General features: G+C 48.1%; 56 protein-coding genes, 1 tRNA gene and 1 pseudogene (2 of these 58 cut by a window edge). 35 read left to right on the plus strand and 23 right to left on the minus strand.

The window, feature by feature from the left end:
• Positions 1–1,494 carry the 3' portion of an aminopeptidase N gene (gene pepN / locus ACFX4U_RS06775; protein ID WP_313507305.1) on the plus strand. 1,119 nt of this gene lie to the left of the window's left edge, so 1,494 of the gene's 2,613 nt are visible here — the last part of the coding sequence; its start codon lies beyond the left edge, outside the window; its stop codon occupies positions 1,492–1,494.
• A gap of 202 nt (positions 1,495–1,696) precedes the next feature.
• Here pepN and ssuB read toward each other — a convergent pair whose 3' ends face one another.
• Genes ssuB through ssuE form a run of 5 tightly spaced genes read right to left on the minus strand, consistent with a single transcriptional unit; the run spans position 1,697 to position 5,947 of the window.
• Positions 1,697–2,473, minus strand: coding sequence for an aliphatic sulfonates ABC transporter ATP-binding protein (gene ssuB / locus ACFX4U_RS06780; RefSeq protein WP_313507304.1), 777 nt, complete (start codon positions 2,471–2,473; stop codon positions 1,697–1,699).
• Entirely contained in the window at positions 2,470–3,258 is a 789-nt protein-coding gene (ssuC, locus tag ACFX4U_RS06785) for an aliphatic sulfonate ABC transporter permease SsuC (RefSeq protein ID WP_249882331.1), read from the minus strand. The genes ssuB and ssuC overlap by 4 nt, the downstream gene beginning before the upstream one ends.
• A 7-nt stretch (positions 3,259–3,265) precedes the next feature.
• A complete protein-coding gene (gene ssuD, locus ACFX4U_RS06790; RefSeq protein ID WP_249882330.1) occupies positions 3,266–4,411 on the minus strand; it encodes an FMNH2-dependent alkanesulfonate monooxygenase in 1,146 nt (381 codons plus the stop codon).
• Positions 4,408–5,379 carry a sulfonate ABC transporter substrate-binding protein gene (locus ACFX4U_RS06795; RefSeq protein ID WP_313507302.1) on the minus strand — a complete coding sequence of 324 codons (972 nt, stop codon included), beginning with the start codon at positions 5,377–5,379 and terminating at the stop codon, positions 4,408–4,410. The genes ssuD and ACFX4U_RS06795 overlap by 4 nt, the downstream gene beginning before the upstream one ends.
• A complete protein-coding gene (gene ssuE / locus ACFX4U_RS06800) occupies positions 5,372–5,947 on the minus strand; it encodes an NADPH-dependent FMN reductase (RefSeq protein WP_249882329.1) in 576 nt (191 codons plus the stop codon). Before ssuE ends, ACFX4U_RS06795 begins: the two co-directional genes overlap by 8 nt.
• A 247-nt stretch (positions 5,948–6,194) precedes the next feature.
• Here ssuE and pyrD point away from each other — a divergent pair, with 247 nt between their 5' ends.
• Positions 6,195–7,205 (plus strand): quinone-dependent dihydroorotate dehydrogenase, encoded by a 1,011-nt coding sequence (gene pyrD / locus ACFX4U_RS06805; protein ID WP_313507301.1) that lies wholly within the window; start codon positions 6,195–6,197, stop codon positions 7,203–7,205.
• 167 nt (positions 7,206–7,372) lie between these two features.
• Entirely contained in the window at positions 7,373–7,915 is a 543-nt protein-coding gene (zapC, locus tag ACFX4U_RS06810; RefSeq protein ID WP_200553125.1) for a cell division protein ZapC, read from the plus strand.
• Here the strand turns inward: zapC and ACFX4U_RS06815 are convergent.
• The gene (locus tag ACFX4U_RS06815) at positions 7,912–9,021 is read right to left on the minus strand and encodes a YcbX family protein (RefSeq protein ID WP_313507299.1); all 1,110 of its coding nucleotides are present in this window, start codon (positions 9,019–9,021) and stop codon (positions 7,912–7,914) included. The two genes, zapC and ACFX4U_RS06815, sit on opposite strands and share 4 nt — an antisense overlap.
• Before the next feature lie 99 nt (positions 9,022–9,120).
• On the opposite strand from ACFX4U_RS06815, the gene rlmKL reads away from it, so the two are divergent.
• The 6 genes from rlmKL to rmf all read left to right on the plus strand — a co-directional run bounded on the left by rlmKL (position 9,121) and on the right by rmf (position 17,049).
• A complete protein-coding gene (rlmKL, locus tag ACFX4U_RS06820) occupies positions 9,121–11,229 on the plus strand; it encodes a bifunctional 23S rRNA (guanine(2069)-N(7))-methyltransferase RlmK/23S rRNA (guanine(2445)-N(2))-methyltransferase RlmL (protein WP_305736533.1) in 2,109 nt (702 codons plus the stop codon).
• 12 nt (positions 11,230–11,241) lie between these two features.
• Complete coding sequence (locus ACFX4U_RS06825) at positions 11,242–13,149, plus strand: ABC transporter ATP-binding protein (RefSeq protein WP_313507298.1); 1,908 nt, start codon at positions 11,242–11,244, stop codon at positions 13,147–13,149.
• A gap of 11 nt (positions 13,150–13,160) precedes the next feature.
• Positions 13,161–14,429 (plus strand): membrane integrity-associated transporter subunit PqiA, encoded by a 1,269-nt coding sequence (pqiA, locus tag ACFX4U_RS06830; RefSeq protein WP_313507297.1) that lies wholly within the window; start codon positions 13,161–13,163, stop codon positions 14,427–14,429.
• A complete protein-coding gene (gene pqiB / locus ACFX4U_RS06835) occupies positions 14,419–16,059 on the plus strand; it encodes an intermembrane transport protein PqiB (protein WP_313507296.1) in 1,641 nt (546 codons plus the stop codon). The genes pqiA and pqiB overlap by 11 nt, the downstream gene beginning before the upstream one ends.
• The gene (gene pqiC / locus ACFX4U_RS06840) at positions 16,056–16,628 is read left to right on the plus strand and encodes a membrane integrity-associated transporter subunit PqiC (protein WP_305736530.1); all 573 of its coding nucleotides are present in this window, start codon (positions 16,056–16,058) and stop codon (positions 16,626–16,628) included. Before pqiB ends, pqiC begins: the two co-directional genes overlap by 4 nt.
• Before the next feature lie 253 nt (positions 16,629–16,881).
• Positions 16,882–17,049, plus strand: coding sequence for a ribosome modulation factor (gene rmf / locus ACFX4U_RS06845; protein WP_017456222.1), 168 nt, complete (start codon positions 16,882–16,884; stop codon positions 17,047–17,049).
• Positions 17,050–17,119: 70 nt separating this feature from the next.
• Here rmf and fabA read toward each other — a convergent pair whose 3' ends face one another.
• Both fabA and ACFX4U_RS06855 read right to left on the minus strand, forming a co-directional pair.
• On the minus strand, positions 17,120–17,638 hold the full coding sequence (gene fabA / locus ACFX4U_RS06850) for a bifunctional 3-hydroxydecanoyl-ACP dehydratase/trans-2-decenoyl-ACP isomerase (RefSeq protein ID WP_017456223.1): 519 nt from the start codon (positions 17,636–17,638) through the stop codon (positions 17,120–17,122).
• Between the two features lie 69 nt (positions 17,639–17,707).
• Complete coding sequence (locus tag ACFX4U_RS06855) at positions 17,708–19,468, minus strand: Lon protease family protein (RefSeq protein WP_313507294.1); 1,761 nt, start codon at positions 19,466–19,468, stop codon at positions 17,708–17,710.
• 182 nt (positions 19,469–19,650) lie between these two features.
• On the opposite strand from ACFX4U_RS06855, the gene matP reads away from it, so the two are divergent.
• Positions 19,651–20,103 carry a macrodomain Ter protein MatP gene (gene matP, locus ACFX4U_RS06860; protein ID WP_065368857.1) on the plus strand — a complete coding sequence of 151 codons (453 nt, stop codon included), beginning with the start codon at positions 19,651–19,653 and terminating at the stop codon, positions 20,101–20,103.
• Positions 20,104–20,178: 75 nt separating this feature from the next.
• Here matP and ompA read toward each other — a convergent pair whose 3' ends face one another.
• Complete coding sequence (gene ompA / locus ACFX4U_RS06865) at positions 20,179–21,228, minus strand: porin OmpA (protein WP_017456226.1); 1,050 nt, start codon at positions 21,226–21,228, stop codon at positions 20,179–20,181.
• Between the two features lie 367 nt (positions 21,229–21,595).
• A complete protein-coding gene (gene sulA / locus ACFX4U_RS06870) occupies positions 21,596–22,105 on the minus strand; it encodes an SOS-induced cell division inhibitor SulA (protein ID WP_305736528.1) in 510 nt (169 codons plus the stop codon).
• A gap of 218 nt (positions 22,106–22,323) precedes the next feature.
• Here sulA and ACFX4U_RS06875 point away from each other — a divergent pair, with 218 nt between their 5' ends.
• Positions 22,324–22,944: a TfoX/Sxy family DNA transformation protein gene (locus tag ACFX4U_RS06875; protein WP_305736527.1), complete on the plus strand. Its 621-nt coding sequence runs from the start codon at positions 22,324–22,326 to the stop codon at positions 22,942–22,944.
• On the opposite strand, the gene yccS is transcribed toward ACFX4U_RS06875, so the two are convergent.
• A complete protein-coding gene (yccS, locus tag ACFX4U_RS06880; RefSeq protein ID WP_313507292.1) occupies positions 22,938–25,067 on the minus strand; it encodes a YccS family putative transporter in 2,130 nt (709 codons plus the stop codon). The genes ACFX4U_RS06875 and yccS overlap by 7 nt on opposite strands.
• 17 nt (positions 25,068–25,084) lie before the next feature.
• Positions 25,085–25,531 carry a YccF domain-containing protein gene (locus ACFX4U_RS06885; protein WP_131411033.1) on the minus strand — a complete coding sequence of 149 codons (447 nt, stop codon included), beginning with the start codon at positions 25,529–25,531 and terminating at the stop codon, positions 25,085–25,087.
• Between the two features lie 122 nt (positions 25,532–25,653).
• Between ACFX4U_RS06885 and helD the strand changes: the two genes are divergently transcribed.
• Positions 25,654–27,708, plus strand: a complete 2,055-nt coding sequence (helD, locus tag ACFX4U_RS06890) for a DNA helicase IV (RefSeq protein WP_313507291.1) — start codon at positions 25,654–25,656, stop codon at positions 27,706–27,708.
• A gap of 30 nt (positions 27,709–27,738) precedes the next feature.
• Here the strand turns inward: helD and mgsA are convergent, their stop codons facing one another.
• Positions 27,739–28,197 carry a methylglyoxal synthase gene (gene mgsA / locus ACFX4U_RS06895; protein WP_313507290.1) on the minus strand — a complete coding sequence of 153 codons (459 nt, stop codon included), beginning with the start codon at positions 28,195–28,197 and terminating at the stop codon, positions 27,739–27,741.
• Between the two features lie 136 nt (positions 28,198–28,333).
• Between mgsA and ACFX4U_RS06900 the strand changes: the two genes are divergently transcribed.
• Positions 28,334–28,747, plus strand: a complete 414-nt coding sequence (locus tag ACFX4U_RS06900; RefSeq protein WP_017456234.1) for a CoA-binding protein — start codon at positions 28,334–28,336, stop codon at positions 28,745–28,747.
• A gap of 28 nt (positions 28,748–28,775) precedes the next feature.
• Here ACFX4U_RS06900 and hspQ read toward each other — a convergent pair whose 3' ends face one another.
• A complete protein-coding gene (gene hspQ, locus ACFX4U_RS06905) occupies positions 28,776–29,093 on the minus strand; it encodes a heat shock protein HspQ (protein WP_017456235.1) in 318 nt (105 codons plus the stop codon).
• A 60-nt stretch (positions 29,094–29,153) separates the two neighbouring features.
• Positions 29,154–30,344, minus strand: coding sequence for a 23S rRNA (cytosine(1962)-C(5))-methyltransferase RlmI (gene rlmI / locus ACFX4U_RS06910; protein ID WP_313507289.1), 1,191 nt, complete (start codon positions 30,342–30,344; stop codon positions 29,154–29,156).
• A 92-nt stretch (positions 30,345–30,436) separates the two neighbouring features.
• Here rlmI and yccX point away from each other — a divergent pair, with 92 nt between their 5' ends.
• A complete protein-coding gene (yccX, locus tag ACFX4U_RS06915; protein WP_017456237.1) occupies positions 30,437–30,718 on the plus strand; it encodes an acylphosphatase in 282 nt (93 codons plus the stop codon).
• Here yccX and tusE read toward each other — a convergent pair.
• Both tusE and yccA read right to left on the minus strand, forming a co-directional pair.
• Positions 30,715–31,044 carry a sulfurtransferase TusE gene (tusE, locus tag ACFX4U_RS06920; protein WP_313507288.1) on the minus strand — a complete coding sequence of 110 codons (330 nt, stop codon included), beginning with the start codon at positions 31,042–31,044 and terminating at the stop codon, positions 30,715–30,717. The genes yccX and tusE overlap by 4 nt on opposite strands.
• Before the next feature lie 88 nt (positions 31,045–31,132).
• The gene (gene yccA, locus ACFX4U_RS06925; RefSeq protein WP_313507286.1) at positions 31,133–31,792 is read right to left on the minus strand and encodes an FtsH protease modulator YccA; all 660 of its coding nucleotides are present in this window, start codon (positions 31,790–31,792) and stop codon (positions 31,133–31,135) included.
• Between the two features lie 272 nt (positions 31,793–32,064).
• Here yccA and ACFX4U_RS06930 point away from each other — a divergent pair, with 272 nt between their 5' ends.
• On the plus strand, positions 32,065–33,693 hold the full coding sequence (locus tag ACFX4U_RS06930) for an ABC transporter substrate-binding protein (protein ID WP_313507285.1): 1,629 nt from the start codon (positions 32,065–32,067) through the stop codon (positions 33,691–33,693).
• Between the two features lie 134 nt (positions 33,694–33,827).
• Positions 33,828–33,915: transfer RNA gene (locus ACFX4U_RS06935), tRNA-Ser, on the plus strand.
• Positions 33,916–34,129: 214 nt separating this feature from the next.
• On the opposite strand, the gene ACFX4U_RS06940 is transcribed toward ACFX4U_RS06935, so the two are convergent.
• Both ACFX4U_RS06940 and ACFX4U_RS06945 read right to left on the minus strand, forming a co-directional pair.
• Positions 34,130–34,612, minus strand: a complete 483-nt coding sequence (locus ACFX4U_RS06940; RefSeq protein WP_305736517.1) for a hypothetical protein — start codon at positions 34,610–34,612, stop codon at positions 34,130–34,132.
• Positions 34,605–35,459, minus strand: a complete 855-nt coding sequence (locus ACFX4U_RS06945; RefSeq protein WP_380217787.1) for a transcriptional regulator — start codon at positions 35,457–35,459, stop codon at positions 34,605–34,607. The genes ACFX4U_RS06940 and ACFX4U_RS06945 overlap by 8 nt, the downstream gene beginning before the upstream one ends.
• A gap of 596 nt (positions 35,460–36,055) precedes the next feature.
• Between ACFX4U_RS06945 and ACFX4U_RS06950 the strand changes: the two genes are divergently transcribed.
• From ACFX4U_RS06950 to ACFX4U_RS07025, 16 genes are all read left to right on the plus strand, one after another.
• Entirely contained in the window at positions 36,056–37,765 is a 1,710-nt protein-coding gene (locus ACFX4U_RS06950) for a ShlB/FhaC/HecB family hemolysin secretion/activation protein (protein ID WP_380217785.1), read from the plus strand.
• Positions 37,766–37,784: 19 nt separating this feature from the next.
• Complete coding sequence (acpS, locus tag ACFX4U_RS06955) at positions 37,785–38,177, plus strand: holo-ACP synthase (protein WP_313507317.1); 393 nt, start codon at positions 37,785–37,787, stop codon at positions 38,175–38,177.
• A complete protein-coding gene (locus ACFX4U_RS06960) occupies positions 38,170–38,925 on the plus strand; it encodes an SDR family NAD(P)-dependent oxidoreductase (protein ID WP_313507316.1) in 756 nt (251 codons plus the stop codon). Before acpS ends, ACFX4U_RS06960 begins: the two co-directional genes overlap by 8 nt.
• 3 nt (positions 38,926–38,928) lie before the next feature.
• A complete protein-coding gene (locus ACFX4U_RS06965) occupies positions 38,929–39,495 on the plus strand; it encodes a 3-hydroxyacyl-ACP dehydratase FabZ family protein (protein ID WP_313507281.1) in 567 nt (188 codons plus the stop codon).
• Positions 39,496–39,498: 3 nt separating this feature from the next.
• Positions 39,499–39,780 carry an acyl carrier protein gene (locus ACFX4U_RS06970; RefSeq protein WP_305736513.1) on the plus strand — a complete coding sequence of 94 codons (282 nt, stop codon included), beginning with the start codon at positions 39,499–39,501 and terminating at the stop codon, positions 39,778–39,780.
• Between the two features lie 30 nt (positions 39,781–39,810).
• Complete coding sequence (locus ACFX4U_RS06975; RefSeq protein ID WP_313507279.1) at positions 39,811–40,971, plus strand: aminomethyltransferase family protein; 1,161 nt, start codon at positions 39,811–39,813, stop codon at positions 40,969–40,971.
• A gap of 101 nt (positions 40,972–41,072) precedes the next feature.
• The gene (locus ACFX4U_RS06980; protein WP_349350591.1) at positions 41,073–43,631 is read left to right on the plus strand and encodes a beta-ketoacyl-[acyl-carrier-protein] synthase family protein; all 2,559 of its coding nucleotides are present in this window, start codon (positions 41,073–41,075) and stop codon (positions 43,629–43,631) included.
• Positions 43,632–43,635: 4 nt separating this feature from the next.
• A complete protein-coding gene (locus tag ACFX4U_RS06985; protein WP_349350590.1) occupies positions 43,636–44,847 on the plus strand; it encodes a beta-ketoacyl synthase N-terminal-like domain-containing protein in 1,212 nt (403 codons plus the stop codon).
• Positions 44,848–44,858: 11 nt separating this feature from the next.
• Entirely contained in the window at positions 44,859–45,848 is a 990-nt protein-coding gene (locus tag ACFX4U_RS06990; RefSeq protein WP_313507274.1) for an ATP-binding protein, read from the plus strand.
• Positions 45,849–45,851: 3 nt separating this feature from the next.
• Positions 45,852–46,559: an ABC transporter ATP-binding protein gene (locus ACFX4U_RS06995; RefSeq protein WP_313507272.1), complete on the plus strand. Its 708-nt coding sequence runs from the start codon at positions 45,852–45,854 to the stop codon at positions 46,557–46,559.
• Positions 46,543–47,199 carry a hypothetical protein gene (locus ACFX4U_RS07000; RefSeq protein WP_313507271.1) on the plus strand — a complete coding sequence of 219 codons (657 nt, stop codon included), beginning with the start codon at positions 46,543–46,545 and terminating at the stop codon, positions 47,197–47,199. The genes ACFX4U_RS06995 and ACFX4U_RS07000 overlap by 17 nt, the downstream gene beginning before the upstream one ends.
• Positions 47,200–47,205: 6 nt before the next feature.
• Positions 47,206–48,510 (plus strand): ABC transporter permease, encoded by a 1,305-nt coding sequence (locus ACFX4U_RS07005; RefSeq protein ID WP_313507270.1) that lies wholly within the window; start codon positions 47,206–47,208, stop codon positions 48,508–48,510.
• Positions 48,511–48,518: 8 nt separating this feature from the next.
• Positions 48,519–49,304: an outer membrane lipoprotein-sorting protein gene (locus tag ACFX4U_RS07010; RefSeq protein ID WP_305736505.1), complete on the plus strand. Its 786-nt coding sequence runs from the start codon at positions 48,519–48,521 to the stop codon at positions 49,302–49,304.
• A 17-nt stretch (positions 49,305–49,321) separates the two neighbouring features.
• Entirely contained in the window at positions 49,322–50,689 is a 1,368-nt protein-coding gene (locus ACFX4U_RS07015) for a hypothetical protein (protein ID WP_313507269.1), read from the plus strand.
• Positions 50,690–50,700: 11 nt separating this feature from the next.
• Positions 50,701–51,633, plus strand: coding sequence for an ACP S-malonyltransferase (locus tag ACFX4U_RS07020; protein ID WP_313507268.1), 933 nt, complete (start codon positions 50,701–50,703; stop codon positions 51,631–51,633).
• Positions 51,634–51,643: 10 nt separating this feature from the next.
• Positions 51,644–52,645 (plus strand): hypothetical protein, encoded by a 1,002-nt coding sequence (locus tag ACFX4U_RS07025; protein WP_313507267.1) that lies wholly within the window; start codon positions 51,644–51,646, stop codon positions 52,643–52,645.
• Between the two features lie 64 nt (positions 52,646–52,709).
• Here ACFX4U_RS07025 and ACFX4U_RS07030 read toward each other — a convergent pair whose 3' ends face one another.
• Complete coding sequence (locus ACFX4U_RS07030) at positions 52,710–53,306, minus strand: LuxR C-terminal-related transcriptional regulator (RefSeq protein ID WP_313507266.1); 597 nt, start codon at positions 53,304–53,306, stop codon at positions 52,710–52,712.
• A 387-nt stretch (positions 53,307–53,693) separates the two neighbouring features.
• Between ACFX4U_RS07030 and ACFX4U_RS07035 the strand changes: the two genes are divergently transcribed.
• Together ACFX4U_RS07035 and ACFX4U_RS07040 are read left to right on the plus strand one after the other, a co-directional pair.
• A complete protein-coding gene (locus tag ACFX4U_RS07035) occupies positions 53,694–55,076 on the plus strand; it encodes a diguanylate cyclase (RefSeq protein ID WP_313507265.1) in 1,383 nt (460 codons plus the stop codon).
• Between the two features lie 251 nt (positions 55,077–55,327).
• Positions 55,328–56,062, plus strand: coding sequence for a YnfC family lipoprotein (locus ACFX4U_RS07040; protein WP_380218981.1), 735 nt, complete (start codon positions 55,328–55,330; stop codon positions 56,060–56,062).
• Between the two features lie 36 nt (positions 56,063–56,098).
• On the opposite strand, the gene ACFX4U_RS07045 is transcribed toward ACFX4U_RS07040, so the two are convergent.
• Positions 56,099–56,272 (minus strand): SDR family oxidoreductase, encoded by a 174-nt coding sequence (locus ACFX4U_RS07045; RefSeq protein WP_313507263.1) that lies wholly within the window; start codon positions 56,270–56,272, stop codon positions 56,099–56,101.
• Between ACFX4U_RS07045 and ACFX4U_RS07050 the strand changes: the two are divergent.
• Positions 56,219–56,535 (plus strand): annotated as a pseudogene (locus ACFX4U_RS07050) (winged helix-turn-helix transcriptional regulator). The gene ACFX4U_RS07045 and the pseudogene ACFX4U_RS07050 sit on opposite strands and share 54 nt — an antisense overlap.
• Here ACFX4U_RS07050 and ACFX4U_RS07055 read toward each other — a convergent pair.
• The gene (locus tag ACFX4U_RS07055; protein ID WP_313507261.1) at positions 56,532–57,314 is read right to left on the minus strand and encodes an SDR family oxidoreductase; all 783 of its coding nucleotides are present in this window, start codon (positions 57,312–57,314) and stop codon (positions 56,532–56,534) included. The pseudogene ACFX4U_RS07050 and the gene ACFX4U_RS07055 overlap by 4 nt on opposite strands.
• A gap of 133 nt (positions 57,315–57,447) precedes the next feature.
• Positions 57,448–57,671 carry the 3' portion of a helix-turn-helix domain-containing protein gene (locus ACFX4U_RS07060; RefSeq protein WP_313507260.1) on the minus strand. 223 nt of this gene lie beyond the right edge of the window, so the window shows 224 of its 447 coding nt (coding positions 224–447); the start codon falls outside the window, past its right edge; the stop codon is at positions 57,448–57,450.

The following is a 57,671-nucleotide window of genomic DNA, read 5'->3' on the forward strand; positions in this document are numbered from 1 at the left end:
AACTTCTATACCCTGACGGTGTATGAAAAGGGCGCGGAAGTAATTCGCATGATGCATACGCTGCTTGGCGAAGAGAATTTCCAGAAAGGGATGCAGCTCTATTTTGAGCGTCATGACGGTAGCGCGGCGACCTGCGACGATTTCGTGCAGGCCATGGAAGACGCGTCAAACATCGATCTGTCGCATTTCCGCCGCTGGTACAGCCAGGCTGGTACGCCGGTGGTGACGGTGCACGATGATTACAACCCGAACACCGAACAATACACGCTGACCATCAGCCAGCGCACGCCACCGACCGCCGAACAGCAAGACAAACTGCCGCTGCACATTCCGTTCGATATCGAACTGTACGATAACGAAGGTAACGTGATCCCGTTGCAGAAAGACGGGCACCCGGTGCATAACGTCCTTAACGTCACTCAGGCGGAACAGACCTTTATTTTTGATAACGTCTATTTCCAGCCGGTGCCGTCACTGCTGCGTGAATTCTCCGCGCCGGTGAAACTGGAATATAAGTGGAGCGATCAGCAACTGACCTTCCTGATGCGCCACGCCAGTAATGATTTCTCCCGCTGGGACGCGGCGCAAAGCCTGCTGGCAACGCACATTAAACTGAACGTTGCGCGTCATCAGCAGGGCCAGGCGCTGTCGCTGCCATTGCATGTCGCGGATGCTTTTCGCGCGATCCTGCTGGACGAAACGATTGATCCGGCGCTTGCCGCAGAGATCCTGACGCTGCCGTCGGCAAATGAGATCGCCGAGCTGTTTGAAACCATCGATCCTGTAGCCATCGCGGCGGTACGTGAAGCGCTGACGCGCACACTTGCCACCGAACTTGCTGATGAGTGTCTGGCGGTGTACAACGCGCATAAACTCGATAGCTACCGCGTTGAACATGCGGATATCGGCAAACGTTCTTTGCGGAACACGTGCTTGCGTTACCTGGCGTTTGGCGATGCGCAACTGGCAGACAAACTGGTGAGCCAGCAGTATCACGACGCAGATAACATGACGGATGCGCTGGCGGCGCTCTCGGCGGCGGTTGCCGCCCAACTGCCGTGCCGCGATACGCTGATGCAAGAGTATGATGACAAGTGGCATCACGACGGCCTGGTGATGGATAAATGGTTTATCCTGCAGGCCACCAGCCCGGCGGAAGATGTGCTGCAAACGGTGCGCAGCTTGCTGAAACACCGCTCGTTCACCCTCAGCAACCCGAACCGCATCCGCTCGCTGATTGGCGCTTTCGCCGGCAGCAACCCGGCAGCGTTCCATGCGCTGGATGGTAGCGGCTATCAGTTCCTGGCTGAAATGCTAACCGAGCTGAACAGCCGCAACCCGCAAGTGGCATCGCGTCTGATTGAGCCGCTGATCCGCCTGAAACGCTATGACGCTAAACGTCAGGCGATGATGCGTGCGGCGCTGGAGCAGTTAAAAGCACTGCCGAACCTTTCCGGCGATCTGTACGAGAAAGTCAGCAAAGCGCTGGCGTAATAACACTGCCGCCTTCACCGAAGGCGGCAGTGTTTTCCTCGCAAATGGCGTTCTGAAGCCCTTATAAAGAAGCGCCTGCCAGTCCGTGATTTAACCTTCAAACCGATCCAAGCCAAAACCGGTTAATGATCACGCCGGCATAGCGGTGTTCAGTAACTAATCAGCCTTAACGGGCGCGAAGTGTGCCGGTTAATACAGAACATTAAGCATGACGAGTTTGAGCTAACGGGACGGTTTCCGACTCGCCGCGTTTCATCACCCGGTTCAATACTTCCGCTTCCAGTTCTGCCAGCCTTACTGACCCCAGGCGGCGGGGACGCGGCAGATCGATAGCTAAGTCCAGCCCAATTTTTCCCTCTTCAATTAACAGTACGCGATCCGCCATCGCCACCGCTTCACTGACATCATGCGTCACCAGCACCACCGTGAAACCGTGTGTCTGCCACAGTTCCATAATGAGTGCCTGCATCTCCAGACGGGTTAGCGCATCCAGCGCACCTAATGGTTCGTCCAGCAGCAACAATCCCGGTTGATGTACCAGCGCCCGCGCCAGTGCGACCCGCTGTTTCTGCCCGCCGGACAATGCCGCTGGCCACTCGCTGGCTCGCTGCTCCAGCCCGACCGCACGTAACGCATCCTGCGCGGCTTCCCGCCAGCGGCCTTTCAACCCTAAACCGACATTATCGATCACTGACTTCCATGGAAGTAACCGGGCATCCTGAAACATCATTCGCGTGTCGTTTTGAATGTTCGCCAGCGGTGTATTGCCCGCTAACAGCTCCCCGGCATTGGCGGTTTCCAGCCCGGCCAACAGGCGCAGCAACGTGCTTTTGCCTCCACCGCTGCGGCCTACCACGGCGACAAACTGCCCGGCGGCAATATGCAGATCCAGTCCGCTGAGTACAGTGTTATTGCCGTAATGCTTATTCACGCCGTTTAATAACAGCGGGATCCCCTGAGTGAGTCGCGCAGTATTCATGCTGTTGCTTCCTTCACGTGATAAGCGGGATGCCAGCGCAGCCACAGGCGCTCCAGCAATTGCGCACTGACATCGGCCAGTTTGCCGAGCAGGGCATAGAGAATGATGGCGACCACCACAACATCGGTTTGCAGGAATTCGCGCGCATTCATTGCCAGGTAGCCAATTCCGGCGTTGGCGGAAATCGTCTCGGCAACAATCAGCGTCAGCCACATAAGACCGAGTGCAAAACGCACCCCGACCATAATCGACGGCAGAGCGCCGGGCAGGATCACATGAGCAAAGAGCGCAAAACCGGACAAACCGTAGCTGCGCGCCATCTCCAGTAATCCCCGGTCGATATTACGAATGCCATGCCAGGTATTGATGTAAATGGGGAACAACGTGCCAAGCGCTACAAGGAAAATTTTCGCGCTCTCATCGATCCCAAACCACAAGATAACCAGTGGGATCAGCGCCAGATGCGGCACATTGCGCAGCATCTGGATGGAGGTATCCAGCAGACGTTCTCCCCAGCGCGATAACCCGCTAATCAACCCCAGTGTCAGACCGATACTGCCGCCAATTGAGAAACCAATCACCGCGCGCCAGGAGCTGATCGCAAGATGTTGCCACAATTCACCGCTCACGCTTAATGTCCAGAACGCTTCCAGCACACCTTCCGGCGAGGGAAGAATGCGCGTTGAGAGCAAGCCGGTGGAGGAGGCGATTTGCCACACCACCACAATCCCCGCCGGCAGCAGCCAGGGGGCAATATGCAGGAGCCATTTCTTTTCTGCCGCCATAATTGCCTCAGCTTTGCGCCACTTTTCGGGGAATAAACTCGTTCGCCACCGTTTCGCCCTGCAGTTGCAATGGCTGTGGCTGCGGAATTTGCGGCACCGCGACATCAAGGTGCGGGAACAGCAGTTCGCCGACGCGATATGCCTCTTCCAGGTGCGGATAACCGGAAAGAATAAAACTGTCGATACCAAGCTCAGCATATTCATTGATTCTTGCCGCAACGGTCGGGCCATCGCCCACCAGCGCGGTTCCCGCGCCGCCGCGCACCAGCCCAACGCCAGCCCACAGGTTAGGGCTGATCTCCAGTTGATCGCGTTTACCGCCATGAAGCGCCGCCATCCGCTGTTGGCCTACGGAATCCTGGCGCGAGAAGGCGGCCTGCGCTTTAGCAATCGTGGCATCATCCAGATGGGCGATCAGGTTATCTGCTGCCTGCCAGGCTTCGGCATTCGTTTCCCGGACAATCACATGCAGACGAATACCGAAGCGCACTTTTCGCCCGTGGGCTGCGGCTTTGGCGCGCACCTGTTCAATTTTTTCTTTTACCTGCGCTGGCGGCTCGCCCCACGTCAGATAGAGATCAACCTGCTCAGCGGCCAGATCTTGCGCCACATCGGACGATCCACCGAAATAGAGTGGCGGTCGCGGCTGCTGCACGGGTGGGAAGAAGAGTTTCGCGCCGCGCACATGAATATGTTTGCCCTCAAAATCTACAGTGTCGCCTTCCAGCAAACGACGCCAGACGTGAGTAAACTCCGCAGAGGCTTCATAACGCTGCGTATGATCGAGAAACACGCCGTCTCCGGCCAGTTCCTGCGGATCGCTGCCGGTCACCAGGTTAAACAGCGCACGTCCATTTGAGAGACGGTCCAGCGTGGCTGCCTGGCGCGCAGCGACGGTCGGTGATGTGACGCTGGGGCGCAGGGCGACAAGAAACTTCAACCGCTGTGTCACCGGGATCAGTGAGGCGGCGACTAGCCACGCATCTTCACAGGAGCGCCCGGTGGGGATCAGCACCCCGCTGAACCCTAAACGATCCGCCGCCTGAGCGACTTGTTGTAAATAAGCATGATCTACCGGGCGCGAGCCGTGATCCGTGCCTAAATAGTGACCATCGCCGTGGGTGGGTAAAAACCAGAACAGATTTAAGCTCATGACTTGGTTCCTTGTTTGACCGGTTGCCAGATACGGGTGCGAATATCGACTTTTTTCGGCAGCAAACGGTTCTCATAAAAGAGATCGGCTGTTTGCTGTTGCAGTGCGGCGGTGGTGTCATCGACCGGTGAGATTTTGGTCGGTGGGCGGTGATCGAAATAGGTGGCAATCACCGGCTGGGGCAGTCCCAGTGTTTTGGCAAACAGCGCGATGCTTTCGTCACGCTGGCTAATGGTTAACGCATCGGCTTCGCTAAAGGTATTCAGCACGCCCTGAATAAATGCACCGTTTTTTTCCGCATACGGACGCGACGCTAAATAGAAGGAGCCGGTCTGTTTCAGCGTGGTGCCGTCTTTTAATACACGCACACCACCCTGCAGCAGCGCCGCCGAGTAGTAAGGATCCCAGATGGCCCATGCATCAACGTTACCTTGCTGGAACGCGGCGCGTGCATCCGCAGGTGTCAGAAACACCGGCTGAATATCGCTGAATTTCAGCCCGGCCTGTTGCAGTGCGCGCAGCAGTAAATTGTGCGAACTGGAACCTTTCTGGAAAGCGACTTTATGCCCTTTCAGGTCGGCAACTGTTTTAATCGGGCTGTTTTGGGCAACAAGGATCACTTCTGCTTTCGGTTTTGGCGGTTCAACGCCGACATACAGAAGATCCGCGCCAGCGGCTTGCGCAAAAATCGGCGGAATGTCGCCCGTGCTGCCGAGATCGATACTGCCAATATTCAGCGCTTCCAACATTTGCGGGCCAGCCGGGAATTCCGTCCAGGTGATTTTGGTGTTCGGGTAGCGTTTTTCCAGCAGGTCATAGCTCTTTGCCAGCACCATACTGACACTGCCTTTCTGGTAACCAATACGTAAACTCTCCGGTGCCGGTTCGGCGGCCTGTGTCCAGGCGGAAAGCGTCAGTAAACCGCTTAACGCTAACCATTGCGCGCGGTTTTTAAACAGATTAAACATGCGCGACTCCTTGCGGTAGGTGGAAATCCGGCGCCTGAATATCCCGGCGGTGCAGCGCTTGCCAGAAAGTTTCCAGCGCTTTATCCAGACGGGTTTGCAGGTTGGGCGTCAGACTGGGCTTGTGCTGATAATCCAGCACCTGGCTATCATCGGCGAAGACACCATGCAGGATCTCTTGCGCTTTCAGCGCGCTGAGTACCGGCTTCAGGGCGTAATCCACCGCCAGCATGTGCGCCACGGTGCCGCCAGTGGCCAGCGGCAACACCACTTTGCCTTCCAGCGCCCGCTCGGGCAGCAGATCGAGCAGCGTTTTCAGGGCCCCGGAGTAAGCCGCTTTATAAATCGGTGTTGCGACAATCAACCCATCTGCCTCGTTAAGTTGCTCAATAAAGGTTTGCAACGCGGGACTATCGAAGCGGGCATAGATGAGATCCTCCGGCGCGAAATTTTGCAAATGCCAGTGACACACTTCGATATCCTGCGCATTCAGGCGCTCGCGGGCATACTCCAGCAACGCGCTGGAGCGGGAGGGAAAGCGCGGGCTTCCGGCCAGGGTGACAACTCTCATAATCGCTCCTTATAACCAATTGTTTGCTTTTAGATAACATTCATAACAATTGAAGGCAGTGTGGCAGAGTCGATTTATTCCACTAAATGATTTATTCGATGAAAATATGCTGAAATTTGCATAAAGGAGAGGGGTAAGAGAAAACGATTGCGTCGAATCGCCTTTTTTTGCCGCAGGTCAATTCCCTTTCGTCGGGTAATCACTGATAATACGCCCCCGGTTTGCAACCGGGAATCCAGGAGAGTTCATGTACTACCCCTTCGTTCGTAAAGCCCTTTTCCAGCTCGATCCAGAGCGCGCTCATGAATTAACGTTCCAGCAATTACGCCGTATCACCGGCACGCCTTTCGAAGCCCTCGTGCGTCAGCGTGTACCGGAGAAACCGGTCAAATGCATGGGTCTGACCTTTAAAAACCCGTTGGGGTTAGCGGCCGGGCTGGATAAAAATGGTGAGTGCATTGATGCGCTGGGCGCGATGGGGTTTGGCGCCATCGAAATCGGTACCGTGACGCCACGCCCGCAGCCGGGTAATGACAAGCCGAGGATCTTCCGTCTGGTGGATGCAGAAGGACTGATCAACCGTATGGGTTTTAATAATCTTGGCGTGGATAACCTGGTTGAGAATGTGAAAAAATCGCGCTACGACGGTGTGCTGGGCATTAATATTGGCAAGAATAAAGACACGCCAGTCGAGCAGGGCAAAGATGACTACCTGATTTGTATGGAAAAAATCTATGCCTATGCCGGTTATATCGCCATCAATATTTCTTCGCCGAATACGCCCGGTTTACGCACACTACAATATGGCGAAGCGCTGGACGATCTGCTTACCGCAATTAAGAATAAGCAAAACGATCTGCAAAATCTGCATCATAAATATGTCCCGGTAGCCGTAAAGATCGCACCAGATCTTTCTGAAGAGGAATTGATCCAGGTGGCCGATAGTTTAGTTCGCCACAATATTGATGGTGTTATTGCCACTAATACCACGCTTGAAAGATCGCTGGTACAGGGAATGAAACATTGTGACGAAACGGGTGGGTTAAGTGGTCGTCCGTTGCAATTAAAAAGCACGGAAATTATTCGTCGGTTGTCGCAAGAATTAAACGGGCGTTTGCCGATTATTGGTGTAGGCGGCATCGACTCGGTGATAGCGGCTCGCGAGAAAATTGCCGCCGGTGCGTCACTGGTGCAAATTTATTCGGGCTTTATTTTTAAAGGTCCACCGCTGATTAAAGAAATCGTTACCCATATCTAATCTTTTATCTCTTCCTGCGCAACCAGGGCTTTATTTCCCGCCCTGGTTGTTTTATATTCCACCACTGTTGCTAATTTAAACATTTTAGTCTTTTATTATTTAGGTAATAAACGAGGCGGCAAAAGGATGAAAAAGTTACAGGATGTTTAGGGGAAGGGGAGAGGAAAATGCGAATTAAACCTGACGATAATTGGCGCTGGTATTTTGATGATGAGCATGATCGCATGATGCTCGATTTAGCCAATGGTATGTTATTTCGCTCTCGTTTTGCCCGTAAGATGCTGACGCCAGACGCTTTCTCGCCGTCTGGTTTTTGCGTTGATGATGCTGCGCTTTATTTCTCCTTTGATGAAAAATGCCGCGATTTGCCGTTATCTAATGAGCAACGCGCCGAACTGGTGCTTAACGCGCTGGTAGCGATTCGCTTCCTCAAGCCGCAAATGCCGAAAAGCTGGCACTTTATGACGCATGATTCTCTGTGGACGCCTGTGACGGGTGAAGGCGCTTGCGTCTGGCTGAGCGATACGCAGGAGTGTGTGAATCTGCTGGTGGTTGAACCGGGTGAGAATGCTGCGCTGTGTCTGCTGGCGCAACCCGGCGTGGTGATTGCCGGGCGCACCATGCAACTGGGCGACGCGATTAAAATTATGAACGATCGCCTCAAGCCGCAGCTGCATTCCAATGCAATTCAGCTCGAACAGGCGGTTTAAGCCTCCAGTCGCAGCGATGTTTTCGGCACACAGCTACAGCAGAGAATTGAACCATCCGGCGCAACCGCTGATTTCTTCAGCGCACTGACTTCACCTTCCACTACGCGAATACGGCAGCAACCGCAAATCCCCGCGCGGCACGAGTAGGGCACGCGAATCCCCTGATTCTCCAGTTGTTCCAGCAACACTTGTTGGTTATTGCCGCGAAATGTTTGACCTTGCCAGTTGATTTCCACCGTCCCTGCGGGTTGTGCATCCTGTTCAACAGACTCTTCGACTTCGCCTGCGCCGTATGTTTTCGCCGGCCTCGCTGTCAGCACGACTACCTCATCGCCGACGCGAATCACACCGCTGTTACGGGCAATCAGGTTTTGGCCAAAATCGATGGCGCCATTATCCTGCGCAGTGCGAAAACGCTGTAAGGTCGCGAGAGGTTCACCGGAAGGGTGTTTTTGCCCGCGCTCCGGGCTGACGGTAGTGAACACGCAGCGGCTGCACGGTTTCACGACGTCGAAAACCACCTCGCCAATACGCACCACTTTCCAGCTGTCCTCTTCCCACGGCTGTGCGCCTGTTACCACCAGGTTGGGGCGAAACTGCTCCATTTTCACGCTGGCCGGGCAACGGTTTTGTACATCACGCAGCGAGGCTTCGTTAGCCAGCAGGTACGGAAAACCATCGGCGAAAGATAACGGTACGTCCTCGTGGTGTTTGACGCGGCGAGTTAATTCAGGCCCAACCCAGCGCAATTGCACCTCGCGCGCAAAAAAGCCGCTCAGCCAGCGGTTAATCTCTTCGGGCGCGATAAGGGCAGTAAAGTGGTTACCCCACACTTCCGTGGGCGCGGCGTCGGGCGCAAAATCGGCAAAGCGAATCACCGCGCTGCTGCCATCCGGTGCGGTCAGGTGCAAACCATCGGTTAACGGTGAGGGTGTAAAGCGCACCATCTGCGGATACTGTCGTGCGGTAATAAAAGTGCCATCGGGTTGCGTGACCATAAAAACACGGTCAAAAGCGAGGCCGCTGATGTCGGCAAGCGCATGCGTCAGGCCGATACCGCGCATGGATTTTACCGGATGAATAAAAAGACGTGAAAGCGTTGGCACGTCTTCCCCCTGTCTGATGAAAATTAGCCCTCAACTTTATGACATGAACGCCAGATTAGCTATAATGCGCAACAATTTTCGTTGAATGTAAGTGACATTATGATTTCTCTGTTTGCCAGTACGGCCCGCGGGCTGGAAGAGCTGTTAAAAACTGAACTGGAAAAACTCGGCGCGGTTGAGTGCCGGGTGGTTCAGGGTGGTGTCCATTTTGAAGGGGACACGCGGCTCCTGTACCAGAGCCTGATGTGGAGTCGTCTGGCTTCGCGCATTATGCTGCCGCTCGGGGAGTGCAAGGTTTACAGCGATCTTGATCTCTACCTCGGCGTGCAGGCGATCAACTGGACAGAGATGTTTAATCCGGGCGCAACCTTCGCCGTCCACTTTAGCGGCCTGAACGATGAAATCCGTAACAGCCAGTACGGTGCGCTGAAAGTCAAAGATGCGATTGTCGATAGCTTTACCCGCAAAAACCTGCCGCGTCCGAATGTGGAACGTGAGATGCCGGACCTGCGTATTAACGTCTGGCTGAACCAGGATACGGCGAATATCTCCCTTGATCTGAGCGGCGAAGGTTTGCACCTGCGCGGCTACCGCGATCGCACCGGGATGGCACCGATCAAAGAAAACCTCGCCGCGGCTATCGTGATGCGTTCTGGCTGGCAGCCAGGCACTCCGCTGCTCGATCCGATGTGCGGTTCCGGGACGCTGCTGATTGAAGCTGCGATGGCCGCGACCGATCGCGCGCCGGGTCTGCACCGCGGCCACTGGGGTTTTGGTGGTTGGGCGCAGCACGATGAGGCGCTGTGGCAAGAGGTGAAAGCCGAAGCGCAAACGCGTGCGCGCGAAGGGCTGGCGAATTACGCCTCCCATTTTTATGGTTCAGACAGCGACGCGCGCGTTATCGATATTGCCCGTAAAAACGCCCGTCGTGCCGGGATTGGTGAGCTGGTCACCTTTGAAGCGAAAGATGTTGCTGAGCTGAGCAACCCGCTGCCAACAGGCCCGTACGGTACAGTGATCAGTAACCCGCCGTATGGTGAGCGTCTGGAGAGTGAACCGGCGCTGATCGCGCTGCACAGCCTGTTGGGCCGTCTGCTGAAAGCACAATTTGGCGGCTGGAATCTGTCGCTGTTTAGCGCCTCGGTTGATTTGCTGAACTGTCTGCAACTGCGCGCTGAGCGCCAGTTTAAAGCGAAAAATGGCCCGTTGGACTGCGTGCAGAAAAATTACCATCTGGCGGAAAATACCGGCGAAGCGAAAGCGCCGGCAATGGCGGAAGATTACGCGAATCGCCTGCGCAAAAACGTTAAAAAGCTGGAGAAATGGGCGCGTCAGGAAGGTATCGAATGCTATCGCCTGTACGATGCCGATCTGCCGGATTACAACGTCGCGGTCGATCGCTATGCCGATTGGGTGGTGGTGCAGGAGTATGCCGCACCGAAAACGATTGATGCGCAAAAAGCGCGTCAGCGCCTGTTTGATATCATTGCGGCTACCATTCATGTGCTGGGGATTGCGCCAAACAAGCTGGTGCTGAAAACCCGTGAACGGCAGAAGGGCAACAACCAGTATCAAAAAATGAATGAAAAGGGTGATTTCATGGAAGTGAGCGAATATAACGCTCGCCTGTGGGTCAACCTGACCGATTACCTTGATACCGGTCTGTTCCTCGATCACCGTATCGCGCGCCGTATGCTCGGCCAAATGAGCAAAGGCAAAGATTTCCTGAATCTTTTCTCTTATACCGGCAGCGCCAGTGTGCATGCAGGTCTGGGTGGTGCGCGCTCGACGACAACCGTGGATATGTCACGCACCTATCTGGAGTGGGCCGAGCGCAACCTGCGCCTTAATGGTCTGAGTGGTCGTGCGCATCGCCTGATCCAGGCCGACTGCCTGGCGTGGCTGCGCGATACTGATGAGCAGTTCGATCTGATCTTTATCGATCCGCCGACCTTCTCCAACTCCAAACGTATGGAAGAGTCTTTCGATGTACAGCGCGACCATATGGCGCTGATGGAAGATCTCAAACGCCTGTTGCGTAAGGGCGGCACGATTATGTTTTCCAATAACAAACGCGGTTTCCGTATGGATCTCGACGGGCTGGCGAAACTGGGTCTTAAAGCACAAGAAATCACCCAAAAAACGCAGTCGCAGGATTTTGCCCGCAACCGTCAGATCCACAACTGCTGGCTGATTACCGCAGCCTGAAAGGATAAATAAATGTCATTAATCAGTATGCATGGCGCGTGGCTGTCGTTCAGCGATGCGCCGCTTCTCGATAATGCTGAGCTGCATATCGAAGAAAACGAACGCGTGTGCCTTGTCGGGCGTAACGGCGCGGGAAAATCAACGCTGATGAAGATCCTCAACCGGGAAGTTAACCTGGACGATGGTCGCATTGTGTATGAGCAAGATTTGGTAGTGGCGCGTCTGCAACAGGATCCGCCACGTAATGTTACCGGCAGCGTCTACGATTTTGTCGCTGAAGGGATTGAAGAGCAGGCCGAGTATCTCAAGCGTTATCATGAGGTTTCTCACCTGGTAATGAGCGATCCGAGCGATAAAAACCTCGCTGAGTTAGCACGTGTGCAGGAGATGCTGGATCACCACGGTTTGTGGCAACTGGAAAACCGCATCAACGAAGTGCTGGCGCAGCTTGGACTGACGGCGGATATGTCGCTCTCTGCCCTTTCCGGCGGCTGGTTGCGTAAGGCGGCGTTAGGGCGCGCGCTGGTGAGCGGTCCGCGCGTGCTGTTGCTCGACGAACCGACCAACCACCTGGACATTGAAACTATCGACTGGCTGGAAGGGTTCCTGAAATCTTTCGGCGGCACCATTATCTTTATCTCTCACGATCGTTCGTTTATTCGCAATATGGCGACCCGTATTGTAGACCTCGATCGCGGCAAGCTGGTTTCCTATCCGGGCAATTACGATCAGTATCTGCTGGAGAAAGAAGAAGCCCTGCGCGTGGAAGAGCTGCAAAACGCGGAGTTTGATCGCAAGCTGGCACAGGAAGAGGTGTGGATCCGCCAGGGGATCAAGGCGCGTCGTACTCGTAACGAAGGCCGCGTCCGTGCGTTAAAAGCCATGCGCCGCGAGCGCAGTGAACGCCGTGAAGTGATGGGCAGCGCGAAGATGCAGGTGGAAGAAGCCTCCCGCTCCGGCAAGATTGTTTTCGAGATGGAAGACGTCAATTACGGCATCGACGGCAAAGTGCTGGTGCGCGACTTCTCCACGCAGGTGCAGCGCGGCGACAAAATTGCGCTGATCGGCCCGAACGGCTGCGGTAAGACGACGTTGCTGAAACTGATGCTGGATCAACTCAAAGCCGATAGCGGGCGTGTCCATGTCGGCACCAAACTGGAAGTAGCCTATTTCGATCAGCACCGCGCCGAACTGGATCCGGATAAAACGGTGATGGACAACCTTGCTGAAGGGAAGCAAGAAGTGCTGGTGAACGGCAAGCCGCGCCATATTCTGGGTTACTTGCAGGACTTCCTGTTCCATCCGAAACGGGCGATGACGCCGGTACGTGCGCTCTCTGGCGGGGAACGCAACCGACTGTTGCTGGCGCGCTTGTTCCTGAAACCCAGCAACTTGTTAATTCTCGATGAACCGACTAACGACCTGGATGTTGAAACGCTGGAGCTGCTGGAAGAGCTTATTGACGCCTACCAGGGTACTGTTCTGCTGGTGAGCCACGATCGTCAGTTCGTTGATAATACCGTGACCGAATGCTGGATCTTCGAAGGCGAAGGTCAGATTGGTCAGTACGTTGGCGGCTATCACGATGCCCGTGGTCAGCAGGCAGCTTCGCAAATGCAAAAGCAGGACGCCGCGAGAAAAAGTGTGGAAGCGCCGGTAGCCAAAGCAGAAACTGTCAAACGCAACAGTAACAAACTAAGCTATAACCTGCAGCGTGAACTGGAACAATTACCGCAAAAGCTGGAACAACTGGAAGCGCAACTTGGGGATTTGCAAGCGCAGGTCGCCGATGCCAGTTTCTTTAGCCAGCCGCACGACCATACGCAGAAAGTCTTAGCCGATATGGCTTCGGCGGAGCAAGCGCTTGAGGAAGCGTTTGAACGCTGGGAGTATCTGGAGGCTCTGAAAAACGGCGCATAAAGGGAGCCTGTATGTGTGAACACCACCACGCCACTCGCCACATTCTCTGTTCGCAATGTGACATGCTGGTGGCGTTACCGCCGCTGCAACATGGACATAAAGCGGCTTGCCCGCGTTGTGGGACAACGCTTACGACCGAGTGGGACGCGCCGCGGCAGCGTCCCACTGCTTATGCTATCGTCGCGCTGTTTATGTTGTTGCTCTCCAACCTTTTTCCCTTTGTAAACATGAAAGTGGCAGGCGTGGCCAGTGAGGTGACGCTGCTGGAAATTCCTGGCGTTATGTTCTCGGAAGATTACGCCAGCCTTGGTACTTTCTTTCTGTTGTTCGTGCAGTTTGTGCCGGCGTTTTGCCTGGTGACGATCCTGCTGTTGGTTAACCGCGTGCCGATGGATTTTCGCCTGAAAATTGGTCTTGCCCGTGTGTTATTCCAGCTTAAAAGTTGGGGAATGGCAGAGATCTTTCTCGCCGGGGTATTGGTGAGTTTCGTCAAACTCATGGCTTATGGCGATATTGGCATCGGCAGCAGTTTTATTCCCTGGTGCCTGTTCTGTCTGCTGCAACTGCGGGCGTTTCAGTGCGTAGACCGCCACTGGCTGTGGGACGACATTGCGCCAGCGCCGGCTGTTGCGCAGCCGCTACATGTTGGTGTACCGGGTATCCGTCAGGGGCTGCGATCTTGCCCTTGTTGTACGGCGATAGTGGCGATTGACCAGCCGGTTTGCCCACGCTGCCATACTCGCGGCCATGCACGTCGGCGCAACAGTATACAGTGGACACTGGCGCTGCTGATGACCGCTATCATGCTCTATCTGCCCGCCAATATTTTGCCGATCATGGTGACCGATCTGTTGGGCGACCGTATGCCGTCGACCATTCTGGCCGGGGTGATTTTGCTGTGGAGCGAAGGTTCGTATCCGGTCGCGTTAGTGATTTTTATCGCCAGTATTATGGTGCCGACGCTGAAAATGATTGGCATCGCCTGGCTGTGTATTGATGCGAAAGGGCACGGAAAGCGCGATTGTGAACGCATGCATTTTATTTATGAAATAGTGGAATTCGTTGGGCGCTGGTCAATGATCGACGTGTTTGTTATTGCCGTACTGTCTGCACTGGTGCGGATGGGCGGGCTGATGAATATTTATCCTGCGATGGGTGCCCTGATGTTTGCGCTGGTCGTTATTATCACGATGTTTGCGGCAATGACTTTCGATCCGCGTCTGAGCTGGGATCGCGAGCCACAAACGCACCATGAGGAGTCGTTAAAGCATGGAGAATAAGAGTGGGGAAGCCAGGGTGCAAAAGGTGAGAAACTGGTCACCGGTGTGGATTTTCCCGATTGTGACGGCGCTGATTGGGGCCTGGATCCTTTTCTATCATTACAGCCATCAGGGCCCGGAAGTCACTTTAATCACCAATAACGCCGAAGGAATTGTCGGCGGTAAAACGACGATTAAAAGCCGCAGCGTGGACGTTGGCGTAGTGGAGAGTACGACGCTGACCGATGATCTTACCCACGTTGAGATCAAAGCGCGGCTCAATTCCGGCATGGAAAAGCTCCTGCATAATGATTCGGTATTCTGGGTGGTGAAACCACAAGTGGGCCGCGAAGGTATTAGCGGGCTTGGCACGCTGCTTTCTGGTGCCTATATCGAACTTCAGCCTGGTGTGAAAGGCAATGCGCCAGAGCGCTATAATTTGCTCGATTCGCCACCGCTGGCACCGCCGGATGCGAAGGGCATCCGCGTGATCCTTGACAGTAATAAAGCGGGGCAATTAACAGCTGGCGATCCGGTGTTGTTCCGGGGCTATCGCGTGGGTTCGGTGGAAACCAGCACCTTCGATACGCAAAAACGGACCATGAGCTATCAGCTGTTTATTAACGCGCCGAACGATCGGCTGGTGACCAGCAATGTGCGTTTCTGGAAAGACAGCGGTATTGCCGTCGATCTCACCTCCGCCGGGATGCGCGTCGAGATGGGGTCGCTGACGACATTGTTCGGCGGTGGTGTCAGCTTCGATGTGCCGGAAGGCCTGGATTTGGGGCAGCCGGTGGCGGAAAACAGCGCTTTTAAATTGTATGACGATCAGCGCAGTATTCAGGATTCGCTATACACCGAACACGTTGATTATCTGATGTTCTTTAAAGATTCTATCCGTGGCTTGCAACCCGGCGCGCCGGTTGAATTCCGCGGCATCCGTCTTGGTACGGTGAGCAAGGTACCGTTCTTTACGGAAGGTATGCGCCAGGCACTGAATGATGATTACCGTATTCCGGTTCTGATCCGTATTGAGCCTGAACGTCTGGCGAACCAACTGGGTGAAGATCCGGATATGAGCGCACATCTGAATGAGCTACTGAAGCGTGGTCTGCGAGGCTCATTGAAGACCGGCAATATCGTTACCGGCGCGCTGTATGTTGATCTCGATTTTTACAATAATGCCCAGGCGATCAGTGGTATGCACGAGTTCGCTGGCTATCCCATCATCCCGACGGTGAGTGGTGGACTGGCGCAGATCCAGCAACGGCTAATGGATACGCTGGATAAAATCAACAACTTACCGTTAAATCCGATGATCCAGCAGGCGACGAGCACGCTATCTGAAAGCCAGCAAACGCTCAAACGTCTGCAAACGACGCTGGATAACCTCAACAAATTGACCGCCAGCCAGTCGATGCAGCAACTGCCCGCAGATATGCAAAGTACACTACGCGAGCTCAACCGCAGTATGCAGGGCTTCCAGCCGGGCTCCGCCGCCTATAACAAAATGGTGGCGGATATGCAGCGTCTCGATCAGGTATTGCGTGAACTGCAACCGGTGCTGAAAACGCTTAACGATAAGAGCAACGCGCTGGTATTTGAAGCGAAAGGGAAACCCGATCCGCAGCCGAAGAGGGCAAAAGAATGAGAAAGAGCGCATTAGCGATACTGGCGCTGTTGCTGACAGCTTGCAGTAGTAGCGGTGATAACAAGAGCTACTATCAGCTGCCTTCACCGTCGCAAGTAAAGGCGCAGGCGATGGCCGGTCAAAACCAGGGAAATCGTCAGCTATGGGTTGAGCAGGTTTCGGTACCTGATTTTCTCGCGGGGAATGGCGTGGTGTACCAAACCAGCGATGTGCAGTACGTCATTGCAACGAACAATTTGTGGGCCAGCCCGCTCGATCAGCAACTGCGTAACACGCTGGTGTCCAATCTGAGCAATCAGCTGCCTGGCTGGGTGGTCGCATCGCAGCCGTTAGGGAGTGAACAAGATACGCTAAACGTAACCGTAACCGGTTTTCATGGTCGCTATGATGGGCGAGTGATTGTAAGCGGCGAATGGTTGCTCAAACATCAGGGACAACTGGTTAAGCGCCCCTTCCATATTGAGCTGAAACAGCAGCAGGATGGCTATGATGAAATGGTGAAAATGCTGGCTCAGGGCTGGCAGCAAGAGGCTGTCAGTATTGCGAATGCGCTAAATCGTCTGCCATAAGTAAATCTTAAGTCTATGAAAACCGCCACAGATAAAATCTATGGCGGTTTTTTTATGTTTGGGTACAAACCATTAGTTGTGCTGGCTCACATTTTTTGTACAAATGAACTTTTGTGTAGCTCACATTTATGACACTGGCGTGAATTTTGCGCATTGACGACGAAGTCTATTCAAGGTATTTGTGACCTGTGGTTGCGCATTAAGTGACCACTGTTTTCTTTTCCACCAGATCAAATAATGAGGGAAACGAGGCATGAAGAGACAAAAACGCGATCGCCTGGAACGGGCACATCAACGTGGTTATCAGGCTGGTATTACCGGGCGTCCGAAGGAAATGTGTCCCTACCAAACCCTGAATCAAAGGTCCGAGTGGCTGGGAGGCTGGCGGGAGGCCATGGAGGACAGGGCAGTCATTGCCTGATTCTGTCTCTTTAAAAAAGAAACCTCCGCATTGCGGAGGTTTCGCCTTTACCGGGGTAGGTAACCCGGTATCAGAAATTAGACGTATCCTGGAACAGACCTACTTTCAGATCCGCGGCAGTGTAGATAACGCGGCCATCAACCAGCACTTCGCCATCTGCCAGACCCATGATCAAACGACGGTTTACAACGCGTTTAAAGTGAATACGGTAAGTCACGGTTTTCGCCGTTGGCAGTACCTGGCCGGTGAATTTCACTTCGCCTACGCCCAGCGCGCGGCCTTTGCCTTCGCCGCCGAGCCAGCCCAGATAGAAACCCACCAGTTGCCACATTGCATCGAGGCCGAGGCAGCCTGGCATCACCGGGTCGCCAATGAAATGGCAGCCAAAGAACCACAGATCCGGGTTGATATCCAGCTCAGCTTCAACATAGCCTTTATCGAAGTTACCGCCGGTTTCAGTCATTTTGACCACACGGTCCATCATCAGCATGTTCGGTGCCGGCAATTGCGGGCCTTTCGCGCCAAACAATTCGCCACGACCAGAGGCAAGAAGATCTTCTTTTGTATAGGATTCGCGTTTATCTACCATGTTCTCAGTAAGCCTTATTTGTAGTTTCGGACGCAGGATAGCTAACACGTGTACGCTGAACAAGTCCGATCAGTTTCGGATAAACCAGTTCAACCAGCGAAGCGGCCACGGGAAGCGGTGGCGCGCATCCTGCTGTGTTGCCTGCGCGATACGTTCCTGGATGAGTTGCTTAAGGTTGTTTTGCCCTTCGGCATCCCACGGCAAGCCCGTTAATAAGGGTAGCGCATCCATCATGTCATCTACTGCCCAGATGAAAAATTGCTGCGCCTGAATAGCATCCAGAAGTTCCTGCTGCAGGCAAAGATGGCGTACATTTGCCGAGGGAATAATTACCCCTTGTTTGCCAGTGAGCTGGCGCTGCTGACAAATAGCGAAGAAGCCTTCGATTTTTTCATTCAGCCCGCCGACCGGCTGGGAGCGACCAAATTGATCGACTGAGCCGGTGATCGCAATGCTCTGATTAAGCGGAACTTCAGACAGCGCGCTGATTAATGCGCACAGTTCAGCCATCGATGCGCTGTCTCCGTCAACTTCGCTATATGATTGTTCAAAAGTCAGTGAGGCGGAGAAGGGGATCTGTTGTTCCAGTTCCAGTTCCGCCATCAGGAACGCTTGCATGATCATCATGCCTTTGGCGTGGATATTACCGCCCAGCTCAGCTTTGCGTTCAATATCGTTAAATTCACCATCGCCAACATGTACCACACAACTGATTCGCGAGGGTTCACCAAAAGCTCGTGGATGTCCCGGAAACTCGATAACGGACAGCGCATTGATCTGGCCGATGCGTTCTCCTTCGGTTTCGATCAGGATTTGCTCAAGCAGGATCTCATCCTGCATGCGTTCCGCCAGGAAGCCTTCACGCCACTCTCGCTGAGCAAGCATTGTCTGGAACTCTTCCCCGCTGAAGGTTTCATCGGTGGACATCGCTGCCACTTCGCGCAGTTGCCGTGACAGCCACATTGGGCAAAGTGGTAACGTTTCCTGATCGCCTGTGTAGCGGACGGCTTCACGAATGAGCTTTGGCCATGCGTCAGCTGCAGGGGCAGGCAAGTGCGCATCGCGTGCGGTTTGCTCGACCCACTGACGCCATATGGACATCGTTTCGGCATCGGCAATTTGCAGCGTTTCTTCGTATTCGCTGTAAATGGCCTGCGACGCGAGTTCCGGCTCCATTTCCTGGAAATCCGCCAGTGATTCACGTTCACCCACCAGGATGACTTTGAGATCCATTGGCATGGACGGCACTATGACGGGCAGGGGGCGCGATTCATCAAAGGAAACCCAGTCAAAACGGCGCTGCGTTACCATGGTTTTCAGACGCATCCACAAAAGCGGTTGTGCGAGAAGAGTACGTAGGGAAATTATCAACACCCCACCGTTTGCCTGATGGACGAGGCCGGGTTGTAACGTGATTTCCTGATTAAACTGGCGAAGGCAGCCAAAAAGTTGTTCTGCCTCTACCCAGTCGGCTATCGCGGTAGGTTTGTTGCCGATAAAATTTGCCTGAGCATCAGCCGAAGGTTCAAATTGAATCGCGGAACCATTGACATGATATTGGCCGCCAGAAAAAGGGCGGGCTTCAGGGATGAGCATCTCAGTGGCGCTTGCGATTAGCGCAAGATATTCGGCTTCTTCTGGCGCTTTCGCCAGCAAAAAGCGTGATGTCGCCTGCGGATAGAGCAATTGCTCCAGCGCGTACTGTAATCGGGGTTGCGTATCGGCCAGGGAGAAGTCCGTTTCGCGGGCTAATTCGGACGATTCAAATACTTCCTGATAGCTGGTGGTATCAGGAACCAGGTCGTTCCATTCAAGTTTTGTAATGGTCAAAGTCGTTTTTTTAGTCTGATGTCAAAGGCGCGATTATACCGTAAACGCTCGTACAGCACACATTGATTACACGCTTTCGCGACGCGAACCCTATTGACCTAACCGAGGTTGTGATTTCTTTTCAGCAGAGTTGGAAAAAACTGATATTCTGAAGTGAGTTACACGGTCACGTTGAGAGCGCAATGAAATATCAACAACTGGAAAATCTCGAAAGCGGCTGGAAATGGAAGTATCTGGTAAAAAAGCATCGTGAAGGGGAATTAATCACGCGCTACATTGAAGCCAGTGCCGCTAAAGACGCGGTCGATTTATTGTTGACACTCGAAAATGAACCCGTACAGGTCAACGACTGGATTGGGCAGCATATCAATCCGGCATTGATTAACCGGATGAAGCAAACTATTCGCGCCCGCCGCAAGCGGCATTTCAACGCCGAACATCAACATACTCGTAAAAAATCGATCGACCTGGAATTTGTGGTCTGGCAGCGTCTGGCTGGGTTAGCGCAGCGTAGGGGTAAAACGCTTTCTGAAACGATTGTGCAGCTGATTGAAGATGCTGAACACAAAGAGAAGTATGCATCTCAGATGTCTACACTAAAGCATGACCTGCAGGCATTACTCGGGAAAGAATAGGTGCGTATTATCCCAGGCTGTTGTTTCAGGCAATAAAAAACCCCGCTGATGAGCGGGGTTTTTTTAGACGGGAACTTAAGCCTGCGGCTGAGTTACAACGTCTTTGCTACCTTTAACTTCGATCTCAACGCGACGATCCGGTGCCAGGCAGTCGATCAGCGCTGCACGCGGTTTCACGTTGTCACAGGTGCTGCCGGTAACCGGGTTGGATTTGCCCATGCCACGTGCGGAGATTTTGTTAGCCGGGATACCTTTAGAAACCAGGTAATCAACTACGGACTGTGCACGTTTCTCAGACAGACCCTGGTTGTAAGCGTCAGAACCGATACGGTCGGTGAAGCCCAGAACCACTACGGAGCCGTCTTTCGGATCCAGGTTGCTCAACTGACCATACAGCTGATCCAGCGCCTGCTGACCTTCCGGTTTCAGCGTCGCTTTGTTGAAGTTGAACAGAACGTCAGACTTCAGAGTGAAGTGTTTGGTCTGTACTTCCGGAGCCGGAGCCGGAGCCGGAGCAGCTACTACCGGAGCAGCGTCTTCTTGCTGACCGAAGCGGTAGGAAACACCTACGCTCAGCATGCCGTTGTCCGGACGAGCACCAACGGTGTTTGCATCACCGATGTTGTTAACCCACTGGTATTCCAGGCGAGTAGCGATATCGCGGGTAACTGCCCACTCAACACCACCAGCGAAGACCGGGGAAACACCGGTATCGTGATCTTTGAAGCCCTGGTTGTTCTGAGCGTCTGCACGCCAAACCATACCACCCAGACGAGTGTACAGGTCCAGATCGTCAGTTACCGGGTAACCCAGTTTAGCAGTCAGCTGAACGCCCTGAGCTTTGAACGCGCCGTTAACGGTGTCGCCTTTGTACGGCATACGACCCAGCCAGTCATAGCCCAGTTCGAAACCTACGTACGGGTTAACCTGGTAGCCACCGAACGCACCAGCACCCAGTTGGCTTTCGTGGGTCGGGCCATCGTTCTGCCATACCGCACCTTTGTCATGATACTGGGACCAACCCAGTTTACCACCTGTATACCAGGTGTTATCTTTCGGAGCGGCCTGCGCTACGGTAGCGAAACCAGCCAGTGCCACTGCAATCGCGATAGCTGTCTTTTTCATTTTTGCGCCTCGTTATCATCCAAAAATCGCCATGGGAATCTCTGTTGAGAAGCCACGGTTAAATCCTTCACCGGGGGCATTGCTCACTGACAACTCTGCAGATATCTTTACCGATATCTTTGGCTTATGCCGAGCACCCCTGGCGATGTAAAGTCTACAACGTAGTTGGAAACTTACAAGTGTGAACTCCGTCAGGCATATGAAAAAAAAGGCTTTGTATACACAATATTTAACACTTCTGATGAATCTTTCGCCACGGCTATTTCCGTACAAAGCGCGCTACACAGGCTTTCACGCTGTATTTTGACGATAAATTTGAAGCCCTACTCTTACGCAAAAAACATCCTAGGAAAACTCCTAAATTTACTCAATGATACAAATTTGAGTGAATTTTTATCCCGGAAAGCTGTCTCGCAGCCAGAGGATCGTGGCGTACAGGTCGCATAACGAAGCCTATCGCGTTGCCTTCTTCTGCCGCCATAGCTAATTGGCGATGCTCCTCAGCGGTCAGCTCTTCAGAATGCCAGCCAATAACGACGCTATAGTTACCGGTGCGCAATGCACGAATCATTGAGTCCAGTGTTACGCTTGGAGAAAGCTGGTTCACCTGCATCACCTTGGTGAGGGGTAATCCAGCGGATTGCACCCACTCACGGCTGAGTTTTTGTTGAGGCGTCAACCACAACTGCCAACGGGATTGTTGCCCGAGTTGCTGCAGCAAAGGCAGCAAAAGAAGCTGCGTCATCCAGGGCTGGTCCTCACGATAGACCATTTCGCTAATCAGCCCGGTAGTGATGCTTGAAGGCTCAACGTGGTTCAATTTGTTGAGTGAAGAAGCGAGTGTTGTTGAACGATTAGCATAGCCTGAAGTGTACATAATCAATCCAGCCCTGTGGGTTACTGTATGTTTATACAGTAACTGTTACATGCTCAGAGATCAACCTCATTTTCTGAAACTATCTCGCATTTTTGTTTTGTCCCTGCCACGTAATGAAAAATTTGCTTGCCGTCTTGCTCACAGTTGCCTATGTTCCTGCGTAGTGATTTCACTAATTTAAAACTGGCTTTTACTACGTGATTTATAAGGGAAAAATCATGGAAGACCTATCTTATCAACGGATATATCAGTCACGCGAATACCTCATGCCTCTCGGATCAATTTGTCACCGCGCTCATTTTGGCGGTTACAGCTTGTCAGTGGATAAAACTGTTTTCGCGATGGTTGCCGAGGGGGAACTCTACCTTCGAGCTTGTGAAGAGAGTGCGCAATACACGGTTACGCAAGATGCTCCGTTGCTGGTATTCAACAAACGCGGGCGTCAGGTTTCGTTAAATTATTACTTCGTTAACGAGAGCCTATGGCGTGATCGCTCGTTACTTTTGCAACTTTCGGCACTTTCACTCGATGCTGCCCGGCGTGATAAGGATCGGCGCAGTGCCAGAATGCGATTGCGCGATCTGCCTAACCTTACTTTTCAACTTGAAGCTCAACTCCATGAAGCGGGCGTACTGGATGCGCATACACTGCGAATGCTCGGGGCAAAAGTTTGTTGGCTTAGATTGAGAAAAACAAATAAGCACCTGAGCGCGAAAGTGCTTCTCGCCCTGGAGGGCGCAATTGTCGGGCTTCACGAGGCTGCGTTACCGGCGCCTCGACGCCGGGAACTGATGGAGTGGTTTAAGGGGGTGTTGAAGAAAGGGGCAAATCCTTATTGAGTGATTTGGCTTTTCAGACGGCACACTTCAGGCAATAAAGCTATCAGCAGGCCAATCTGTTGCAGTACCAGTGGCTCTTTGCTATCCGGGCGCGGTTCCAGGTGTTTAATGCGTTGGGATAGATCGAGAAGGGTATCCTGCACACGTTTTTGGTCTGCTGGTAGGTGATGCAGGGCATCGTCAACATAGCAGACTGCATCATCAAGCAAACGTAGAATATCCGGCTGGGTGAGTTGCTCACGATGTGCGCCAAGCGCGGAAATATAACTGGTAAAGGTATGATTCAAGCATAATAAACGGAACGCGGCATCGCGAAGTTCAGGTGAGGTTCCGGGTTCGGAAGACATATTTGAAACGACCGATGCCAGTTCCGCATCACGGTTATAAGCATTACGCCTGGCGATGCGGTAAGCAAGCCGGTTATCGCGTCCCTGATGGTACTGTTCAAGGATTGCATCAAGGTAACGGCAGTTCGCGTCGAAGGCTTGCTCAGTGACGCGGGGCAGGTGCCGAAAACGCCAGTCCGGCCAGATAAAACTCACAGCCGCCCAGGCGATAGCACATCCAATAAGCGTATCAATAATACGGGGAAACGCGACTTCAAATCCTTCGCCCAGCAAATTAAAGCACAGCAACACCAGCAATGTGATGAACATCGTGGCATGCGCGTATTGCACTGTTCGAAATGCAAAAAACAGTACGCCGGTGATGACGATGAGTATCAGTTGCCCTTCATGTGAGGGAACGAAGTAAAGTACCGGCAATCCGATCGCAACGCCAATCAGCGTACCAATTACGCGTAATGTCAGGCGGTGGCGAGTGGCGTTATAGTTCGGCTGGCAGACAAAAAGACTGGTCAGTAAGATCCAATAACCATGTTGCAGCCCCGTTATTTGGATAAAAGCATAGCCGATACATAATACTACCGACATGCGCACTGCGTGGCGAAAGAGTGCGGATTCGGGCGTCAAATTATTACGTAACCGCTGCCATATATCGTTGAAACTACTCAGACTATCGTCCGAAAGCTGATTTTCAGTGTCATTTGATAATGAGGGTTGTGGTTGCCCGGACTCAATAGTTGCTAACTGAGCGTCAATAGCCCTTAGGTTATCAAGAAGAAAACCAAGTGCTTTCATATGCTCCTGCGGTGTGATGCCATTAGCGCGAAGGCGATCAAGTGCCGCGTCAAGGTGGATAAATGCGCGTTCGAAGCGAGAATCGTGTTGATACGGAGTGCGAAGCAAGATGGCGCGTGATAACTGACCGCATGCATGCGATTGCATGGAAAGTAAGCGCTGAAAGCGGAACATCACATCGCTATAACGGAAGTGTTCGCGCAGTGTTTGGTATTGAATATGTGACGAACTGGCTCGTTCATGAATATCTTGCGCCGCAAAATAGTAATGCAATGTTTGACGTGTGCCGCGCTGTCCACGATCTCCGCGCAAACGCGTGAGCAACGTCGCTTTGGTTTGATTGAGCATGTTCACTAACTGGCCATTCGCCAGGGCTAAATCATAGAGCGGCGCCTGACTATCATCTTCAATATCCGGGTCGAAAAGACGTGATTTCAGTTCGAGGTAATGCGCCAGTTGTTCATAGCAGCGCGCCAGATTGTCTTGTAGAGCGCGAATGGGGAAAACCAGATGTCCGACCAGCGTCAGCAAGTTAAACCAGATGGCCCCGGCCAATAGCAGCAGCGGTTGCTGATACCACTGTTCGAAAAGGGAAATTCCCAGCATAGTGTAGACCGCAATGAGCAGCGCACCAAAAGCAATGGTGGCGTAGCGCTGTCCAAGCCCGCCAAGCAGGATAAAACCAATGGTGGATGTCACAAGACCAAGCGCAAACAACCATGGCCATGGGAAGAGTAACTCCACAGATGCAGACGCAATAAAAAAGCATACCAGCGTAATTATCAGGTTTTTCAGACGCCCCGTAAGGCGGTCATCCAGATCGGCAAGTGCGGCGGCAACGACGCCAAGCGTTAACGGGATGGTCAGCTTCACCTCGCCGAGTAGCCAGGGCAGCAAAGCAGTCCCGCAAAGCGCAATAAAAATTCTGACGTTATAGAGCCAGGCACTGTTCCATGTATAACGGCGAAGCAGAGGACTTAACATAATGACAAGCGATCCGATTATTGAAAACGACGGTGCGCATTGGCTTCACGGGCTGCGCGAGCGGTTTCTACAGAGACCACTCGTCGGCCAACTGGCCACAGCGCAATCGCAGCGATTTTAAAGTTCGCGACGCCAACGGGAATGCCGATGATGGTAAGACACTGCGCGATACCGGCGGTAATATGCATAATGCATAGCCACCAGCCAAACAGAACAAACCAGACAATATTCAGCAATGTTCCACCCGCATTTAACAGGCTGTTTTTGCTCTGTGGTTCGAGTTCATCAATGTGAATGGCTTCATTTCCCCAGGGGATAAGTGAGAGCTTTGTGATTTCCCAGCATGAGCGCGTCAACGGCAGAGTGATAATGAGCAGGGCGCTGATTATTGTAGCGAGTAGCCACCCAAGTGTTGTGGCGAAACCACCAAGCACAAAATTTAGAATATTCAAAACAGTACGCATAAAACCTCAGTACAAACCGGTCGGTAGTGAATGCCGGTAATTGTAACGATTATTTGGGCTGGAGCGCCAATTCTCTGGCAGGTAAACTGGCAATTATTGTCACAAGTTGAGAACGATAAGTCATGGAACTGAAAGCGACCTCACTGGGAAAACGTCTGGCGCAACACCCTTATGATCGCGCAGTCATTCTGAACGCCGGTATTAAAGTGGCAGGTGACAGACACGAATACCTTATCCCTTTCAATCAGTTGTTGGCGATTGAATGCAAGCGTGGGTTAGTGTGGGGAGAAATGGAATTTCAGCTTGCCGACAACAAAGTGGTTCGTCTTCACGGAACGGAATGGAGCGAAACACAGCGTTTTTACCATCTCTTAAATGAGCGCTGGAACCGGTGGAGCGCGGAAATGAGCGAGGTCGCTGCCGGGGTTTTATCTGAGCAACTGGAGCTGATTTCCGGGCGTATTGAGCCAATGAAATGGCTTACCCGCAAGCAACTTCAGGGGATACAACAGCAATTGCAGCAGGCGTTTGCTGCATTGCCGATTCCAACAAGCCGATTACCGGAGTTTGATAATTGCCGTGAGCTTTGGCGTCAGTGCCAGTCGTGGCTGACAGATGTTGAGAAGCGCCGGGCAGAACACAATCAAACTTATACTGAAACCATGGTTACTCAGTACGCCGCTTTTTTTGAGCAAGTCGAAACATCTCCTTTAAACCCGGCGCAGGCGCGAGCCGTGGTCAATGGTGAACACTCTTTATTAGTGCTTGCTGGCGCGGGCAGCGGAAAAACCTCGGTTCTGGTAGCCAGAGCAGGCTGGTTGCTGGCTCGTGGCGAAGCCTCAGCAGATCAAATTCTGCTGCTCGCGTTTGGTCGTAAAGCTGCCCAGGAGATGGATGAGCGTATCCAGCAGCGGCTACATACCGAAGAGATTACCGCGCGCACTTTTCATGCGCTGGCGTTGTATATCATCTCCCAGGGAAGCAAAAAAGTCCCCGCGTTAAGCGAGCTGGAAAATGATACGTCGGCTCGCTTGTCCTTGCTAACAAACACCTGGTGCCAGCAGTGCAGTGAAAAGAAAGCACAGGCGAAAGGGTGGCGTCAGTGGCTGGAAGAAGAGATGGAATGGGAAGTTCCTGAAGGTAATTTTTGGGAAGATGCAAAATTGCAGCGCCGCATCGCTTCGCGTCTGGATCGCTGGATTGGGCTGATGCGTATGCATGGTGGTGCACAGGCGGAGATGATCGCCGGCGCACCAGATGACGTTCGTGATCTGTTCAGTAAACGCATTAAACTGATGGCGCCGATTTTAAAAGCCTGGAAAGCCGAGCTAAAGTCTGAAAACGCCGTCGATTTTTCCGGGCTGATTCATCAGGCGATCAATGTGCTGGAAAAAGGGCGTTTTATTAGCCCGTGGAAGCATATTCTGGTTGATGAATTTCAGGATATTTCACCGCAGCGCGCGGCTTTGCTGGCTGCGTTGCGTAAGCAAAACTCACAAACGACACTGTTTGCTGTCGGGGATGACTGGCAGGCTATCTACCGTTTCAGCGGCGCGCAACTTTCCTTAACCACCGCTTTCCATGACTATTTTGGTGAAGGCGATCTCTGCGCGCTGGATACGACTTATCGTTTCAATTCACGCATTGGTGAAGTTGCGAATCGCTTTATCCAGCAGAACCCATGGCAGCTTGCAAAACCGTTGAATAGTTTGAAAACAGGCGATAAAAATGCAGTGACGCTGATGGCGCAGGATCAGTTGGATGCGCTATTAGATAAGCTCAGCGGATATGCAACGCCGGAAGACAGGATCCTGGTTCTGGCGCGTTATCATCACGGAAAACCTACCGTTCTGGAGAAAGCAGCCACCCGCTGGCCGAAACTTCAGCTCGATTTTACGACTATCCACGCCAGTAAAGGACAACAAGCGGACTATGTGATTGTGGTGGGGCTGAAAGAGGGCGCGGATGGTTTTCCTGCCCCGGCGCGGGAATCCATAATGGAGCAAGCCTTGCTGCCGCAGGCGGAAGAGTTCCCTGATGCGGAAGAGCGACGATTGTTGTACGTCGCATTGACGCGCGCACGCCATCGCGTCTGGCTGTTGTTTGATAAAGATGAACCGTCACGCTTTGTCGACACGTTAAAATCGCTGGATGTGCCAGTCGCGCGAAAACCGTGAAACGAAGGCGGCCGCTGCGGCCGCCAGGACTTATTTCAGACGCTCAGCGAGGTAATGTTGGTAGTCCGGAATCAGGATGTCGACGCTGTTATTAAACTGCGGAGAGTCGATAATAAAATCAGCGGTAGATAAATTGGTTGCAACCGGAATATTCCACACTGTTGCAAGACGTAAGAGGGCTTTCACGTCAGGATCGTGCGGGACCGCATTAAGCGGGTCCCAGAAGAAAATCAGTACGTCGATTTTGCCTTCTGAAATCAACGCGCCGACTTGCTGGTCGCCGCCCATCGGGCCGCTCAGCATGGCGTTAACTTCAAGGCCGGTTGCTCGCTGAATCAAATTTCCGGTTGTACCAGTCGCATAGAGCTCATGCTTGGCCAGTACTGGCTGGTGGCGTTCTACCCATTTCATTAATGATTGCTTGCAATGGTCGTGTGCGACAAGTGCAATATGTTTGCGCACGGGTAAGGTGCGAGTGGTTGATTCCATAATCCGCTTCCGTCAGTGATTTTTGCTACAGATTACTGGAAGCGTCTGATGCTGCAAGAGAAGTGGATAAAAAAATCCGAAAATGGTCGAGCGGGTCTGTTTGATTTACACTTTGGTGACATCGCGGGAGGAAAACATGAAAGAAACCGATATTGCCGCTATTTTACAGTCGACCCAAACTATTGCGCTGGTTGGTGCGAGTGATAAACCCGATCGACCAAGCTATCGCGTAATGAAGTATTTGTTGGACCAGGGTTATCATGTGATTCCCGTCTCGCCGAAAGTAGCAGGCACTACTCTTCTTGGGCAGCAGGGCTATGCAACGCTTGCCGATGTGCCAGAAAAGATCGACATGGTGGATGTTTTTCGTAATTCGGAAGCGGCGTGGGGAGTTGCTCAAGAGGCGATTGCCGTTGGCGCGAAAACGCTTTGGATGCAATTAGGGGTGATTAATGAACAAGCCGCCGTGCTGGCGCGTGAGGCGGGGTTAAGTGTAGTGATGGATCGCTGCCCGGCGATAGAGATCCCGCGGCTCGGTCTGGCGAAATAAAAAATACCCCGCGTCTGGCGGGGTATTTTTAGTTGCGCAGGCGCGGAGCCTGAAGCTGTCGGCGAATGGTGCGCGCCAGTTCGTCCATGGATGGCTGCTCCGGATGTTCATCCGTAATTTCGCTTGTCAGCTGTGCTTCTGCCAGATATGTGTGCACTGGCTGACCATCATCATCTTCCATCACGACATGATACCAGGGCAGCGCGCGGAGTTCGTCGTTCACCGCCAGTTCGTCTGCTGACGGCTCGTCCAGTGAATACTCAGGATCGATATCGACCACTACGCCAAGATACCCCAGCAGTGAGTGGCGAACTTGCTGACCGATACCGAATTTGCTGGCAATCATTGTCACCTCCCGGGAACCTTACATACCCGCAGATATGCGGGCGCGGTTCCAAATTTCAAGTTACATAACGCGGCAGGCAAACCCTTTCAGATACAGCCCTTCCGGATAGGTAGCGATCACAGGATGATCGGCGGCCTGACGGAACTGTTCTATAAATTGTACATCACGACCAGCATCTATTGCGGCGTCAGCAATGATTTTCTGAAATAAATCTGTGGTCATCAAACCGGAACAGGAGAAAGTGAGCAGTACACCGCCGGGATTCAGGAGCTGTATCGCCAGCATGTTGATGTCTTTATAACCGCGACAGGCACCCATCAACTGGCTCTTGTTTTCCACGAATTTTGGCGGATCCATTACGATGACATCGAAAGTTTCGCCCTGATCGCGATATTTGCGCAGCAGTTTGAATACGTCGTCGCGAACAAATTCTGCTTTGCTTAAATCCAGCTCGTTCAGCGTAATGTTCTGTTTTGCGACATCCAGCGCTTCCTGCGAAGTATCCACACTGACGACCTGGCGGCATCCGCCCATCAGCGCGGAAACAGCAAAGCCGCCGGTGTAGGAAAAGCAGTTTAGTACGCGTTTGTCTGCCACGTAGCGACGTGTTGCCAGCCGGCTGTCGCGCTGATCGAGGTAGTAACCGGTTTTATGCCCGCCCTGAATATCGACAAATAGCTTCATGCCGTGTTCTTTGATAGGCAACAACGCGGGCGGCAGTTCGCCGACCACCAGCCCTTGCGCGAGTTCCAGCCCCTCTTTTTTACGCACGGCAACATCGCTGCGATCGTAAATCGCACATTGTGGATAGAGTGACTGGAGCGCTGAGATAATGGCTGGACGCTGGTATTCTGCACCTGCGCTAAGAAGTTGAAGAACAAGAAAATTACCGAAACGATCAATGGTTACGCCTGGTAACCCATCTGATTCGCCAGCAATCAGGCGATAGCTGTCGAGACCATCGCGTTGCGCCAGCCAATCTCGCCACTGCTGCGCTTGTTGTAGGCGACGGGTGAAGAACGCGATATCAATGCTTTCATTTTTATCGAAAGTCCAGACGCGAGCACGAATCTGCGATGCAGGAGATAATGCTCCACGCGCCAGCCACTTGCCCTGATGATCGACGATATCAACCGTTTCACCGAGGCTGGCTTTACCATCCATTCGCGCAACCGCGCCGGAGAAAATCCAGGGATGGCGGCGAAGCAGGGATTTCTCGCGCCCTTTGGCTAACACTAAACGTACACTCATATTCGGCTATTCTATAAACTGAAGAAAATGGGCGCTATTGTCACGGGTTCACCGGGCAAATGCAACGAGCCTGAGTCGAAAGGGGATCAAAGATGGCACATGTCTGCACAATCGCCTGGGTACATGGAATGGTGCAGGGCGTCGGGTTTCGCTATACCACACAGCACGAAGCGCAGAAGCTGGGTTTAACGGGGTATGCACGTAACCTTGATGATGGCAGCGTTGAAGTAGTTGCGTGCGGTGACGAGCAAGCGGTTAATCAGTTGGTTGCGTGGCTTAAAGCAGGGGGACCGCGTAGTGCCCGGGTTGACAGAGTGCTTGCCGAACCGCATCAACCCGGCAGGGAATGGACAAACTTCGGTATTCGCTATTAGATGCACTTCACCGGTTTTGGCAAACCAGCGATCTTTGTCGCCTGTTTAGCAGGTCCTTTTGGAAACAGGCGGTACAAATAGCGGCTGTTGCCTTTTTCTTCGCCAAATTTATTGGCCATCGCTTTTACCAGCATGCGAATGGCGGGAGATGTATTGAATTCCAGGTAAAATTCGCGCACAAAGCGCACCACTTCCCAGTGCTCAGGAGAGAGAACTATGTTCTCTTTCTCTGCAATGACAGGCGCTAAGGTTTCACTCCACAGAGTCGTGTCTTTTAGATAGCCTTCACTATCGGTTTCGATTTCTTTACCTTCAAAGATCAACATAATTTTTCGCAGCGTTAGTCAACAACGGCGGGAGTGTAGCAAAAAACAAAGCCCCGCATAAGCGGGGCTAAACGGGAGTCAAGATTGTTTAATCCCGGTTGGCGAAGCCCAGGATACTCAACAGGCTAACAAAGATGTTGTACAGCGACACATAAAGGCTGACAGTGGCGCGGATGTAGTTGGTTTCACCGCCATGGATGATATTGCTGGTTTCATACAGGATGGCGCCGCTGGAAATCAGGATGAATACAGCGCTGATTGCCAGGTGCAGCGCTGGCAACTGCAAGAAGATGTTCGCGACCATGCCAATCAGTACCACCACAACACCCGCCATCAGCATGCCACCGAGGAAGGACATATCCTTGCGTGTCGTTAACACATATGCGGAACAGCAGAAAAAGACCAATGCGGTGCCGCCGAGCGCCAGACCAATCAGATCGCCCATTCCTGCTGAGATATATGCATTAAGCATTGGCCCCAGGATATAGCCGAGGAAACCAGTGAACGCGAAAGCAGCCAGAATACCTGTCGGTTTGTTCGCCAGCTTATATGTCAGAAACATTAAACCGTACATCCCAACCAGCGTCAGGATCAGGCCCGGAGAAGGCAACATTAATACGGTGCTGGCAGTCGCCGTAATTGCGGAAAACGCCAGCGTTAAGCTTAAAAGGAAATAGGTGTTACGCAGAACTTTGTGCGTACTTAGCAGGGAAGTACGGTCACGCGATGAAGTAATAATACGATCCATGAGTCACTCTCTTATGACAGATGTAATTGTTTGCAGAGTCTAAAAAAGTCTCGCTTGCTGACAAAGTTGTTTTACCCATCTTTACTCATAACGCAGCGGTGCTGACATAGTGTTTCATGCGCAGCAATGAGCGCTACGCAGCATAAAGGAATAAATGTGAGGCAGATCCATATTGGTGTCTTATATGTCACTGAAATCTATTGCTATATAACTATTGGGGCGCTAAGAGTGTAATCGCGTCGTGACAAAGTACATTATTAAGGCGAAAGGACATGAAACCACAAACACGAAACCACATTGCACTTTCATTATTGACTATCGGCATTCTGAGCGCATGTTCTGGCGCGTTTGCAGCGACGGTACCCGCAGGAACAACGCTTGCTGAAAAACAGGAACTGGTGCGTAACAATGGCAGCGAGCCTGCATCGCTGGATCCACATAAAGTGGAAAGCGACGTCGAGTTCAACATTATCAGCGATATTTTCGACGGGTTGGTTGCAGTTAAGAAAGATGGAACCATTGAACCTCGGCTGGCGGAAAAATGGGAGAACAAAGATAACACTGTCTGGATTTTCCACTTACGCCCGGGGATCACATGGTCTGATGGTACGGCGATCACGGCAAAAGATGTGGTCTGGAGCTGGCAACGTTTAGTTGATCCGAAAACGGCATCCCCTTATGCCAGCTATCCCGGAAATATGCATATTGTTAACGCCGCTGATATCGCGCAAGGAAAAAAAACGCCTGATACGCTTGGCGTGAAGGCATTAGATGATTCAACGCTGGAAGTCACTTTGACGCAACCTACGGCATCTTTCCTGCCGATGCTGGCGCATCCATCTCTGGTTCCGGTAGACAGCGTGTTGATCAATCGTTTTGGTGATAAATGGACAAAGCCGGAACATATTGTGACGAGTGGTGCTTATAAGATCACCGATTGGGTCGTTAATGAACGCATTGTTGCCCAACGCAATACCCGTTATTGGGATAATAAAGCGACGGTGATTAATAAGGTCACTTATCTTCCTATCAACGCTGAAACCGCGGACGTTAATCGCTATAAAGCCGGCGAGATTGATATTACTTACACTATTCCTGTGAACCAGTTTGCGCAGTTAAAGAAAACATTAGGCGCTCAGGTGCATGTTGCGCCGCAACTGGCAACTTATTATTACGAGTTTAATACCACTAAGCCGCCATTTAACGATCCTCGAGTACGCCGCGCACTCAATATGGCGCTTGATAAAGATGTCATCGCGGATAAAGTGATGGCACAGGGGCAGCGTCCTGCATGGGTAGTGAGTCAGCCAGAAATTGGCGGTGTGAAAATAGCATCACCAGATTACGCATCATGGCCGCGGGAAAAACGACTGGCCGAAGCGAAAAAGCTCCTTAATGAAGCTGGCTTTAATGATGAACACCCACTGAGTTTCAGCCTCCTGTATAACACGATGGAAACACATCAGCGGATTGCGATTGCCGCCAGCTCAATGTGGCAAAAAAATCTTGGCGTTAATGCAAAACTGCAAAACCAGGAGTGGAAAACCATGCTCGATACCATGCATACCGGTAATTTTGATGCGGTACGGTATGCATGGATTGCAGACTATGCTGATGCAGCAACTTTCCTGAATAATTTCCGTACCGGTGACAGCGAAAACACGAGTAAATACAGCAATCCGGCGTATGATGAAGCCCTGAAAAGTGCTGCGAAGGCAAAGGATATTGCTGAGCGTGGTAAATATTACCAGCAGGCAGAGGATATCCTTGGAAAGGATGTTCCGGCTATCCCGATTTATCATTATGTTCGTACGCATCTGGTGAAGCCTTGGGTGGGTGGGTTTGCGCCCGATAGCCTGGGGGTATACCTGACAAAAGATATGTACATTGAGAAACACTGATCTTAGATGCGCTGAATAAACGGTCATTGTGCTGGTATTTCAAGCTAACAACACGATTTTGATGGTTTTTCAGGCAAACAAACATTCCCGGGCTTTACATGCGACTCGAGGATGTTTATAGTGCGCCTCACACCGGAAGTGTGGCCGAGCGGTTGAAGGCACCGGTCTTGAAAACCGGCGACCCGAAAGGGTTCCAGAGTTCGAATCTCTGCGCTTCCGCCAAATATTAAGCCCCAGCTTACTTAGTAAGCTGGGGCTTTTTTGTTGCGAGAAAATAAGCTCTGGGTGCATTCACGCCATTCTTGGGCTTGTATAGGGAATGCGTGAATTACATTGATGTTCAATCAGCCCAGCTGTTGTTATTAAAGGTGAAAGCAGGGGAGGACTGGTTTGGTCGTCCCCATCAGGCAAAATTAATGACCTTCGCTTACTATTTTTAGCGGGCGCAAAAGAACAGCGGCCGTTTACCAATGGTGAAGAGAAATCCTTGCGATCCTTGAGGATGGATTGAATACGTGATGCTTTTATTCGGATAAACGTAAAAGCCGGGCAACACAGTAGCGATGACTTTATCCGGTAAGGTTTCCAGACTATCGACTTTGTTTATCCCGGATGACTGAAAATTGTAGGTACCGCGATTTTCGGTCCAGGTAAAAGAGATATCTCTTCGTATAGTGCCTTCTGGGTGAGTGTTTTCCAGATAACTTCCGCTTACTGAAACGATTCCACTTCTTTTTTCATTATTGTACATAAAATCGAATGTTATGTTGGCTTGTGTTCCTTTATGAAAAACAATCATAGAAGCGCTGCAACTTTCAGCACTTCTATTTTTTATAAGCAATGAGTAATAAAAATATCCCGCCACAATCCCCACGCTTATAAAAATCAAACTTAGAAAGAAGATTGCTTTTTTAGTCACCGTTTACTCCCCTGATTAAAAGTGAAATGCATCCTGGCGATGATGTTGTCGAGAATTTATTCTTGCAGACTAAAGCAGCGAGTGATGGTGAAGTCTGTGATGTTGGGAAATAGACCCAAGGGTAATTTTTACAGTTCAAACCGGAGTCTTTAATAAGAGATTTATACTTCAGATAATATTCATTGTTATCATGGCTGTCATCCTTAGTGTAAAAATGGCAACCATCTTCCTTTTCAATAAACTTATAACTTTCAAAAAAATCAGCATCATTATTAATATTCCATGTCAGGTAAACGACGAGTAGACCTACGATAAATGAGGCTGAAGCAGTGAAAAGGCCATTCGACATTGCAAATGGCTTCTTTTTCTTAATCGTACGAGTGTCTGTTTCCGCGGGAAGAACTTGCTCGTCCATATCATCCTTTGGCTGATTAAACACTTCAGGAATGTTATAAGTTGTTTGATAACTGGTAGTAGAAACAGGGAAAGGTGTAGCCGGTTCGTTATCGTTTCGTCTGGAGATTTTAACGCTGTCATCTATCTGAAAACCTTTCCGGGGAATGGTTACAATAAGCCTTCTGTCTGTCTCACCAACAGCACGCAGTCCACGGCGAACAATGGATATATTTTGGTAGAGCGTGTTCGTTGGAACTAACATTCCTTCTTCTTCCCAAACTTTCTTAAAAAAATCTTGCTGAAGTACAATATCTGGAGATGCTTCAAGCAGTAAGAGAAGGCAACGGCTGGCTGGCGATGTAAGCGTGACATTCATTTCAGGATTATTTACTGAGGACAGTCTTTTTATTCCCGGTCTGAATTCAATGTTGTCGTTGATAATCCAGTACATATATATTCCAAAGCAGCCAGAGGCTGTGTCCTTTATTAGCAATGTATGTAATAGGTTAAAATGTCAGGTTATTAATTTCAGCATAACAATAGATGTATTGCTATGTTTTTTACAACAATTAAAGCCGTCAGCCTGATGATTTTATCATAGATTGATTAATAACCAGTGCTATTGATACAAACATCCTGAAAAACCTTGATAGTTAGGATGGTCCTTCTGAGTGCCAGAGTCTGGTATATATCTTAAATTGAATTTTGTTGCTTTAAGATCTTATTTAAGAACACAAGGATGAAGAGTTTTCCTTGCGAGAATATATATTTATAAAATATATGATTGTTTGATGCTAATGGCGTGGGGTTTCATTATGCGGTTTTTAAGGTTGGAGGGGGCAGGGTTCTCCCAGAATAGATGTTTTAGCACTTTAGTAGACGCTGAAATGATTGTTAAACCACCAGTGGGTAACCTGACAATAGCAAATAATGATTAATTGAATGCATAGTTTTTGATTATGTATTATGTCAATAATATTACCACTGTAACAATATTAGAAGTTTAACGGGTGTTGATTTTTGTTCTTTAAGGATAATTAAGTTGTTTTGGCTGTTGTTATGAAGATAATGGCAGCTGTTAGGCGTTCTCATACTTTTAATTTTCTTGAGGTTATAGAAATCAAATTTTATTTTTTAGCTTTCATTTTGCTATGCAGTGCTCGTGCGTATGCTGATACTCAGTTAGAACGACTAGCCAAAGAACAGCAAAAAAATGATAATAACACCGCTCAGGAAAACCGGGTTGATAAAAAAGATGTTTTCTCGAAAGTTGAAGATAAAAAAGTTATAGATTTTAAATTACCCTCTGAAAAAGATTGTTATCCTATTGCAGAGCTTATCCTCGAAAACGAATTTTTGGGTAGTAAAATGATTCGAAATATAAAGGATGAGATCTCGAACAGTTGCCTTGGTACGAAAGGTATTGAGTATGTTGCGACGTACTTGCAGGATTATTATATAAAGGCCGGATATGTAACAACGCGCGTGAATATTCCTGTACAAAACTTGAAGGAAAAAAATTTACAGCTAAATATTTTAGTAGGAAGGATCAATAAGGTGATCATGGCAAAAGATGACATCAGAAGTTGGAGCCTACCATTTGTATCAGGTGATATTCTTAATCTGCGAAATATTGAACAGGGTCTGGAGAATTTGCAGAGAGTGCCTGGCGTTGATGTTAAGATTAACATCGTGCCTGGAAATCGCGACGGCGATAGCGATATTGTGATCAACACCAATCGTAATAAATTATGGAATATCAGGACAACGTATAACAACTGGGGTGGTAGAAGTACAGGAAAAATGCTTACTGGTATTTCAGGTTATTTGTACAACTCTGCAAGGCTTGGCGATCTTTTTTATTCGGCGGGTACCAGCAGTACAACTGGCGGATATAAAAGCATCAGCGCTTTTTATAGCATACCTGTAGGTTTTTGGGATTATGAAGTTTTCTACAGTAGCAGCATGTCTCGCCAGCGTGTAGGACTGAGCTATTGGGATTTAGACTACCAGGGAAAAAATCAATACCTTAGTTTGAAAGGAACCCGAACCCTTTTCCGCAATACGGATAAAAAAATAACCGGGAGTGTAGAAATATTAAGGCGTAGATCTGCGTATCAATTGGGTGGCGTGGATTTAGCGCTGCAAGAGCGAGATATGGGTAATCTGCGCCTTGGGTTAAATTTTAAACAAAATTTCCAGGATGCGACGTTAGACTCCTCCCTTAGCTGGCAACGTTTTATGACTTGGTTAGGTGGTGAGAAAACTCCGGATATGGTGTCAGGCGATGTGAGTTCTAAAAGCCAAATTTTTAATCTGAATACAAACTATGTTAAATGGTTCAATGCCGAACCTTTGCTTTATTATTATGAATTGAATTTTGGTGCTCAATTTTCGCAATCACCGTTAACACTACAAGATCAATTTACAATCGGTAATCGATGGAATGTTAGAGGTTATGAAACCAGTACGGGATTAGACGGAAATAAAGGATTCTATATCCAGAATACATTCCATTTCCTTATCGGGAATTATAACTCTGAATTATATTTTGGCGCAGATTATGGACAGATTACTGGTGAGATATATCCACAAAATGCTTTTGATGAGAAAAGGATAATCGGGTCAATCATTGGGGTTAAGGGAACAATTAAGTCACTAGGATATGATATTTCTTTATCAGCTCCCTTAATATCCCCGGCTGGCCTCGTAGAAGATCGATTTATATCTAATTTTAATATAACTTATCAACTGTAACCTTATGGCAAATGCAGGAATACGTATCGGTACTGATATCGTTGAAGTAGAACGGATCATCAACGCGATTAACAATGGCGGCGCATATTTTTTACAGCGTGTATTTACAAAAAAAGAGATAATAAAAATTAATGCCAATGAACCGGATTTTGAAAGGGCATCCGGATTCTGGGCTGCGAAAGAATCAATTGTTAAAGCGCTTGGTTGTGGTTTCCGGGATGGAGTGTCCTTTAAAGATATTGAGATAAATCATGATGAATATGGTTGTCCCTTTTTCTTATTTACTGGAAGATTGAACGAAGTAATAAAGGAAAGTGGTGTTGTTGACGTGTCACTTAGCATATCGCATTGTCGTACTCATGCCGTAGCTGTATCTGTTGTTAACTCAATTGTGTGTAATGGAAATGTATAAATATAATGATCTAAAAGGCAAAACAGTTTTGATATCAGGAGCCAGTGGTGACATTGGTATTGCCATATGCGAAAAATTTCTGGAACAAGGATGTGAAGTCTACGCATTGTATAATACCAATGCGGATCGTTTAAACGAGCTAAAAGAAAATGAAGCAGTAGGGCAAAGATTAAATATATTACAATGTGATATAGCTGATCCTGAGAAGGTAGCTACATTAATGAAATATTTAAATGCTAAAGTAACGAAAATCGATGTATTAGTGAATAACGCCGGTATTGTTAAAGACAGCCTCTTTGCATCAATGACTTTTGAGGACTTTAGTACTGTTATTGATACTAATATGCTGAGTACTTTCAGATTAACGAAGGAAGCTTTGATGCTACTGAGATGTTCTGAAAGCCCCGCGATTATCAATGTTGCGTCTATAGCAGCAGTCATTCCAAGTGTAGGGCAGGTTAATTACAGTGCGTCAAAAGGTGCTTTGCTCGGTTTTACCAGAACATTAGCCGCAGAATTGGCTCCTCGAGGTGTGCGAGTGAACGCAGTTGCTCCTGGAATGATTGAATCTAGGATGGTAAAGAAAGTTTCTCGTACTGTGGTGCGTGAGGTTACTCATTCCATCCCTTTGAAACGTTTAGGGCAGTGTCAGGAAGTAGCGAATACAATTGTGTATTTAAGCTCTTCTGCCGCCAGTTATATTGTTGGCCAAACCATCGTGATCGATGGTGGCCTGGTTATGCGGTGATTTATGTCCAGATATTCTATTCCTTCTAAAATTTTTCTTGAAATGGGCGGTTGGCGGCAACCCTTATTAATGGTTGACAGAATAGATGATTATAAATATGGAGAAAATGGGTATGTGCAGATCGTAAAGCATATTACTTATAATGAACCCTATTTACTTGGTCACTTTCCAGATGACCCTATCATGCCCGGCGTTCTCATTGCAGAGATATTTGGTCAGGCAAGTGAGTATTTTTCATTTATTACTGATGTTTGTGATATTTATTTTGAAGAGTTTGGTGTTGAATTAAAAAGCTTACGAGATATTTATGCGAAAATCCATCAACAAGAGTTATTGGATATCATTCGGAAAAGACGTTCGCAAGTGCGTGGCGTATTAGCAGCGCAAAATTTAAAGTTTAAAGATATTGCTTATCCGGGAGATACGATCGAGGTTACAAGCAAGCTGGCATTTTCAGATCCAACTGGGTTTAAGCACTATTCCGTGACAGCTAATGTTGGTAAGAAGTTAATTAGCCAGGGAACAATAATTAACTACCGTGAAGCGAAACACATCATTAATGGGACATAAGCAATGACAACTATGCATGATAATATCCAGGAACGTAAAAATGTACTTTTCACAATCAAAACCGAAATCATCCAGCGATTAAATATTCAACGGGATGAAACGCAAATCGATGACGATACACCATTATTTGGTAACGGTTTAAAATTGGATTCAGTAGACGCGACAGAAATTATTGTTTTACTTGATAAGGTCTTTGATATCCAGGTAAGTGAAGGAGACGATCCTTCTTACATGCGTAGCATTAATAATTTGGCATCATTTGTTATTACAAAAAAACGTTCCTGACTTTTTGATCAATTTACCTGAAGAGGTTTTATGAAGTCTCTTAATGATTTGCATTTGGAAAACAATGCCCGGATGGGCATTTATAATAATCACACTGTTCCCGTAGCGTATCACGATCTTGCGATTGAATATAAAGCAGTCAGAGAAAATGCCTTGCTTGTCGATTATTCACATATGTCTATCGTTAGCGTGATGGGTGATGATGCATGGGCTTTAGTGAATCATATGGCCTCTGCAGATATTTCAATCATTCGCGATGAGCAAGGTATCTATTCATTGGTATTAAATGAGGATGGAACCATCCGTGGGGACATGTATGTGCTCTGTACCTCTGACGGTTATTACATTCTTTCAGAAAACATCCCAGCGCCGGAGATAATCGAACGTCTTAATTCAATTTTAGAAAGCAGTGAAGATCTTGATATCGTTGAACTGCCGGAGATTAACTCTATGGCAGATAGCGGCTGGGGCGCTATTATGCTGGAAGGGCCTTACTCCTGGGAAGTTATGTCAGAAATATATGGCTACGACATTATTGGTTTACCTTATTTTGAATACATTAATGAGGCCGATGAACTGATCATCTTCCGCTGTGGGAAACATGGCGAATATGCATATATGGCCATTGGCCAGGAACCTGCCCTGGTTAAATTATGGGAAAACATCCTTTCGATTGGTGGTAAATATGAATTGAAAACGGGGGGTATCCAATACCAGGATATTGTTCGTCTTGAAAACACCGGCTGGGATGAAAGTATTTTTTCCGTGTATAGCAAAAACCCGATTGAGCTGCAAATGCAATGGGCAATTCAATACGATAAAGAAAATTTTATTGGCAAGTCAGCGATAGAGCCACAATCCCATAACCAGGGGGAGCGTAAACTCGTTGGTATGCTCCCAACTGCAGAGTGCAGTGGTATTAAACCTGATGATAAAGTTTTGGTTGAGGGTAAAGAGGTTGGCATTATTGTTAACTCCGGTTTTTCCCCTGCGCTGCAATCTTTTATCGCGCTAGCTTTGATCGATAATGACTATGCTTTGGCGGATATCCCAGGGTTTGAAATTTTAACGGCAGAAGAAAACATCCCGGCCAGAACACAAAGTGTGCCGTTTTTATATAACTTAAGTATGTTAGTTAATCCGGCCGAACATAGTTTTATTGATTCGTCAAAGTCAAAGCGAATTATGTAGCTCTAATAATTAAAATATAAGTAAAGCGACAGATATAAATATGTTGCTTTACTTTAGCTATTTATTATGGGCAAAAAAATTTTCTACTCCGGGGGATAACAATGAAGACAAACCGAAAACGAGTTGTAATTACAGGCATGGGGATTTTGTCATCCCTGGCCGAAACCATTGAAGATTTCAAAAAAGCGCTATTTGATAAGAAAAATGGTGTCGGCGACAGTGAGCGATTTACAGCGTGGTTTGAAAATGCTCGTGCAGCGGAAGTTCTTCACGAAATAGATTATTCAGGGATCCCCGAAGACATCATCCATTCACTGGATAACGCTGCCTTATGGGCATACAAAGTGGGCAAAGATGCCCTGACTCGGGCTGGGCTTGTTAATAACAAAGCATGCCTGGATGAGACAGGATTAATCGTTGGCGTTTCTTCCGCTGGCACAGAAGCGTTTCTGCCAATTTTCGAGCAGCGAATGGAGGATTTCTCGCTTCGCAAGGCTATTTATTCGGGGGGATTTTCTTCCTGTTGCTCAAGTGTTTCGACACTCTTAGGCCTTAAAGGCGGCGGGGAATTGGTCGCAACAGCATGTACTGCCAGTCCTAACGCGATCGGGATGGCTTTTGATTATATCCAAAATGGTAAAAGTAAGACCATGCTGGCTGTCGGTACAGAACCGATCTATCTGCCGACGTTTGCTGGATTTTACGCATTGAACGTTATGCACCCCGACACCTGCACCCCCTTTTCAGGTCAGTCTGGCATGTCTATCGGCGAAGGTGCCGGCGCGATCGTGCTGGAGGATTATGAACACGCTATTGCTCGCGGAGCCAAAATTTACGGTGAAATTCTCTCTTACGCGACCTCCTGCGATGCCTACCATGAAACCGGCCCGGACCCACGAGCCAGTGGTGCTGTACAGGTCATGCTTAAAGCCATGGAGAATGCTGGCGTAAAACCGGAACAAATTGATTACGTCAATGCACACGGTACAGGTACCGAAGCGAATGACCGCATTGAAACGCTGGCGATGAAGAAAGTGTTTCCTGATAACGATCAATTGCTTGTTAGTTCAACAAAATCTTATTTCGGCCACAACATTGGTGCTGCAGGCATTGTTGAGCTCATCGCTTGCCTCGTGACGCTTCCTGAAAATAAAGTTTTACCGACTCTCAATTTCTCAATTGCGCGGCCAAATTGCGACCTGGACTATGTCGCTAATGAGTTTCGAGAAAAAGAAATTAATATCTTTATGAAAAATAACTATGCATTTGGTGGAAATAACTGCTGCATGGTCGTGAGTACAAAACCAGGAACGGTGCCGGTCAGTCAATATGACCGTAAGCGTGTGGCTATTACTGGCGCAGGAGCCGTAACGGCGATTGGTCACACGGTAAATGATATTTTGCACAACGTATGGCAAAAAAATAACAAACCTGTATTGGGCGGCGTTACGTTTCCTGATGACACCCTCGCAGAAGCGCGGGAATTATTACGGGTGCTGGTAGCCACAAATCAACTCGAAGAAATTTTTGGCGATGAAGCCGCCATGAGCACCGGAACGTTTCCGGAACAGGAGCCGGATTTTAAGACCTTTCAGGTAATGGGGCTGGAGCCGCGTAAACATCTGCGCCGTTTTGATGCCCGAAAGGCAACGCGTGGCGGTACGTTTGCACTTGTTGCACTGTCCGAATCGTTGAATATGGCAAAACGTAAAATAAAACGTGATGGCGAAGAGCTCGGTATGATCATGGGGATGTCTCGTGGCCCTCAGGAGACAACCTATAAATATTTGCAGAGCCTGAAACCTGATCCGAGGAAAGTCAGTACCTCAGAGTTCCCGGGCTCGCTGATGAATTCTATTGCCACTTTTTGCGGTATTTCTGAAGGTATTAAAGGTTATACCACCACACTCGCTACCGGCGAGAATGCGGCACTCGGTGCATTAACCTATGGCTATGAGATTATCCGGCAAAACCTGCAACCCCATGTGATAGTGGGCGGTGCTGATGAATATTTCCCCTCACTGTCTCTCTATATGGATGCGTTAACACAGAAAATTCATATGACTTCTGATGTCAACGATTATCAGATTTATGGTGAGCAGCCAAAGGGATTCATTCCCGGCGAAGGGGCTTGCATGTTGCTACTGGAAGACCCTGATGCTGCGGTAGCGCGTGGTGTCGAAGTGATGGCCGAAATTGCGGGTTACGGTAAATCCAGCAGTAATAGTTACTTTGACGCATCATTATTGAATGAAAAATCGTCAGCAATGTCGCTGGCCATTGAGCGTGCGCTTAAAGATGCCGATCTAAATGCAGCAGATATCGATTTGGTTTGCGGCAGTAGTAATGGCAGTAAAGAAAATTCGCAAATTGAAATTGACGCCATCTACAACGTTTTCCAGAAAGATAATCCACGGGTTCCGGTTGTTAACTATAACGCTTATTTCGGGTTCGTGGCTTCATCTGCCGGATTGCTCAATCTTTTGGTTCTCATTGATTGTATTAAAAAGCAAACAGTGCCGGCTATTCCCTATACGCAAGCGTTCTTCGATTCACGTATAAACTTTGTACGGAGTCCTCAAACTTTAACGCTTAAGCATGTACTTCTGGTTGGGGCAACAGAAGGCGGAAACTATTATGCATTCGTAATTAAGGAATAGAGCAATGGATAATGCGGCTATCATTGCTGGTTACAGTCTATATTTACCCTTTGCTGAAAATTATAATCAGTTAATCAATAATCTTCGCGTCGGTAAGCGTGTTAACGAAAACTATTGGTTTGCATCTGATGAAGTAGCGCTGAAATGTGGTTTTAGAGGAAATAAGCGCGTTGCAAGGCTAGAGCAAATAGATGATAGCCCATTAGCATTATTATACCGATTAATTGATGAAGCACTGGTTCAGGCTAATCTCAGTAAAAGCGCGCTTACAGGTGAAAGGGTAAGGGTATATTTAACCGGGCTGGGGCCACGTGTTGATGGCATGGACTATAAATCTTTCTATGATCACAATGACGTTGAAGATCTTAAATGTTCACCATCAATAAGCCGTCTTCATGTAAACAATATGTCGCAGGATGAACTCGCCTATAATATTGCGCATAAATATCGGTTAAACCATCTTCCGCCTAATTTACATTGCACCAGTAATTCATCATTGACTGCGGTTCATCTTGGTTGTCAGGCGATCGATAATGACGGGGCAGATCTTGTTTGTGTAATTAATTGCTCTAAAATTAAAACGCAACATATTTGGTTTCTCGAAAATCAATCTATGCTTGATAGCGAATCAGTACAGCCCTTTGGTCAAAATAGCAGATCGGTTTTATTTGCAGAGGGGTGCTGCGTCATATTACTTGAGAGTAAAGCACATCGGCAGGCCAGAGGAATAAATGGGGGCATAGAGCTCAAATCCACGTATGTGCAAATTAGTGCGAGCCGCAGTAATGATTCAGCCTGGTTAAGCGCCAATATTATTAAGGTAATCGGTAAAATATTGGATGATGCGAACGTTGGCCTCGGCGATTTATGTGCAATTATTCCTCATGGCAATGGTTCGTCACACAGCGATAAGGCAGAAGCCAAAGCAATAGCCATGCTTTCTGACAAGCAACCTGTTCCGGTACTCGCTTATAAAGGGCAGCTGGGTTATACCACAACAGGCTCAGGGATCGTCGATTTAATTATTGGCGAGCACTCCCTTCGCCAACGCGAATTACTTACGCCGATAAGTAATGATGACATTATTGAAGAAATTGCGAGTCAGTTGTTGACTGACATCGGCATCATCAAACATGAAAAGAAACATTTGCTAAAGACGGGGCTTGGCGTTGATGGATCAATTATCGGTATTGTCATGTCTGATACAAGCATTTGAGATGAGTAGATATGAAAAATGAAATTTATCTTTCGTCATTTTCGCTTTTGGAACCAGACGAGAATTTTTATTTCTATGCTCCTCACTGGTTAAATGCCTGGGAGGCGTATCTGTATAATCAGGCTCTTAAGTCCACCTCTGCAAGTGGCTGGGCGTTTAAGCGATTTGGCACTGATAAAGAAACTTATGCGCGGGAAATGATACGTAAACCGCGTTATATTGATTACCTTGAGTCCATGGAGCAAGCCGCTGATGCCGCATTGCAACAGATGACCCCAAGAGATCGCATGTTATTGCTAAAGTCGCGTGCTGCTTTCATCTATATCGATGCATGGGGTGAATCATCTGTCTTCGAAAATATCACCAGTGCACTGCATACTTCGACGATTGATACATTGCCCAAAAATATCTTGAAGAAATTCTCAATCAAAAACGTGACTTGTAAAGTGCGAGGGGAGAAGTTTTCTCTAATACAAGCGATGCAATTAGCACAAGATTATCTACACTGGCAGGTTTTTGATTTTGTCGTTATCTGCGGAGCGTACAGAGCAATTCCCGTATTGGTCTTTTCTGATGAAGATACTCTTGCTATTAAAGGTAGCGTCAAATCGAAGCAAAAAAATGGTATGCAACTCTCAGTCGAACGGACAGGGTGTTTTATTTTTAGCTTGCGCGAGAGCGGGCTAAAAGTGAGTTGCAGTAAGTATATCGCCCACGGCAGCGTGGATGGCATTCAACGTGAGATGACGAAGGATTTATCGAAAGATGATCTGCTTACCTTTTCGGGTAGAAAAGAGAATGTCATGCGAATAATACCGCAAAGTTGCATTAATGTCGTCGATCTGAACGATATTTATGGGGCGAGTGGTTGCCTTACGCCTGCGCTGAGCTGGCAGTATCTATTGAATAAAAAATATACTTCAAAAAAGATGCGCACGATATTAGCTGATAACTTTGGTGGGTATAGTTATTTTGATACCTGCTTTTCGGTGGAGCGGTGATAGATGAACAATACAATAAAAGAACTTCCCGCAATCTTTATGCAGGATATATGTAAGAGTTTTGGTATAAACGAAAACAAGGTCGATGCGCTAAAAAACATTAACCTGGAAATTATGAAAGGTGAGTTTGTGGCGCTGTGTGGGCCTTCCGGTAGTGGAAAAAGTACGTTGCTAAATATTCTTTCGGGTATCGATACGCCTTCCGCCGGAACTGTCATGTTTCTTAATAATGTTCTTAATGAAATGCCTGAAAAACGGTTAGCGTATATGCGAAGCAAATATGTAGGGTTTATTTTCCAGTTTTTTAACCTTATTCCAGTACTCAGCATTTTTGATAATGTTTTTTACCCCCTTGTTCTGAATGCACATTTCAATAAGAAAGAAGCGAAAGAGCGCGCTTTACATTTCCTGGACAGCGTGGGGCTTGCCCATTTAGTTGATCGCAAACCCGGTCAGTTATCGGGGGGGCAACAGCAACGCGTAGCGATTGCCCGCGCGCTTGCGCATGAACCCAGAGTTGTCGTCGCCGATGAACCGACCGGGAACCTGGACTTAACAACGGGCGAGGCCATTTTAGAGTTGTTAATGAAAATAAATCAGCAGACCAGCACCACATTTGTTATTTCCACGCATTCAACCCAGCTTAGAGATAGCGCCGGGCGGGTAATTGAAATTAAAGATGGAGTGTTAGTACATGGCTCAGATGAGTAAGTGTTATTGGCCACTCTGGGTGGGGTTGGTCTGTGCTGTGGTAGCGAATAGTGCTTATGCAATGACTGCCCCGGAGGCCGATAAAGTGATACAGCACGGTCTCCCTGAACAATCCGAAGCGTTAGCGAAAACGACGCAGGCGCTTTTTCAGGAATTTGTAAAAACGAAGAACGTTACGTCGCTGATCTTTTATTCATATGGAATGTTACGGCAGGCAAATCACTTTTCGGCTATTAATGATTTTATCCATGCTTCGGAATATGCGAAAACGGGCTTTTTTTATCTTGATGAAGCGGTAGATTCACATGAAGAAAATCCACGTATTAGATATCTACGCGTACGCATCGACGCTTATTTACCTGCTGTAATAGGGCGTTGTGTGGTAACACTCGATGATACCGAACGGTTATTAAAAGAAAAAAATGTATTTGAGAAAGCTATTGTAGAGCATATTGAGCATATGCGTTATAGAGCCCTGGTAAACTGTAATCATCCTCAGCAGGCTGAATTACTAATGGAGAAAATAAAAACGCAAACTTCCGTGGCCGCGAAATACCTGAATCCAAACTTTCATACTGAACCGGAGTGGGATATGAATGAAGTTTCCCAGGTTGTTATTCCATTACTTAAAGGCGAGTAGTTCTCCATGCACATGCTTTTAATGAATTTAGCTGTTCTTGTGATAATATGTTTTGTCTTATATTGTCTGTTTTTTAAGTTCAGGGATGCAAAGTTTTCATTTTTAAACTTATTCAGGCATAAAAAAAGAACAGTTTCAACCACGATTGCCATTATGCTAGGTGGTGTGTCTATTTTTCTTTATGGTGGATTCATTGATTACTCTTTTTGGATTTTGAAGGAGCAGACGATTAGAACAAATATCGGACACGTACAGATCTATAATCCAAAATATTTTGAGACATCAAATAAAAGCCGCAGCCTGATCGCGGATTATGCAAACCTGAAAAAAGAAATCCTCAATGACCATGCATTGTCTGATGATATTTCAACTATTTCAGGACAACTTGAGTTTAGTGGCGTCGTATCACAATACGAAAATTTAACCTCCAGTTTCTTTTCAGGGTTAGGTGTAGAACCGTTGCCATCGTTAAAGCTCGGTTCTTTCGATAAGGTTATTTCTGGCAGTGACTTATCTCGAGTGAAAACCAATGAAGTTACCCTCGGAGAAGGGCTTGCCGGAACGCTAAATGCTAATTATGGTGACTGGCTTGATATAATGACTGTCAATACTCATGGTGGTCAGGGTGCCCTTTCATTGAAATTACGCGGCATCTTTTCCTCAGGGATTAAAGATTATGATGATGTTGCGATGAAAATGCCCTTAGCAACAGCACAAAAATTAATGGGTACAGATGGCGTAAGCAAAGTATTAATCTTGCTTAAAAATGACAACACCGATATGTTCATCGACAGGTTACGGCATTTTATTGATGAACATCATTTACCATTGATAGTTAAAAGCTGGAAAGATGCTTCGATTTTTTATCAGCAGGTAGAGAGTTTACTTTCAGGTATTTATTTCTTTATCAAGCTCATTGTGGCCCTCATCGTCATCTTTATGATCAGTAATGCGATGACAATGAATATTATAGAACGTACGAGAGAAATCACCACGCTGCGGGCTATTGGTTTACAGCCATTACATGTTTCGCGGTTGTTTCTGCTTGAAGGTATATTTATTGGTACCCTCGGCGCGATAGGAAGTCTCCTCATCGGCTTTATTCTGGCAGGTATCATTAATCTACACGGTATTGCCATGCCTCCGTCTCCCGGGCAAACGCAAGGCTATACTGCATTCATTAAAACTAACAACGTCGAGTTGATATGGTTAACGTTTGTATTGCCTGTGCTAACCTCCTCGTTAGCATCAATACTACCGGCTTTGCGAGCATCCAGATTAAATATATCAGATGCATTTAAATTTTCTTAAGGGTAAATATGCCGGGCTTCGCTAGTTTTCGAATCGTTATAGTGTCTGTTTTTTTTATCATAATAAATTTCAGTGCGACGGCTTCAGTCGGAGCGCTAGATATTATTCGGCGCGCTGACGAAATTCGCTCACCCAATAAACCTTTTCGCTATACTGTTACTGTGCTTGAGTACAAAGATGGTGTTGAAAAAGAAGAAAATAAACAGATTCTTGATATATCAATGCGTTTTATGAAGCCTGAAAAAGGAATGCCGGCTGATGCTCGTTCTCTGGCTCGTTTTATTTACCCCCCCAGAGATAAAGGTAATATCATGCTATCTGATTGGTATGATTTATGGTTTTATACGCCAACGCTTCGACGACCTATACCAGTATCGCGAGAGCAAAGGTTGGTTGGGCAGATTTCTAATGGTGATGTTATCGTTACCAACTTTGAATATTCTTATAGCGCAACGCTGGCTGGAGATAAGCCCTGCGGGGAATCGATCTGCTACGAACTCGTTTTGCTACGCAAATCGGATGCAGTAACATACCCAAAGATTATCTATTTAGTTGAAAGAGATAATTATCATCCATATCAGGCATCCTATTATTCGATGGACGATAAATTGCTTAAAACAGTCAAGTATGAAAATTTTCAAATGGTGCTAGGGGAAATGCGACCAATGAAAATTGTTGTGCGCGATGCAAAACATAGTAAAGGTTATTCTGTTATGGTGTACAGTGATGCCAGGTTCGAGTCTTTACCTGAATCAAATTTTACCCGGGAATATATTCAGCGAGGTGTTAAGTGAGTTGCCGCATAAATCTGGTGACTTTATCATTTATACTGTTACCTGTTAGTCTTTTTGCAAGTTGTCTTTCTGGTTCAGATATTCAAAAAAACGCTGATGTTACGCTGTCGTTGCAGGGCTCTTATACAAAAAAGAAACCATCGATATGGAATGTTGAAGGGAAGAATGCCTATGTAAAAAATAATATTAATAATAGCGCGGGCGTAAAATTCAGTAGTGGTTGCTCGCTTATTGAGGAGCGGCTGAATTTAGATTTATCACTTTATGGATTGACTTATTACCCATGGCGAACGCTGGGGAAGTTTGAGAAGGATAACCATCGTTCGCGAATGCTACTGAATCAGGTAAAACTTACGTTTATAGCCTCTGACAGCATTCGTCTGGAAGCCGGTAAGCTCAGAGATAAACCGGGTATTTTCTTTCTTAAATCGCCATCGGCTCTGCTAACCAATTACTATGCGGGATTTAAAAATGACCGCCTTTATACTCCGGCAATGAAGCCGGTTTATACCGAATCATTCTGGGGGGCAAGCATCGTTCATGATACAAGGGATTACGGGCTGGCTTTCACTGTCGCACCTCGGCTAACACGAATAAAAAAGCGCTATGAGACTTCAGGTAACTGGTCTGCTGATCAACGATCTAATTCCAGCGAACGTTATTTGTTAAGTTATACGGAATATAGGCTTAAAAAGCATACGCCGTCAGTTAATGTGATGTTGGGCGAATCTCGCTCTATTGCTTTAGCTGACAGTTTTAATTACACGCCACAATGGATTATCAATGCTGAGATTGCCTTGCATTCAACCCAGCAATGGCGGCATTTTTCACCGCAAAGTGCCGCTGCGGTGCAGAGTTATTCTTTCCCTTCTTCGCTCTATACCACCGAGGGTAAACAGGGCGTTGAATTGGCTATAGGGGGGCAGTACACAACAGATAACTTCAGTTTGTTTGGCATGGAATACTATTTCCAAAGTGAGGGATATTCTGCACGCGAGTGGCGGCAACAAACTAATTTTGTCGATTATCTCAATACCAAAAATCAGTATGCTGTATTAGACCAGGTGTTTGATGCGTATAAATATCTTATGGGTGCAGAAATAAGTAATGTTGCAAATAAAGGTAATTTACAAGGCAAACACTATATTAATGCTTATGCAAGTTTGGCTTTCAAAGGTGGTTCTAGCTTACAACCCTATATTATTACGAATATGATGGATTACAGTTCGCTAATCGGGATGCACTACTCGACGCCATTTGATTATTTCGATGGGAAAGTTGAAGGATATGCTGGTATGTTTTCAGCATTTGGCTCGCGGGATGCTGAATTTTCCCTCTTTGGTAGGACTGTCGGTTTTTATCTGGGAGTTGAATATCATTTATAAGGATATTATTTATGGATATAAATAGTACATCACACCCTGTTGTTTTTCTTTTCGCTGGCCAGGGGAATCCTGTTATCGGAATGGGGGCTGATTTATGGAATATAAATCAAACAACACGTGCCATTTGGGATTGTGCCAGTGATATTTCGGGTATGGATATAAGGCGATTATGTTTAAAGGGGCCAATGAGTCGCTTAATACAGACAACGGTGCAACAAATTGCTGTAACCGCGATAAATGTAACGCTCTATACCCTTTGTAAAGACAAATTTGATGACACAAACGTTATAGGTTCATGCGGGCATAGCGTCGGAGAATATAGTGCTCTTTATGCTGCCGGAGCAGTAACACTGGAAAATTTGTTTCGCCTGATTCACCTTCGCTCGCACGTGATGGATGAGGTTAGTAAAAAGTTCAAAGGTTATATGTTGGCGGTAAAAGACATCGATCATACCGCTCTCAGTGAAATGATTATTGAATCTGATCTGCCAATCGATATCAGTTGTGATAATAGCATCCGACAACAAGTGGTTGGTGGAACGATAGTGGCACTTAATGAGTTCTCTCGCCAGCTCCGTGCTGCCGGTCATGAGGCAGTGAAGCTTGGTGTAAGCGGTGCCTGGCATACGCGTTTGATGGACGAAGGCGTACCCTTCATGCGCAAATATCTGTCTGATGCTGAGCTTTGTCCCCCCAAACATGATGTCGTCATGAATGTGACAGGCAAGGCAGAAAATGAACCGGCACAGATCAAAGAAAACCTCTCCTTGCATTTAACACATACAGTTAAATGGGCGGATTCAATGTCGTTTTTTTTAACCAATAACAGGCCAGTCTTATTCGTCGAAATTAGCAATAAAGCTTACCTTGGGAAAGTATTAAAGGATTTCGTAAACTTTAACCCTGAGATGATATTACATTGCAGGGGATTATTTTCAATTTAATGGTGCTATTGTGATTCCAGACTATCTCAAATTTATCCGTATTCAGGACAAAAAAATACTACCCTTTTTCTTCCTTGTTGTTTTTATTGTGATTGCTTTTTATTGGAAGAATAATGGATATGAGTTTAATCAAAGTGATATTTATTATCTCAGTGGTATTGTAGGCATTTTACTCTTTAGCTCAATTTACGAACTTAAAGCCTTTTGGGCATATAAATGCGTTACTAAAGCAATCGACTTCAGTTTTTTTTCTGGAAAGAAACTCGGAAGAATGGAAACATGGTGTTCTCAACCTTTCGTTGCCAGTATTTTATTTACTGTCGTCGTTGTGGTAATTATACAAGGATTTTATTTTCTTCACTCACCGATGTATATACTTGTTACTTTGCTGGCGATTTCACCGATCTTTATGTACATCGTGTTTCGGATCTTAAGAACCAGTTATATTAAGCAGGTTGCAACAGCAGCGGTTGAAAGGGTGAAATATAAGTATCTTTATTTCTATATTTTTTACTACCTTTTTCTTAGTATTATTTTGAATATACTGACTATTTCGCCTTTGAAGCGTGAGTCAGATTTTTCGCTGCAGGCAGGCATTTTCTCTGCCAGAGTAGTGGTTGCAATGTTTATTTTGTGTTGCATTGTTCTGATGATGAATCTGCTTTTTACTCGTTTATCAAAACGTTATATCTTTCTCGGAAGGTTATTTTTAAAAGAAATTGATTTTTACTTTTCAGTTTCATTGCCATGGCCTGCATTCTATGACAAACCTTTTTGGTTGAGAATAATCCTGCTACTGATCATAGAGTTTGTATGGATCATTCTCGTTACCATGCTGCTGGCATGGTCCGGATGGCAGCTCTGGTTTGAGATCTATTTCCTGGTCTGCTTTTTACCCTGCATCGGCTTTAATTATTTGCATATTTACGCGCTTTGGCATCGGGATTTTCTGATGGCTTGTGACATGTACTTCCGGTGGGGGACGATCGAAAAACAGACACATCTTTGGTGATAGAAGTAAACCGCCTGTAGCATTTATATTTCTACAGGCGGTGACGATCTTGTGTATGCATGTTTTAAAAGCTGTAGTCCAGTTCTCTTATACTGGCAGGTGAGGTGAAAAACGTTGATGATTCTTCAAGTAGTTTATCTTTTATCAAAAGCAGGTCACTTATTTTTTTCCCCCCTAATTTTTTGCACGCCTTGTTGCGATAAGCGTAAACTCTTTTGGGCGGTATATTAAGTGTTTTAGCTATCAGATGAATGTTTTTGCCTTTTAGTGATTCTTTGAGAATAGTATTCTCGATATCACTGAGTTCACTATCTCTGATCGAAACCTCTTTTTTCTTTTTTGCCACAGCTCTAATCGCTCGGCTTATGTCGTGAAGCGAGTCTCTGGATTTGATGACCAGGTCAGCATCATTAATCACAATATCTCTCGCGGCACCTAAAATAACCAGTAATTTACAGACTTTATTAAGTGGTGATATCGCCTTGGCATAATAGGAGCTGTTTTTTGCATCCAGATGAAGGATTACGACATCATCTGGTGTAAGTTGGTTAGTAAGTGAAGAATCTAATTCATGTGCAACTATGTCCCATCCCTTCGATTTTGCTAATGAAATAATTCCATTTTGGAAATAAACATCGTCACTGATTGTATAAATCTTCATGTGTTTACTCGATATCATGTTGAATAATTCGAAAGATAATTCCTGGATTATAAGTAGGCAGGAGCGGAACCTGTAATTAAATAACCTTAAATAAGACCTTGTAATTAGATAAGGTCAGGAAGGAGTCGATTGTAATTGAGCATTTGCAGTCTATACTTCTTAGATGTTTTACATATTTTTTGCATCAATGAATAAAAATATTAACTGATGTATTTTAAATGAATTTTATTTTTTTATTTTGCATATCGTTTTTTCTTTGGCATATTATTTTGCTTTTTTAAGTAGACTGGAGAACATTCAACATTTGTTGTGAGTTCCGGCTTGCGATATTCAGCATACTGATGAGGGCAAGCAGAGAGCGCGTTAACTATCGTAAGGGTTTAAGTAATGGAAAATTATCTTAAATTGATTAAAAGTGAGTGGACTCATCTCATTGAAAAAACAGATGATCGTGTTCGCCTTTTAGCTGCAGAAGTCGGCAAAACTCATGCACATATTCTGAGTCAGGAATTCTACCGCATTGTGCTTACGGATCCTCACGCTGAGGAGTTCCTTTCCAATGAACAGGTTGAAAGACATCTTAAAAGCGCTTTGGAAACGTGGATTGTCGATGTATTGACTTGCCATGTCGCTGATATAGATAAAATTATTGCAACTCAGCAACACGTTGCTTCAATCCATGCGCGCATTGGTATTTCGGTTGAAATCGTTGAAATGGGTTTTCGGGTTCTTAAAAAAATACTTTTCCCTGTTATCAATTCCTCAGCTCAGGACGCAGCAGACAAGCTTGAAGTTTACCATTACGCCATCAACAGTATTGATCTGGCCATGGAAGTGATGTCGCGGGCTTTTACGTTTACGGAGCATAATTCAGCGAAGGAAGATGAAAACTATCGCATTTTCTCCCTGCTGGAGAATGCGGAGGAAGAAAAAGAGCGCCAGAGTGCTGCGTTGTTAAGCTGGGAAATTGATCTTATCTACAAAATCATTATGGACGCAGATCTCGGTAACAGTCTGTCCCTAAGCCAGTCTGACTTTGGCCTGTGGTTCAACCATAAAGGCCGTCATTACTTTAGTGGTATCGCCGAAGTTGGGCATATCTCTCGCCTCATCCAGGATCTCGATGAAGTTTTTCGTAATACGCGCAATACGCCAAGAGCCTTAAGTAACAGAACGCTTCGTGTTAAATTTCTTATTCAGATCAGAAACACCGTTTCGCAGATTATTACGATGTTGCGTGAGCTTTTCGAGGAGGTTTCCCGCCATGAAGTGGGAATGGATGTGCTGACAAAACTCCTTAATCGACGCTTTTTGCCCACCATATTTAAACGCGAAATTGCCCATGCCAAGCGTATGAACACACCTCTGTCGGTATTAATTATTGATGTTGATAAATTTAAACAAATTAACGATACATGGGGGCATCATACTGGCGATGAGATTTTACGCAAAGTCTCAAGCGCTTTTTATGACAATGTTCGCAGCAGTGATTATGTTTTCCGTTACGGCGGTGATGAGTTTGTCATTATTTTAACCGAGGCGACGGAGTTTGATACTTTGCGTATTGCTGAGCGCATCCGCGGGCGTGTTGAGAAAAGCAATGTTATTTCCCCGTCAGGTGAAAATATTGCCTTGTCCCTTTCTATCGGCGCGGCAATGTTTAGTGGCCACCCTGATTACGAACGTTTAATACAGGCCGCTGATGAGGCGCTCTATATTGCAAAAAATAAGGGGCGCAATCGCGTTGAATTATGGAAGGCACCAGATTGAACTGTCTGGATAAAATTAGCGCTATATTAGCTTGAACGGTATAGATCTTCTTTTCGTATTTTTTGAAAGGGAGAGGTCATAATTGGTCGTGATTAGTGGGACTGAAGCAGCTATGATTTTGGCGGTCATTAGCAGGCATGGCCGAATTAACCGCTTTTTAGCCAAACTGACTTTGTTCGTCCTCAGATTTTCCTCTGTCTGGTCTTGCTGAATTATCCGCATTTGTTACCCTTTTCACTTTATGTCAAAGGATGGCAGAAGTGAAAATTTGCTCTTATTTGCTGGCTCTGACGCTTGGGTTCACCACCTGGGCTGCCTGCGCGCAGCAAACCTATATTCCGGTACTGTTAAATCTGTCGACACTGCTCGATTTCAACCCCGTCAAAGGCCCTGTCAAAACTATCGATTCCGTGGGTACCGATGATGAAGGCATCGAGGTTTATACGCTGCACGTGGCGTTATCCGCCGAGGGCTGCGTACAGACGTTACGCCGTGATGATAAGTCTAATAACAGCCATATGAATTTGGTGAAAGAAGGAAAGGCGTTAAAAGGGACATTTAATGGTCAGCCTGTTGCTTATGGGCTGGATGACAAATGCAATTTAACGAGCCGCGATGACAGTGACGGGCATCTTGATTACAAAACCAATGCGCAAGGCTTGCTGGGCGAGACGATGCTGCGGACACTAAAAATTACCGATCACTTCTACGACACTGATGGCAATATCAAAAAAGTGCAATATTACTCAGGTGATCTCGTCGCCTCCTCAACCAGCATTCGCTACCCTGAAAGCGTCAATAAACCGCTCGATTATACGATGGTCAATGAATCTGCTCTTGATGCCCGTTTTAATTTCACGGCGGTGAGTGAATGCCAGTACGACGAAAGGCAAGTTCCTGTCCTTTGCCACGTAAAAGTCACCCCGGCAAACTCCGGGAATGCGTTGCCGCATATGACGGTCGCCACCCGCGCGAGTTTTTACTGAGTAATAAAATGGAGCCGCGGATTGGCTCTGCTTTACTTACAAACTGCCAGTACTGCCGTCGACCAGTAATTCCGTGCCGACCACATAAGCGAATCCATCCGACGCAAGAATCAGCGCGGCATTTGCCAGCGCCGTCGGTGTTGCTATTCTTCCTGACTGCGCCAGCCCTTTGATTTTACTTTGCAGCGCCTCCTGTGCTGTGCCGCCCAAATCCCTGTTTTGTTCCGGTTGATTGTGTTGAATACGGCGGTGCGCTTTAGTGGGTTGCAGCGCCGTTTTACCGATGGCGCAAAAGGCGCTGATCCGCGAGTTGCGGTTATTTGAGCAACGCGGGCGGGTCTCCCGGCAGGGTTATCCGGAAGTTCCGCCGCGCGTCGAATATTGCATCACAACCGTTGGGGTTAACCTTGCGTGGTGCGTTGGATCCGCTGGCCGAGTGGATGCGTAACCGCGGTGATAAGCTAAAACGTTAATCGCGGGAGTAACGTGACGCAGGTTTGCCGTTGCGCGAAGCGCTAAACAGCGCCAGCCGTGCCGCTTCCCAGTTATCCCACAGCTGTAAATCTTCGACTGGCGGAACCGTGACCAGCTCTCCCTGGTCGAGCCCTGCCAGCGCCGCATCGACCAAATCTTCGCTGGTCATTACCGAGCCTTCCGGTAGCGCATCAAGTGTAATGCCGGAATGTCCCCAAATTTCAGTCGCGGTAGCGGCTGGCAGCACGGCCTGAATGCGAACATTGCTCCCGGCGAATTCTTCCTGCAAACCACGGGTGAAATTAAGCACCCACGCTTTTGTCGCGCTGTAAACCGCGCTGCCCGCACGAGCATGGAAAGCAACGACTGACGCAATATTAATGATGGTTCCCTGATCGTTTTCCACAAAACGAGGCAATACCGCCAGCGTCAGACGCATCAGCGCCGTCGTATTCAGCGTATTGATGGCTTCATGTTGATCGGCACTGCTGCTGAGGATAGGAGCAAGATTTGCTGCACCGGCATTATTCACCAGCAGACTTATCGTCGTATCGTCACGCAAGACCGTTTCAACCTGCTGGATGCCCTCAACCGCGCTGAGATCGGCAACCAGCGTGCTAATTTTTACGCCATGGCGATGCTGCAAATCGTTGGCAAGTGCGTGTAAACGATCGCCGCGACGCGCAACCAGCAGCAAGTCGTAACCGCGGGCTGCAAGACGGTCGGCATAGATGGCGCCAATCCCTGAAGAGGCGCCGGTAATCAGTGCAGTTGTCATTTTTTCTTACCTCGGTGTGAAGTGGTTTTATCATAAAACTAAATCTAGCTTCTGACATTTGGTTTTATAATGCAACCAAGTGAGACGACAAAAAGTGCGGTTTTATAATCATTAGAGGTAACTGGCTGAATTGTCAGATTTTGGCAGTACGCAGTTGCACGTCCTCTGGCTGCAACTCACGGCCATCCTCGGCGCGCAAAGCCAGTTTTTGTAATGGGCGATGTGTATGGCTATCGACCAGTACGCTGGCGGATTCCCCCTGGTCAAACAACCATTCTTGCCCCCATTGCGAGAGCGCGACCAGCACCGTTTGCAGAGAGCGGCCTTTTTCTGTCAACACATATTCCTGCCAGGCGC

Origin of the sequence: Kosakonia sp. YIM B13588, assembly GCF_042788165.1 — a bacterium.
In the GTDB taxonomy this organism is placed as follows: domain Bacteria; phylum Pseudomonadota; class Gammaproteobacteria; order Enterobacterales; family Enterobacteriaceae; genus Kosakonia; species Kosakonia sacchari.

Coding starts and splice junctions, on each gene's coding strand:
- helD (WP_313507291.1), top strand. CDS start 25,654: ATGGAACTGAAAGCGACCTCACTGGGAAAACGTCTGGCGCAACACCCT.
- ACFX4U_RS06930 (WP_313507285.1), top strand. CDS start 32,065: ATGAAACCACAAACACGAAACCACATTGCACTTTCATTATTGACTATC.
- pqiA (WP_313507297.1), top strand. CDS start 13,161: ATGTGTGAACACCACCACGCCACTCGCCACATTCTCTGTTCGCAATGT.
- rlmI (WP_313507289.1), bottom strand. CDS start 30,344: ATGAGTGTACGTTTAGTGTTAGCCAAAGGGCGCGAGAAATCCCTGCTT.
- ACFX4U_RS06875 (WP_305736527.1), top strand. CDS start 22,324: ATGGAAGACCTATCTTATCAACGGATATATCAGTCACGCGAATACCTC.
- ACFX4U_RS07030 (WP_313507266.1), bottom strand. CDS start 53,306: ATGAAGATTTATACAATCAGTGACGATGTTTATTTCCAAAATGGAATT.
- hspQ (WP_017456235.1), bottom strand. CDS start 29,093: ATGATTGCCAGCAAATTCGGTATCGGTCAGCAAGTTCGCCACTCACTG.
- ACFX4U_RS07000 (WP_313507271.1), top strand. CDS start 46,543: ATGGCTCAGATGAGTAAGTGTTATTGGCCACTCTGGGTGGGGTTGGTC.
- ACFX4U_RS06995 (WP_313507272.1), top strand. CDS start 45,852: ATGAACAATACAATAAAAGAACTTCCCGCAATCTTTATGCAGGATATA.
- pqiB (WP_313507296.1), top strand. CDS start 14,419: ATGGAGAATAAGAGTGGGGAAGCCAGGGTGCAAAAGGTGAGAAACTGG.
- ACFX4U_RS07010 (WP_305736505.1), top strand. CDS start 48,519: ATGCCGGGCTTCGCTAGTTTTCGAATCGTTATAGTGTCTGTTTTTTTT.
- ACFX4U_RS06960 (WP_313507316.1), top strand. CDS start 38,170: ATGTATAAATATAATGATCTAAAAGGCAAAACAGTTTTGATATCAGGA.
- ACFX4U_RS06985 (WP_349350590.1), top strand. CDS start 43,636: ATGGATAATGCGGCTATCATTGCTGGTTACAGTCTATATTTACCCTTT.
- matP (WP_065368857.1), top strand. CDS start 19,651: ATGAAATATCAACAACTGGAAAATCTCGAAAGCGGCTGGAAATGGAAG.
- zapC (WP_200553125.1), top strand. CDS start 7,373: ATGCGAATTAAACCTGACGATAATTGGCGCTGGTATTTTGATGATGAG.
- ACFX4U_RS06825 (WP_313507298.1), top strand. CDS start 11,242: ATGTCATTAATCAGTATGCATGGCGCGTGGCTGTCGTTCAGCGATGCG.
- mgsA (WP_313507290.1), bottom strand. CDS start 28,197: ATGGAATCAACCACTCGCACCTTACCCGTGCGCAAACATATTGCACTT.
- fabA (WP_017456223.1), bottom strand. CDS start 17,638: ATGGTAGATAAACGCGAATCCTATACAAAAGAAGATCTTCTTGCCTCT.
- ssuD (WP_249882330.1), bottom strand. CDS start 4,411: ATGAGCTTAAATCTGTTCTGGTTTTTACCCACCCACGGCGATGGTCAC.
- ssuE (WP_249882329.1), bottom strand. CDS start 5,947: ATGAGAGTTGTCACCCTGGCCGGAAGCCCGCGCTTTCCCTCCCGCTCC.
- yccX (WP_017456237.1), top strand. CDS start 30,437: ATGGCACATGTCTGCACAATCGCCTGGGTACATGGAATGGTGCAGGGC.
- yccS (WP_313507292.1), bottom strand. CDS start 25,067: ATGTTAAGTCCTCTGCTTCGCCGTTATACATGGAACAGTGCCTGGCTC.
- ACFX4U_RS06885 (WP_131411033.1), bottom strand. CDS start 25,531: ATGCGTACTGTTTTGAATATTCTAAATTTTGTGCTTGGTGGTTTCGCC.
- rmf (WP_017456222.1), top strand. CDS start 16,882: ATGAAGAGACAAAAACGCGATCGCCTGGAACGGGCACATCAACGTGGT.
- ACFX4U_RS06975 (WP_313507279.1), top strand. CDS start 39,811: ATGAAGTCTCTTAATGATTTGCATTTGGAAAACAATGCCCGGATGGGC.
- ACFX4U_RS07040 (WP_380218981.1), top strand. CDS start 55,328: ATGGCAGAAGTGAAAATTTGCTCTTATTTGCTGGCTCTGACGCTTGGG.
- rlmKL (WP_305736533.1), top strand. CDS start 9,121: ATGATTTCTCTGTTTGCCAGTACGGCCCGCGGGCTGGAAGAGCTGTTA.
- ACFX4U_RS07020 (WP_313507268.1), top strand. CDS start 50,701: ATGGATATAAATAGTACATCACACCCTGTTGTTTTTCTTTTCGCTGGC.
- ACFX4U_RS06970 (WP_305736513.1), top strand. CDS start 39,499: ATGACAACTATGCATGATAATATCCAGGAACGTAAAAATGTACTTTTC.
- ompA (WP_017456226.1), bottom strand. CDS start 21,228: ATGAAAAAGACAGCTATCGCGATTGCAGTGGCACTGGCTGGTTTCGCT.
- ACFX4U_RS07055 (WP_313507261.1), bottom strand. CDS start 57,314: ATGACAACTGCACTGATTACCGGCGCCTCTTCAGGGATTGGCGCCATC.
- yccA (WP_313507286.1), bottom strand. CDS start 31,792: ATGGATCGTATTATTACTTCATCGCGTGACCGTACTTCCCTGCTAAGT.
- ACFX4U_RS06990 (WP_313507274.1), top strand. CDS start 44,859: ATGAAAAATGAAATTTATCTTTCGTCATTTTCGCTTTTGGAACCAGAC.
- ACFX4U_RS06795 (WP_313507302.1), bottom strand. CDS start 5,379: ATGTTTAATCTGTTTAAAAACCGCGCGCAATGGTTAGCGTTAAGCGGT.
- sulA (WP_305736528.1), bottom strand. CDS start 22,105: ATGTACACTTCAGGCTATGCTAATCGTTCAACAACACTCGCTTCTTCA.
- ACFX4U_RS07035 (WP_313507265.1), top strand. CDS start 53,694: ATGGAAAATTATCTTAAATTGATTAAAAGTGAGTGGACTCATCTCATT.
- ACFX4U_RS06945 (WP_380217787.1), bottom strand. CDS start 35,459: ATGTACTGGATTATCAACGACAACATTGAATTCAGACCGGGAATAAAA.
- ACFX4U_RS06965 (WP_313507281.1), top strand. CDS start 38,929: ATGTCCAGATATTCTATTCCTTCTAAAATTTTTCTTGAAATGGGCGGT.
- pqiC (WP_305736530.1), top strand. CDS start 16,056: ATGAGAAAGAGCGCATTAGCGATACTGGCGCTGTTGCTGACAGCTTGC.
- ACFX4U_RS06980 (WP_349350591.1), top strand. CDS start 41,073: ATGAAGACAAACCGAAAACGAGTTGTAATTACAGGCATGGGGATTTTG.
- pyrD (WP_313507301.1), top strand. CDS start 6,195: ATGTACTACCCCTTCGTTCGTAAAGCCCTTTTCCAGCTCGATCCAGAG.
- tusE (WP_313507288.1), bottom strand. CDS start 31,044: ATGTTGATCTTTGAAGGTAAAGAAATCGAAACCGATAGTGAAGGCTAT.
- ACFX4U_RS06900 (WP_017456234.1), top strand. CDS start 28,334: ATGAAAGAAACCGATATTGCCGCTATTTTACAGTCGACCCAAACTATT.
- ssuC (WP_249882331.1), bottom strand. CDS start 3,258: ATGGCGGCAGAAAAGAAATGGCTCCTGCATATTGCCCCCTGGCTGCTG.
- ssuB (WP_313507304.1), bottom strand. CDS start 2,473: ATGAATACTGCGCGACTCACTCAGGGGATCCCGCTGTTATTAAACGGC.
- ACFX4U_RS07005 (WP_313507270.1), top strand. CDS start 47,206: ATGCACATGCTTTTAATGAATTTAGCTGTTCTTGTGATAATATGTTTT.